The organism is Arthrobacter liuii (assembly GCF_014639275.1).
Classification (GTDB): Bacteria; Actinomycetota; Actinomycetes; order Actinomycetales; family Micrococcaceae; genus Arthrobacter; species Arthrobacter liuii.
The window spans coordinates 57,672-106,326 of sequence record NZ_BMFW01000013.1; the positions used below are offsets into that span (position 1 = coordinate 57,672).

Here is a 48,655-nt window from a genome sequence, read left to right on the forward strand (position 1 = left end):
GACGGCAAATCCGGCTACTGCGGCTACACGGCCTCCATCGTGGGAATGGCGCCGATGGATGATCCGCGGTTTATTGTGGAGGTGGTGCTCCAGCGGCCGAAGGGCAGCATTTACGGCATCACCAACGGGCCGGTGTTCCGGTCCGTCATGAGCCAGACGCTGCGGACCTACAACGTTCAGCCTTCAACCGGCGAGCCGGCCAGGATGCCGCAGTACGCCAAATAGCCGCTGAATGACGCCGGAAGTACCAGCAGCATCCAGCGCTTCACAGTGCCCGGGGCGAACCATGCCGGGCCCGCCCTAGCACCATCGGAGATCCCCTTGCCAGAGTTCACCACGCCCGCCAGCGACGCTGAACGGGACGAAAGTCCGCGCCGCTTCCGCCCTGCATCCGTAGCGGCCGTCCCGCTGGCCGCCGTCGGGCAGGCCCTCGGCGTAGCCGTGCCCGCTCCTGCCGATAACGTGGAGATCACGGGCATATCCCTCAACTCGCGCACCGTGGAGCCCGGTGACCTCTACGTGGCGCTGCCCGGGGCCAGCAGGCATGGCGCCGACTTTGTCACGGACGCCATCGGAGCCGGGGCGGCTGCGGTCCTGACTGACGACGCCGGCGCGCACCTGCTTGCCTTGTCTGCAGACACCCCCGTGCCCGTGCTCGTCGTTGACAAGCCGCGCAACGAGGTGGGGCCGCTCTCCGCCATGATCTACCGGAGCCAGCCTGCCGACCGCCGCCCGCTGCAGCTGTTCGGCGTCACCGGAACCAATGGGAAGACCACCACCACCTACTTCATCACCTCCCTGCTGCGGGCCCTGGGACGGCGGACCGGGCTGATCGGGACCATCGAAATCCTGGCCGGCGGGGAGCCGATCCCCAGTCTCCTCACCACACCGGAATCGCCCGAGGTCCACGGACTGCTCGCCCTCATGCACGAGCGCGGGCTCGACGCCGCAGCCATGGAAGTGTCCTCCCACGCCATCTCGTACAAGCGGGTGGACGGGCTGCTCTTCGACGTCGCCGGATTCACCAATCTCACCCAGGACCACCTGGACCTGCACAGCACCATGGAGGAGTACTTCGCCACCAAGGCAGAGCTCTTCACGCCGGGACGCGCCCGCACGGCGGTGGTAATGGTCGACGACGAGTGGGGCCAGCGCCTGGCCGGCAGCACCGAGGTGCCGGTCACCACCCTGAGCACCAGTGGGCGAAACCCGGCGGACTGGACCGTGAGCGCGGCCTCACCGCGCGGGCTCGGTACCGACTTCACGCTTACGGGCCACGGCGGAGCCACCCTGAACATCCACACCGGGCTGCCCGGCACTTTCAACGTTGCCAACGCAGCCCTGGCAGTGGTCATGGTTCTGGAATCCGGAGTGGACCGGGCTGAGCTTCAGGCGGCCCTGGACAGTGCCGACCCGTTCATGGTTGCGGTGCCGGGACGCATGGAACTCATTGCAGACCGGCCCGCCGCCGTGGTGGACTTCGCCCACAACACCGATGCCCTGGCGCGGGCCCTGGAAGCAGTCCGTTCGCCGGAACCAGGCTCCCGCCTGATCGTCGTTTTCGGTGCCACGGGACAGCGGGACCAGGGCAAACGCCCGCACATGGGTGCCATCGCCGCCCGGCTTGCCGACACGGTGATCATCACCGACGACGACCCGCACGACGAGGACGCGGCGGCGATACGCGCCGATGTGCTGGCCGGGGCACGCGAAGCCCTGGACAAGGAGTCCCTGGACACCGGCCTGCTGGAGGTTTTCCCCCGCGACGAGGCCATCCGGCACGCCGTGGCCCTGGCGCGCCCGCAGGACACCATCCTCGTGGCGGGCCGCGGGCACGAGGTCTGGCAGGAAGTGAAGGGCGTGAACCTCGCCCTGGACGACAGGGTGGAACTGCGCACCGCCTTGACAGCCAGGGGATTCAACGTTCTCCGTGACGACCGGATAGAGTCCTAGACCGAGATGATTGCATTTACTGCGGCGGAAATCGCCGAAATCACCAGCGGGCGCCTGGACGCCGATCCCGGAATTACCCCCCTCTCGGTGGTGACGGATTCACGCGAAGCCATCCAGGGTTCGCTTTACGTCGCAAAGCCGGGCGAGCACGCCGACGGCCATGACTTCATCGACGCGGCCTTTGCCGCGGGTGCTGTCCTGGCACTTGCTGAGCGCCCGGTCGCACGGCCGGACGGCACCGCCTACCCGTCCGTCGTTGTTGCAGACGCCGTCCTGGCGATGGGAGCCCTCGCCGCCGAGGCCGTCCGTCGCATCCGTGCGGCCCGGGCACAAACGGGAGACCGGCTGACAGTCGTCGGCATCACCGGTTCTGCCGGCAAGACCACCACCAAGGACCTCCTGGCCGGAATCCTGTCCACACAGGGAATCACCGTGGCCCCCCAAGGCTCCTACAACGGCGAAGTTGGCGTGCCGCTCACGGTCTTCCGGGCCGGCACCGACACCCGCTACCTGGTCATCGAAATGGGGGCCACGGGCGTCGGCCACATCCGCTACCTCGCTGGGATGGTCAAGCCTGATATCGGTGTGGTGCTGGCAGTGGGAACTGCACACGCCGGGGAATTCGGGGGAGTGGAGAACATCGCGCTGGCCAAGGGCGAGATGGTGGAGGGCCTTACCGCCGCCGGCACCGCCATCATCAATCTCGACGATGAACGCGTCGCCGCCATGCGCAGCCGTACCCCGGCCGCTGTCCTTGGCTTCTCCGCTGAGGGACGCCAGGACGCCCAGGTGCAGGCGCTGAATGCTGACACGAACGGCGGGGGCAGCCCCGAATTCGAGCTCCAACTGCCGGACGGCGCCGCCCCCCGGCACGTCAGCAGCCGGCTCATTGGAGCCCACCACACGGGAAACCTGCTGGCAGCCGCTGCAGCCGCCTGGGCCGCAGGAGTGCCGGGAGACCAGATCGCGGATTCACTGAGCAACCAGGCCGCCGCCAGCCGGTGGCGCATGGAACGCACCGAGCGGCCGGACGGCGTCACCATCATCAATGACGCCTACAACGCCAACCCGGAGTCAATGCGGGCTGCCCTTCGCACCCTCGCCGACCTTGGCCGGGGCCGCCGGACCTGGGCAGTCCTGGGGGCCATGCTGGAACTCGGCGGGGAGTCCATCCGGGAGCACACCGCCGTGGGAACCCAGGTGGTCCGCCTCAACATCTCCAGGCTCCTGGTGGTGGGCCGGGAAGCTCGGGCACTCTATGTCTCGGCCGTGCAGGAGGGATCCTGGGGGGACGAATGCCTCTTTGCCGAGACGGTGGATGAGGCCTACGAAGTGCTGGACGCGGAACTCCAGCCCGGCGACCTGGTGCTGTTCAAGTCCTCCAACAGTGTGGGACTTCGCCATTTGGGCGATCGGATAGCATTACCCCCAACCCCGACCCCTGCCGACGAAAGGAGCACTCTGCTGTGATTGCCCTATTGATCGGCGCAGGCTTGGCCCTGCTGTGCGCCCTGGTGGGCACCCCGCTTTTCATCCGCCTCCTGGTGCGCCGGGGCTACGGCCAGTTCATTCGTGATGACGGTCCCACGTCGCACCACACCAAGCGCGGAACGCCGACCATGGGTGGAACTGTGGTGGTGGCGGCCGTGCTGCTGAGTTACGGCCTCACCCACCTCATCATGCTGATAATGAACCCCGACTCTCCCGGGCCTTCGGCCTCTGCCCTCATCCTGCTTTTCCTCATGGTGGGCATGGGCCTGGTGGGCTTCCTGGACGATTTCATCAAAATTTCCCAGCAGCGGAGCCTTGGCCTTAATGCCAAGGCAAAGCTCATCCTCCAGGCAGCAGTGGGCATCATCTTCGCCGTCCTGGCGGTGAACTTCCCCAACGACGCCGGGCTGACGCCGGCGTCGACAAAAATTTCCCTGGTCCGCGACCTGCCGTGGCTCGACCTCGCTTTTGGCGGTACCGTCCTCGGCGCAATCCTGTTCGTCATCTGGTCCAACCTGATCGTCACCGCCGCCACCAATGGCGTGAACCTTACCGACGGCCTGGACGGCCTTGCCGCCGGAGCATCGATCATGGTCTTTGGCGCATATACGCTCATGGGCATATGGCAGAGCAACCAGGCCTGCGGTTCCCCCAGGGAAGCCGGCAGCGGCTGCTACTCCGTCCGGGACCCCCTGGACCTTGCGCTCCTGGCCGCCATCCTCAGCGCCGCACTGGTGGGCTTCCTCTGGTGGAACACCTCGCCGGCCAAGATCTTCATGGGCGACACCGGATCGCTGGCCATTGGCGGTGCCGTGGCCGGATTCGCCATCCTTTCCCGCACCGAGCTTCTGCTGGGTATCGTGGGCGGCCTCTTCGTGCTGATCACCCTGTCCGTCATCATCCAGGTGGGCTATTTCAAGGCAACCGGCGGAAAACGCGTATTCAAGATGGCACCGCTGCAGCACCACTTCGAACTGAAGGGATGGGCCGAAGTTACCGTTGTGGTCCGGTTCTGGATCCTTGGGGGCCTTTTCGTGGCCGTGGGGCTGGGCATCTTCTACGCTGAATGGGTTGTACTGCTGTGACCGTTTCGCCCCGCCTGGCAGACCTCGTCTCCTGGGACTCAGACTGGGCCGGCCTGCGCGTCGTCGTGACCGGTATCGGGGTATCCGGCTTCGCCGCCGCCGACACCCTGATCGAACTCGGTGCCCACGTGGTGGTAGTGGATGCTGCCACCAGCGACACGGCGCGGGCACACGCCGACACGCTCAAAATCGTCGGTGCCGTCGACGTGCTGCTGGGCCCGGACGCCGTCACGCGCATCCCCCGAATCGACGGCGAACTCCCGGAACTGATCGTGACCTCACCCGGATGGCGCCCGGACCAGGCCCTGCTGGCAGCAGCGGCGCGGGCACATATCCCGGTGTGGGGCGACGTCGAACTCGCCTGGCGGGTGCGGATCAGGGAAGGCCGCAAGACCGCCGACTGGCTGGCGATCACCGGCACGAACGGCAAGACCACCACGGTGGGGCTCACGGAATCGATGCTGCGGGCCGCCGGGCTCAAAGCGATCGCTGTGGGCAATGTGGGCACACCCATCCTGGATGCACTTCGCGACCCGGTGGAGTACGACGTCTTCGCCGTCGAACTCTCCAGTTTCCAGTTGCACTGGGCGGAATCCGTGTCGCCGGTGGCCAGCGTTTGCCTCAACGTGGCCGAAGACCACGTCGACTGGCACGGCTCCTACGATTCGTACCTGGCGGACAAGGCCAAGGTTTACGAGCGGACCCAAAAAGCCTGCATTTACAACGCGGAGCAGGTTGAAACCGAACGCATGGTGGAAAACGCGGATGTGGTGGAAGGCTGCCGTGCTGTTGGCTTCACCACTGTCACGCCGGCCATCAGCATGCTCGGAGTGGTGGAAGGGTTACTGGTGGACCGGGCGTTCATTGAGGAACGCCGGAACAGCGCAGCGGAGCTGGCCTCGATGGCCGACCTCGGCCCGCTTGCCCCGCGCCACATGGTGGCCAACGCCCTTGCCGCCGCCGGCCTGGTGCGCGCCTACGGCGTGGATGCCAAGGCTGTCCGCCAGGGCATCCTCGACTATGTGCCTGGCGACCACCGCATCCAGCCTGTGTCCCGCTTCAACGACGTCCTTTGGGTCAACGACTCCAAAGCCACCAACCCGCATGCCGCGTCTGCATCCCTGTCGGCCTTCAGCAAAGTGGTCTGGATTGCCGGCGGCCTGTCAAAGGGCGTGAGCTATGACGACCTGGTGCGGGGGCACGCGGCGCGGCTCAAGGCAGTTGTACTGATCGGAACCGACACCTCGCAGCTCCGGGAAGCCCTCCAGCGACACGCGCCGGATGTCCCCGTGATCGAACCGGAGGCAGGTGAGACTGAAGGAGTGCAGACTGCTTCGGCGCCCGGTGGCACTTCCGCCGGTTCGCCCGGCAACGGAGAACAGGTGATGTCCCGGGCCGTTGCGTCAGCAGCACGGCTTGCCGAACCGGGCGATACCGTGCTGATGGCTCCGGCAGCTGCTTCCATGGATCAGTTCTCTTCCTACGCTCACCGTGGTGGTACTTTCATCGACGCTGTCCGCGAGCTGGTGGAAGGGCAGGCCCAGACCGGCGAGGAGTAACAATGGTCAGCACGCCCACCCGGCCCAGGGGTGGCAAGCCGCACCCCGGCTCCACCGCCAGCCGGCAGCCTGCTGCTGTTCGCACCAAGCTGCGCACCATTTACCGCCGGTTCTGGTCGGCCCTGGAAGGCATCGGTAAGTCCCGGAACGGCTCCACTTACTACCTCATCCTTGGTGCCACCCTGGCCCTGACGGCCATTGGGATCATGATGGTCCTCTCCGCTTCCAGCGTTGAATCGATCGCTGCCGGGAAGTCCCCATACGGTAACGCCCTGAAGCAGGGTGTCTTCGCCGCGATCGGCATCTTCACCATAGTCGTGCTTTCGCGAATCAACGTCGTGTGGCTGAAGCGGCTCGCGTGGCCGGCCGTCGGGGCAGCCGTGCTGCTCCTTGGCCTGGTGCAGGTGGTGGGTGATGAGATCAACGGCAACCGGAACTGGATCGACCTTGGCGGCATCACTTTCCAGCCGTCCGAGGCAGCCAAGCTGGCCCTTGCCCTGTGGCTGGCCACGGTCTTGGCCAGGAAAGGCAAGCTGCTCCGCCAGTGGCAGCACGTACTGGTCCCCGCCCTGCCCATGGCGGCTATCATCATCGTCCTGATCCTGGTGGGCAACGACCTTGGCACGGCCATGATCATCATGATGATCGTGGCCGCAGCCCTGTTCTTCGCCGGTGTTCCCCTCTACCTCTTCGGCATTGCAGGCATCACCGCCGCGGCCGGCACCGCAGTCATGGCCGTCACCAGTTCCAACCGCATGTGCCGCATCACCTCCTGGTGGACCGGGCAGTCCTGCGCCGACGGCATCGACGCCAACTACCAGGCCACCAACGGCATGTACGGCCTGGCCTCCGGCGGGTGGCTGGGAGTTGGCCTGGGCCAGAGCCGACAGAAGTACAGCTGGATCCCCGAAGCGCACAACGACTTCATTTTCGCCATCATCGGCGAGGAACTCGGCCTGATGGGGACCGTCGTCGTCCTGGTCCTTTTCGCGGTCCTCGGAGCTGCGATCTACCGCGTGGTGGTGGCCCAGGAGGACATGTTCCACCGGGTCCTGGCCGGTACCATCATGGTCTGGCTGCTGGGCCAGGCGACCGTGAACATGTCAGTTGTCACCGGCCTGATGCCCGTCGTCGGCGTGCCGCTGCCTTTCATTTCCTATGGCGGCTCGGCGCTGCTGATGTCACTGTGCGCCGTCGGGGTGGTCCTTTCGCTGGCCCGGGAGCAGATGGCCCCGGCCGTGCGCCCCAAGCGGATGCTGAAGTTCAAGGCCCGGCCAGGGCGGGACAAGAACCAACCAATGAATTCCAGAAAGCGTGCCTAACTCCAGATGACTCCGAAACAACCTTCCATCGTCCTGGCCGGCGGCGGAACAGCGGGCCATATCAGCCCAATGCTCGCCATCGCCGCCGCCCTCCGCAGCGCAGCCCCGGACGCGTCAATCCTGGCCGTCGGAACGCCCTCGGGCATGGAAACCAGGCTGGTTCCCGCTGCCGGAGTCCAACTGGCCACGATCGACCGCGTGCCCTTTCCGCGCAAGCCCTCCGCGGACCTGCTCCGCCTCCCCGCCCGGCTGGCCGGGGCGGTCCGCCAGGCCGGCGCCATCCTGGACGGCGCCCACGCCGACGTGCTGGTGGGCGTGGGCGGATACGTCTGCACTCCCATGTACCTGGCGGCGCGGAAGCGCGGAATTCCAACGGTGATCCATGAGGCAAACGCCCGTCCGGGACTGGCCAACCGCGTGGGGGCCTTCCTGAAGGGACGGGTTGCCGTGGCGTTCGAGGGCACACCGCTCCGGAACGCCGTGCACGTGGGCATGCCCATGCGGAAGGAAATTTCGGGCCTGGACCGGAAGGCCGCCCGTACCGCCGCCCGGGAGGCACTTGGGCTCGATCCCCGCCGGCCCACCCTCATCGTCACCGGCGGGTCCTCGGGCGCGCAGAGCATCAACCGGACCATCGCTGCCGCGGTGGCGCAGCTCGCCGACGCCGGCATCCAGACCCTGCACGTCACCGGCCGCGGCAAAACCGTCCTGGACCAGGCCGGCCACCCCCTCGCCGCTGAGGGCTACCGGCAGGTTGAGTACATCGACGGCATGGAGCTTGCCTATGCTGCGGCCGACCTGCTCCTGGCGCGGTCGGGCGCGGCCACGGTGTGCGAGGTGGCCGCCGTCGGTGTCCCCGCGGTCCTGGTGCCCCTCCCCATCGGAAACGGGGAGCAGGCGCTGAACGCGGCGGGCCTGGTCGCCGCAGGGGGAGCGCTGCTCGTGGCCGACCGCGACTTCACCGCGGAATGGGTTGCGCGCGAACTGATTCCGCTCATCACCGATAAAGCACGGCTTGCCGCCATGGAAGCCAAGTCCTACCGGCTCGGTATCCGAAACGCCGACCAGCGCATGGCTGGTCTTGTCCTGGAAGCGGTATCTGCATGAGCCCCCACCACACACCCCGGCTGGAATCCCTTGGAAAGGTGCACTTCATCGGCATCGGGGGAGTAGGCATGTCCGCCGTGGCCCGCATTATGGTGGCCCGCGGTGTCCCGGTCAGCGGGTCCGACGCGAAGGACCTGCCCGTCATGGCGGACCTTGCCGCTGCCGGCGCACGCGTCGCCGTCGGTTATGCCGCCGGCAACCTGGCGGACGCCCAGACCGTGGTGGCCGGTTCGGCGATCCGGGAGGACAACCCCGAACTGCTCGCGGCGCGCCAGGCCGGACTTCCGGTACTGCACCGGTCACAGGCACTGGCGGCCACCATGGGCGATGACACCGTGGTGACGGTCGCGGGAACCCACGGCAAGTCAACCACGACGTCGATGATCACCGTGCTGCTTCGGGCGGCCGGCCTGGACCCCTCCTTTGCCGTCGGCGCCAACATCCCTGCGCTCGGCGTCAACGCCGCGCATGGCACGTCTGGCATCTTCGTTGCCGAGGCGGACGAGTCCGACGGTTCCTTCCTGAACTACCGGCCCCGCATCGCCGTCGTCACCAATGTAGAGCCTGACCACCTTGACTACTACGGCACCGCTGAAGCGGTGTACGAGTCCTTCGACCGGTTCACCGCGCTGCTCCCCGCGGACGGGCTCCTGGTGGCCTGCGCTGACGACGCCGGGTCGCTGGCTTTGGCCGGGCGGACCCGGGACAGGGGTAACACCCGGGTAGTCCTTTACGGCACCAGTGAGACGGCCGCCGTGCGGCTGCACGACGGCGGCCCGGGCGATGTTTCCGTGTCAGCGGACGGCGTTGAACATGTGTTATCACTGCAGGTTCCCGGACGCCACAACGCGCTGAACGCAGCAGCCGCCTTCACTGTGGCACTTGAGCTGGGCGTGGACCCGGCAGCCGCGGCCGCCGGCTTGGGCCGTTTCTCCGGCGCGTCCCGGCGCTTCGAACAAAAGGGCTCGGCGCGGGGGGTGCGGGTCTTCGACGACTACGCCCACCACCCCACGGAGGTCCGTGCGGCACTGACCGCGGCCCGTTCAGTGGCAGGCGGCCACAAGGTCCACGTCCTGTTCCAGCCGCACCTGTTTTCCCGCACCCGGGAATTCGCGGCACAGTTCGCTGATGCGCTGAACCTGGCCGATACCGCCCTGGTCCTGGACATCTACCCTGCCAGGGAGGATCCCATTCCGGGAGTCACCAGCCAACTCATCGCCGACCACCTCAAAGAAGGCGGACGGCTGGTCGCTGCCGCTGACGCCGTCGACACCCTGGCAGAAGCCGCCGCGGACGGGGATGTTGTCCTCACCGTGGGCGCCGGTGACGTCACTGCCTACGGCCCCCGGATCGTGGAGGCGCTGCGTGCCTAGCTCCCGCCGCCCCACCTACGCCCCGCCCAAGCGGAACAGCCGGCCCGACACACCCTCTGCGAACAGCGCGGAGGCAAGGGCAAAAGGTGCTGCAAAGCCGGGCGGGGCCGCCGGCGCAGACGTGATTACCGCATCCCGCAGCATCGTGGAGGAGGCGGGCCAAAAGCCGTCGAAGGAGCAGAAACCCGCCGGGGCAACGGTACTTGCGTTCCCCGAGCCCAAGGGCCGGCGCCGCAGGAAGAAAGTCCTGTTCGCAGTGGGGGCAGTGATTGTGCTGGTGGCCGGGCTGCTGGCCGCGGCCGTCTACTCACCCGTCCTCGCCCTGCAAACCATCTCGGTCACGGGCACGCGGCTCGTCACGCCCGCCCAGGTGCAGACCGCGCTGGAACCCCTGCGCGGCAAACCGCTGCCCCAGATCAGCGACGACGACGTCCGCGGGCTTCTGGGGTCCCTGGTCCAGGTGAAATCCGTCTCCGTCGAGGCCCGGCCGCCGTCGACCCTGGTCGTCGCCGTGCACGAACGGGTCCCGGTGGCCCTGGTCAAACAGGGGGAGCAGTACCAGCTCGTGGATGTCGACGGGATCCAGCTGGCAACGACCGGTGATCCCGCATCGGCGTCCCTGCCGGTGATCGACGGCGGGGCCGGCGCCATCGGCCAGGACCTGTTCCGCGCCACCGCCGCCGTGCTCGGTGCCCTGCCGGCGGACGTGCTGGCCAAGCTGTCCAACGCCTCCGCCCAGTCAGTGGACGCCGTCGAGCTCAAGCTTGTTGACGGCCAAACCATCGTCTGGGGCAACGCCTCGGAGAAGGAACTCAAGGCGAAAGTCCTGGCCGCCCTTCTCAAGGTTCCGGCGGATCCCAAGAACCCGGTCAGGGTCTACGACGTAAGTGTGCCCCGGCACCCCGTAACCCGCTGAGCGCTTTCTTTCCCGGTATTAATCCGACACGCGGACCCGGTTATTGAATGTGTGCAGCAGAGGAAATACCGTCACAGACAAGAGTTACTTGACATAACTATAACCTTCAACTCGAAGGTTAAGGTTGCAGGCTTCAAGCTCATCATCAGTTTTCGCAATAAGACACGAACAAGGGACACGTAACGTGGCAGCTCCGCAGAATTACTTGGCCGTCATCAAAGTCGTCGGCATCGGCGGCGGTGGCGTGAACGCAGTCAACCGCATGATCGAGGTCGGCCTCAGGGGCGTTGAATTCATCGCCATCAACACCGATGCCCAGGCCCTGCTCATGAGCGACGCCGACGTGAAGCTCGACGTCGGACGCGAGCTGACCCGAGGCCTTGGGGCCGGCGCCAACCCTGAGGTTGGCAAGCAGGCTGCCGAAGACCACGCGGACGAGATCGAGGAAGTCCTCCGGGGCGCTGACATGGTCTTCGTCACTGCCGGCGAAGGTGGCGGCACGGGCACCGGCGGCGCGCCCGTCGTCGCCCGGATCGCCCGGTCGCTTGGCGCACTGACCATCGGCGTGGTCACCCGCCCCTTCACCTTCGAGGGCCGCCGGCGCGCCGGTTCCGCCGAGGCGGGCATTGACGCCCTGCGTGACGAAGTGGACACCCTGATCGTGATCCCCAACGACCGCCTCCTGTCCATCAGCGACCGCAACGTGTCCGTCCTTGATGCGTTCCGCTCCGCGGACCAGGTCCTGCTGTCCGGCGTCCAGGGCATCACCGACCTCATCACCACGCCCGGCCTGATCAACCTTGACTTCGCGGACGTCAAGTCCGTCATGCAGGGTGCCGGCTCGGCCCTCATGGGCATCGGGTCCGCCCGGGGTGAAGACCGCGCCGTCAAGGCCGCCGAACTGGCCATTGCCTCGCCGCTGCTGGAAGCGTCCATCGATGGCGCCCACGGCGTCCTGCTGTCCATCCAGGGTGGCTCGGACCTGGGCCTGTTCGAAATCAATGAGGCGGCGCGCCTGGTCCAGGAAGTGGCCCACCCTGAGGCGAACATCATCTTCGGCGCTGTCATCGATGATGCCCTGGGCGATGAAGCACGCGTAACCGTGATTGCCGCCGGGTTCGACGACGTCAAGGCCACCTCACCTTCCATGGACCAGTCCCAGCCGCAGGCCGCCCCGCAGCGGCCCGCTGCCCCTGCCGCCGCTCCGGCCTCGGCGCACCCCCAAAACGGAAACCACCAGCAGAACGTGCAGCCGATCCATGCCGGCGTCGGTGCCGCGGGACTCAGCAACTGGGGCCAGCAGCGTCCCTCCGCTGTCCCCGCCGACTCGGGCTTCGACGTCGACCTGCCGTCCGTGGTGGAGCCGGACCTGACCGGCAACCACCCGGATGACCTGGATGTCCCCGACTTCCTGAAGTAGGCAGCGGCTTGTTCCATTGGCGCGCCGAGATCCTGCCCGGGGTGTCGGCGGCATTCACCGATGCCGGCGCAGGAAACCTTGCCCTGCACGTGGGGGATGATCCCGTTGCGGTCCACGAGCGCAGGGCCCGTGTGGAGCAGTCCATCGGCGTGGGGCCGCGTGCGCTGCGCTTCATGAACCAGGTCCACGGCAACACCGTGGCCCTGATGGACGCGGAGTCACCTGCGCCTGACGCCGATGCCATGGTTTCCCGTGGCCTGCCCCTGGCGGTCATGGTGGCGGACTGCATTCCGGTGCTGCTTGCGGGGGAGTCCGGGGACGGGCCGGTCCTGGCCGCCGTGCATGCCGGGCGCCCGGGCATCGCCAACAGTGTCCTGCCGGCTGCGGTGGAGGGCATGAAGTCCCTCGGCGCGTCCCGGATCCGCGCCTGGCTGGGTCCATCCATCTGCGGGTCCTGCTACGAAGTCCCCGCCGCCTTGCGCGATGAGGTGTGCGCCCTGGTGCCCGCAACGCGGAGCACCACCTCCTGGGGAACCCCGGCACTGGACCTTCCGGCCGGTGCCCGGAGCCAGCTCGAAGCTGCTGGGGTGGCGGTGGAGTATGCCGGTGCCTGCACCCTTGAGACGGAAACGCTCTATTCATACCGGCGGGACCGGAAGACGGGCCGTTTCGGCGGGCTGGTCTGGTGCCATGACTGAGCTGCCCGGTGCCGCGCAGGGCCCCGGCGACGATCCCCGCGGGGTGGAACTCGCTGAACGGCTCGCCGCGGTAAGGAAGCGTATTGCCACGGCAGCCGAAAGCGCCGGCCGCGGGGACACGTTGCCCACCCTGATCGTGGTCACCAAGTTCCACCCGGCAGGGGATATCCGGCGCCTGGCAGCCCTTGGGGTGACCGACATGGGCGAGAACCGGGACCAGGAGGCCGCTGCCAAGGCGCTCGAACTGGCCGACCTCGCCCTCACCTGGCATTTCGTCGGCCAGCTGCAGACCAAGAAGGCCAAGTCTGTGGCGCGCTACGCTTCTGCGGTCCACTCCGTGGACCGGCCGCAGCTCGTGGATGCCCTGGCAAAGGCAGTACGGAACGAGATGGACTCCGGCGGCCGCGCGCCACTGGACTGCTTCATCCAGGTCAGCCTTGACCACGACGGCGGCGGCATGCACCGCGGCGGAGCGCGGGCCGCCGACGTGCCCGTGCTGGCGGAACTCATCACCGGGGTGGAGGGCCTGAACCTGGCCGGCGTGATGGCGGTCGCACCGCTGGGGGCGCCACCGGAGCAGGCGTTCGAAAAGCTGGCCGGGATTTCCGCCCGGCTCGTTGCAGCGTACCCCGCTGCCTCGGGCATCTCGGCAGGCATGAGCCAGGACCTGGAGGCTGCCATCAAGTTCGGAGCGACACACCTGCGAGTCGGTTCCGATATTCTCGGTTCCCGTCCCGCCGTGGGGTAGCGTCGGACCTATTGGAAGTGATGGGCGGGGGACTCCAGTGCTATCGAATCATTGGGCGGCCCGCTTACGGGACAGGATTAGGAGTCGACCATGGCCGGCGCTCTGCGCAAGACAATGATCTATCTTGGGCTCGCCGACGGCGATGAGCATTACGAGTCCGAGCAACAGACCACACGTAAGGATGAGGACGAACCCATGGAAGTTGACCGCGAGGAACGCCGTGCCCCGGCACCGGTCCGCGAAGTCAGCCGCGAGGCGTCCCACGCCCCTGAAGAGGAATACCGCGCCCCTGTGACCCCCATAAAGCGTGCGGCTTCGAGCCGCGAGGAGAACTCCGGTTTGCGCCAGATCACTACCATCCACCCGCGCTCCTACAACGATGCCAAGCTCATTGGCGAGAGTTTCCGGGACGGCATTCCGGTGATCATGAACGTCACGGACATGGGTGAGGCCGACGCCAAACGCCTGGTGGACTTCTCGGCAGGGCTCGTCTTTGGCCTGCGGGGCAGCATTGAACGGGTGACCAACAAGGTGTTCCTGCTCTCACCGTCGTACGTCGAAGTTATCGGTGACGACAAAAAGGCCAGTGACACGCAGGCCAGTTTCTTCAACCAAAGCTGAGTACCAAGGCTGTACGGAGATGCCAGGCAGGGACACCTGTCTGGCATCTGTGCTGAAATAGACAAGACAACAGCGGTGCAACAGCGGCCGCCACAGTGGACGGCCCGCGTGAATATGGAGATATGGAATAAGTCATGGGAATTGTTTTCGGACTTCTCTATCTCGCCCTGCTGCTGTTCTTCGTCGCCCTGATCATCCGTCTTGTGTTCGACTGGGTGCAGATGTTTGCCAGGGAATGGCGGCCCCGGGGCGCGGCCCTGGTGGCGGCACACGCGGTGTACTCCATCACCGATCCGCCGCTCAAGGGACTGCGGCGGCTGATTCCGCCGCTCCGGCTAGGCGGCATCTCCCTGGACTTGGGCTTCCTGATCCTGTTCATCGGCGTCAGCATCGCGATGAACGTCACCAGGGGCCTGGCCTGATTTACCGACCAGACCCCGCAATGCAGTCGGATCCTCCTTGGAACAGTTACTGTAAAGCAAAGAAACCTCCCGTTTGACACTGCAGTGTTGAATTAGAGTAAGCAGACCAAATTTAGGTACCGTAGTTTTGACGGCCGGAAGGCCTACTGACTAACCAGACCAGTGAGGTGACCAGATGGCTTTGACGCCAGAAGACGTTGTCAACAAGCGCTTTCAGCCCACCAAGTTCCGTGAGGGCTACGACCAGGACGAGGTTGACGACTTCCTGGACGAGATCGTCGTCGAACTTCGCCGCCTGAACCAGGAGAACGACGAGCTCCGCAAGAAGCTCGCCGAAGCAGGTTCCAGCGTTCCGGCAAGCTCCGCCGCCGCGCCCGTGGTGGAGAAGGTTCCCGCGCCGGTCAAGGCTGACAAGGACGAAGCACGCGAGAAGGCCGAAGCCGAGGCGAAGGCTGCCGAGGCCGCCAAGAAGAAGGACATCCAGCCCGCTGCCCCGGCCGTCGCGGCACCGGCGTCGGCCGCTGCTGCGGCCACTCCTTCAGCAGAATCGGCTGCCGGCCTGCTGGCCATGGCGCAGCAGATGCACGACCGGCACGTCGCCGACGGCCAGGCCCAGAAGGACAAGATCATCGCCGAAGCGCAGATCGAAGCCAGCAGCCTCGTCAACGACGCCCAGGAGAAGTCCCGCAAGATCCTTGGTGCCCTGGAGCAGCAGCGCTCCGTCCTGGAACGCAAGGTGGAGCAGCTCCGCGGCTTCGAACGCGACTACCGCTCACGCCTGAAGGCCTACATAGAAGGCCAGCTCCGCGACCTGGACGCCCGTGGCTCCGTTGCCACCCCGGAAGTCAGCGAAGCCAACTAACTCTGGCAGCACGTATTCTGAAAGCCGGTGGCTGAGGATTCCTCGGCCACCGGCTTTTTGGCATTGACACCCAGTTCCACGAATTGAAAGCACCATGACTGACGAACTTGCCGCCGACGCGGCACGCCCTGTTCCACCCTCGCCGCGCCCCCGCCGGGCAGTGCTGCTGTCCCTGTTCGCCGGGTTCGCGGTTTTCGCCTATGTCCTGGACCAGCTGACGAAACTCTGGGTCACCTCCACCATGGTGGAGGGGGAGCGCATCCCTGTGCTGCCGCCCCTCCTGCACTGGTACTTCATCCGGAACTCCGGCGCCGCATTTTCCATCGGCGAAAACGTCACGTGGGTGTTTTCCATCATCATGGCCGGTGTCGCCGTCGCGATCCTTTTCCAGGTCCGCAGGCTGGGCTCCGCCTGGTGGTCCCTGGCCTTGGGGCTGCTGCTCGGCGGGGCACTGGGCAACCTGACCGACCGGCTCTTCCGTAAGCCGTCCTTCGGGATGGGCCACGTGGTGGACTTCATCCAGCTTCCAAACTTCGCCATCTTCAACATCGCCGACTCGGCTGTCGTCTCCGCCGTCGCCATCATCTGCATCCTGACCATCCGGGGAATCGCTTTGGACGGAACGCGGCTGGGGAGCGGACACAAGGACAAGCCCGGGCATGAGTGAGCGCATCGTCGTCGCCGAAGAGTACAGCGGGGCCCGGGCAGACGCCGGGCTGGCAGGCCTCCTGGGGGTATCCCGCTCCGCAGCGGCATCCCTGCTGGCCGAGGGCCACGTGCTGAGCAGGGGCAAGGCATTGGGCAAGTCGGCAAAACTCGTGGCCGGGGACATCCTCGACGTCACCGTTCCGGAACGGCGGGACCCGCTGGAAGTCGTGGAGGAAGTTGTGGAAGGCCTGAACATCGTGCTTGATGACGACGACTTCGTCGTCATCGACAAACCGGTCGGCGTTGCAGCCCATCCCTCGCCCGGCTGGGTGGGGCCCACTGTCGTGGGCGGCCTGGCCGCCGCCGGCTACCGCATCTCCACCTCCGGTGCCTCCGAGAGGGCAGGCATCGTCCACCGGCTCGACGTCGGCACTTCCGGCGTGATGGTGGTGGCCAAGTCAGAGCGGGCCTACACAGCCCTCAAGCGGGCCTTCAAGGAGCGCACCGTGGACAAGGTGTACCACGCCGTGGTGCAGGGCCTCCCGGACCCCCTGACGGGAACCATCGACGCCCCCATCGGCCGCCACCCCGGGCACGACTGGCGCTTTGCCGTCCTCGAGGACGGCCGCCCGTCCGTCACCCACTACGAGGTCCTGGAGGCATTCGGAAAAGCCAGCCTGGTGGAGGTCCACCTCGAAACCGGCCGTACCCACCAGATCCGGGTCCACTTTTCCGCGCTCCGCCACCCCTGCGCCGGCGACCTGACCTACGGCGCAGACCCGCGGCTGGCGGCGAACCTGGGACTCACGCGGCAGTGGCTGCACGCCCGGGAGCTGGCGTTCGACCATCCCGTCACGGGGGAGCGCGTCAGGGTCACCAGCGAGTATCCGCAGGACCTGGCCTACGCGTTGGAAGTGTTGGAATCGGGACAGGCCTGACGCGCCGCCTGACGCGGTCGGGCCGCAGGCAGCGCTTAGAATAGTGCGGTGACTTCCAGCAATGATTCGTTTGTCCACCTGCACACCCACACCGAATATTCCATGCTGGATGGAGCTGCCCGCCTGGGGGAGCTGTTCGATGAAACCGAGCGACTGGGCATGCCTGCCCTTGCCACGACGGACCACGGCTACCTTTTCGGCGCCTTCGACTTCTGGCGGAAGGCCACGGACAAGGGCATCAAGCCGATCATCGGCGTCGAAGCCTATGTGACTCCCGGTACCGCCCGGACGGACAAGGAGCGGGTGCGTTGGGGCGATGAATCCCAGCGCAAGGACGACGTCTCCGGCGGTGGGTCCTACACCCACATGACGCTCCTGAGCTACAACAACGTGGGCATGCGGAACCTTTTCCGGGCCTCGTCCATCGCCTCCCTTGATTCGGTGTTCGGCAAATGGCCCAGGCTGGACCGGGAACTGCTCAACACCTACTCGGAGGGGCTCATCGCCACCACGGGCTGCCCTTCCGGGGAAGTCCAGACCCGGCTCCGGCTTGGCCAGTACCGCGAGGCGCTCGAGGCCGCGGCCGAGTTCAGGGACATCTTCGGCGCCGAAAACTACTTCTGCGAACTCATGGACCACGGACTGGACATTGAGCGGCGTGTAACCGGCGACTTGCTGCGGCTCGCCAAGGACCTGAACCTGCCGCTGGTGGCCACCAACGACCTCCACTACACGCACGAGCATGACGCCAAGGCACACGAGGCCCTCCTGGCCATCCAGTCCGGTTCCACGCTGCTGGAACCCACCTACGACAACGGCGGCTCGCGGTTCGCGTTCTCGGGCAGCGGCTACTACCTGAAGTCCCCGCAGGAGATGCGGGAGCTTTTCCGCGACCACCCCGAGGCGTGCGACAACACCCTGCTGATTGCTGAACGCTGTGAGGTGTCCTTCAACACGGACGCCAACTTCATGCCCCGGTTCCCCTGCCCGCCCGGCGAGGACGAGACCTCATGGCTGGTCAAGGAAGTGGACACGGGCCTGAAGTACCGCTACCCGGGCGGCATCCCGGACGAGGTCCGCAAGCAGGCGGACTACGAGCTCGGCGTCATCACCTCCATGGGTTTCCCGGGCTACTTCCTGGTGGTTGCCGACTTCATCAACTGGGCGAAGAACAACGGCATCCGCGTGGGCCCCGGGCGTGGGTCCGGTGCAGGCTCCATGGTTGCCTACGCCATGCGCATCACCGACCTCGATCCCCTGCGCCATGGGCTGATCTTCGAACGGTTCCTCAACCCGGACCGCGTCTCCATGCCCGACTTCGACGTCGACTTCGATGACCGGCGCCGCTCGGAGGTCATCGATTACGTGACCCGCAAGTACGGCGACGAGCGCGTGGCCATGATCGTCACCTACGGCACCATCAAGACCAAGCAGGCCCTCAAGGACTCCTCCCGGGTCCTGGGCTACCCGTTCAGCATGGGCGAGCAGCTGACCAAGGCCCTGCCGCCCGCCGTGATGGCCAAGGACATTCCGCTGGCGGACATCCAGAACCCCGAGGCCAAGCGCTACAGCGAGGCCGGCGATTTCCGGCAGCTGATTGCCACCGATCCGGAAGCCGCCAAGGTCTTCGAAACGGCCCTGGGCATCGAAGGGCTGAAGCGCCAGTGGGGCGTGCACGCGGCCGGCGTCATCATGTCCTCGGACCCCATCATCGACGTCATCCCCATCATGCGCCGCTTCCAGGACGGCCAGGTGATCACCCAGTTCGACTACCCGACGTCCGAGGGCCTTGGCCTGATCAAGATGGACTTCCTGGGCCTGCGGAACCTGACGATCATTTCCGATGCCCTCGAGAACATCAAGATGAACCGGGGCATCGACCTGGACCTGGAAAACCTCGAACTCGACGACGCCCCGTCCTACGAGCTCCTGGCCCGCGGCGACACGCTTGGTGTGTTCCAGCTCGACGGCGGACCCATGCGGTCCCTGCTCAAGCTCATGAAGCCTGACAACTTCGAAGACATCTCCGCCGTTCTGGCGTTGTACCGGCCGGGGCCCATGGGCGCCAATGCCCACACCGACTACGCGCTGCGCAAGAACGGGATCCAGGAAGTCATTCCCATCCACCCGGAGCTGGAGGAACCGCTCAAGGAGATCCTCGGCGGCACGTACGGCCTGATCGTGTACCAGGAGCAGGTGATGGCCGTAGCGCAGAAGCTGGCCGGCTACTCGCTGGGCCAGGCAGATATCCTCCGGCGGGCCATGGGCAAGAAGAAGAAGTCGGAACTGGACAAGCAGTTCGCCGGCTTCTCCCAGGGCATGCAGGACAACGGTTACTCCATGGAGGCCGTCAAGACCCTGTGGGACATCCTCCTGCCCTTCTCCGACTACGCCTTCAACAAGGCCCACTCCGCCGCCTACGGGGTGATCTCCTATTGGACGGCCTACCTGAAGGCGCACTATGCGCCCGAATACATGGCTGCACTGCTGACCTCCGTGGGTGACGACAAGGACAAGTCGGCCATCTACCTGAACGAATGCCGCCGCATGGGCATCACGGTGCTTCCGCCGGATGTCAACGAGTCCGCCCTGAACTTCACCCCGGTGGGCAACGACATCCGCTTCGGCATGGGCGCCATCCGCAACGTGGGTGCGAACGCCGTTGAGGCCATGGTCACCGCACGCGAGAGCGAAGGTGCCTACACGTCCTTCAAGGACTACCTGATGAAGGTGCCGGCGGTGGTCTGCAACAAGCGGACCATCGAATCCCTGATCAAGTCGGGCGCCTTCGATTCGCTGAACCACCACCGCCGCGCCCTGGCCATGATCCATGAAGAGGCCATCGACTCCGTCATCACCCTCAAGCGCAACGAGGCAATTGGCCAGTTTGACCTCTTCGCCGGTTTTGACGAGGCCGAATCGGAGGCGTCGCTCAGCATCGAGATTCCGGACCTGCCCGAGTGGGAGAAGAAGGACAAGCTCTCCTTCGAACGGGACATGCTGGGCCTGTACGTTTCAGACCACCCCCTTCAGGGCCTCGAGGGCCTGCTCAGCCAGCACGCCGAGATGAGTATCACCTCCATCCTGGGCGAGGACGGGCCGCAGGACGGCGCCATCATCACCATCGCGGGCATGATCACGTCGCTGAGCCGCCGCATCGCGAAAGCGAGCGGCAATGCGTACGCCCGGGCCGAGGTGGAGGACCTGGGCGGTTCGATCGAGGTCATGTTCTTCGGCCAGGTCTACGGGCCCATCGCTTCCGTGCTTGCCGAGGACCTGATCGTGGTGGTCAAGGGCCGGCTGCAGAAGCGCGACGACGGTGCCATCACCCTGAACTGCATGGAGCTGTCCGTGCCGGACCTCAGCGAAGGGCTGCACGGTCCCCTGGTGATCACCATGCCCACCCACAAGGCCACTGAGGCAGTGGTCACGGAGCTTGGTGACGTGTTGCGAACCCACCGGGGCAACTCGGAAGTGCGGCTGCACCTGCAGGGCGACACCCGCACGGAGATCATGGGCCTGCCGGTCCATCTCCGGGTGAACCCCAGCCCGTCGCTGTTCGGCGACCTGAAGGTCCTGCTGGGCCCGGCCTGCCTGGACGCCTAGGAGCGTCCCGGCGCCCGGGACGGACCGGACGCCCTCCATAGACGCGGCCGACGGCGGGAAGCACCTCCCGGCGTCGTCCGCGTCCAGTGCCGCGCTGGTTGAGTCGGGGTCAGATCTCGTAGTCCAGCGGCACCGGCTGGCCGTAGGCGCCGCCGTGGTACAGCAGGGGTGACCCTTCGCCCCCCACCTGGCCGTCCACCACCTGGACCACCACCACCGCGTTGTTCTCGAAGGAGAGCCGCATCTGGACCTCGCCGACCAGCCACCCGGCCACGTCCTTCAGGATGGGCACCCCGTGCGGGCCAATCTCCCAGTGGTTGCCTTCAAAGCGGTTGCCCGGCCGGGCAAAGCGGGCCGCCAGTTCCTGGTTCTCCAGGCCCAGCATGTGCACACCCAGGTACTGCGTGTTGGCCACTGCCGGCCAGGACCTGGAACTGCGCGCCATGTTGAACGTGAAGCGCGGCGGCCTGGCGGACAGGGACGCCACTGACGTGGCGGTGAAGCCGTAGGGCTCGTCCTGGTAGTTGACGGTGATGATGGCGACGCCCGCAGCGTGCCGGCGGAACATCTCCCTGAACGTCTGCTCGAAGGGCTCGCTGTTGTTGGTCACCGGAACTCCTGGACTAAATGGTGGAACTCTTTCTCCAAGCGTATTGGCCCACGGACGCGGCGGGGAAAAAGGCAGCGGCAGCACCGGGGCCGACCAGCCTCGCAGGAACCTTTGTTAAGGTGTGTTGCATGACAAACTTCGCCCGCGCCGCCAGGTGGCTGCCATGGTCCCTGCTGCTGGTCCCGGCAGCAGCGGGAGTACCCGCCGGGATCCTTTGGTGGCTGCTGGCGCCGGGCGGATTGAACCTGCTCACCCGCGACCCGGCCCTGGCCTCCGGCACCGTTCCCATGGTCTGGCTGCCCCGCGACCTCACCTTGGCGGGGATCCTGGTGCTGGCCGGCTGCCTGCTGGCCGTGTTCCTGGCTGACGGCAAGCGTCCGGACCCGCAGGCTGCACTGCTGACCGGGCTGGCCGGAGCATTGGCGGGCAGCGTCGTGGCTTGGGGGACAGGCATCCTGGCGGCCCGGCTGTGGGGACCGGCCGTGGATACCTCAGTGAACGCCAGCGTCGCCTTCTCGCTGCGGTCCTGGCCGGTCCTGCTGCTCTGGCCCGCCGCCACGGCCGTGTCCGTCTTCGTCCTGGAGCTGGTAGGTGTGGCGAACGGAAAGTCCGACGCCGGCGGTGCCGGAACGGCGGGCGGGCTCAGCCCCGTAAAATAGACCGGTGACCACTTCCCCGGAGTTTCCCGCCCCCGTGACAGCCGCCGTCGAGTTCCGCACCATCGACCTTCGGGGCCGCGACCTGACCCTGTCTGCCCTGCGTGCCGCCGTGCCCCGCGCCAAGGGCCGCACCGTGGCGGACGCCGAGGAAAAGGTCCTGCAGATCATCGCCGCCGTCCGGCAGCGCGGTTTCGCGGCGCTGGCGGAGCTGGCGGAGCTGTTCGACGGCGTCGCGCAGGAACACCCGCTGGTCCCCAGGGAGGCGATCGCCACAGCCCTGGACCAGCTGGACCCGGCCGTGCGCGCCGCGCTGGAGGAATCCATCAGCCGGGCACGGAAATTCGCTGACGGCCAGCGCCCCCGCAACGTCGACGTCGAACTGGGCGACGGCGCGATTGTCAGCCAGAACTGGGTGCCCGTGGCCCGCGTGGGACTCTACGTCCCCGGCGGCCTTGCCGTGTACCCGTCGTCGGTGATCATGAACGTGGTGCCCGCACTCGCGGCAGGAGTGGAGTCCATTGCCCTGGCCTCGCCGCCCCAGAGGGAGTTCGGCGGGCTGCCGCACCCCACCATCCTGGCGGCAGCAGCGCTGCTGGGAATCACCGAGGTCTATGCCATCGGCGGGGCGCAGGCCATCGCCGCCTTCGCCTACGGCATCGAAGCCACCCCGGCGGGTCCGGCCCTGGAACCCGTTGACGTGGTGACCGGGCCCGGCAACATCTTCGTCGCCACGGCCAAGCGCCTGGTCAAGGGCGTCGTCGGCATTGACTCAGAGGCAGGAACCACGGAGATCGCCATCCTCGCCGACGACTCCGCCCAGCCTGCGCTGGTTGCTGCGGACCTGCTCAGCCAGGCCGAGCATGACCCCAAGGCGGCCTCAGTCCTCATTACCGATTCCGAGGACCTGGCCGCGGCCGTGCGTGCTGAACTGGCACTGCAGGCCGCCGCAACCAAGCACTCGGCCAGGGTGCAGGAGGCGCTGTCAGGGCCGCAGTCCGGCGTTGTGCTGGTGGACGGCCTGGAGCAGGGCATTGCCGCCTGCGACGCGTACGCCGCAGAGCACCTGGAAGTCATGACCCGGGACGCGGCCGCGGTGGCCGCACGCATACGGAACGCGGGCGCCATTTTCGTGGGGGACTACAGCCCGGTCAGCCTTGGCGACTACTGCGCCGGCTCCAACCACGTGCTGCCTACCAGCGGCACGGCGGCTTTCTCGTCGGGCCTGAACGTGACCACGTTCCTGCGCGCCATCCAGGTGGTCAACTACAGCCGGGAAGCCCTGGCCGAGGTCAGCGGACACATTGTGAGCCTGTCCCGGGCAGAAGACCTTCCTGCCCACGGGGACGCCGTCACCGCCCGTTTCCCCGGCGTACGGTGACACCACTACATGTAGTAATTACAGGATTGTTATTACCCCAGATGTGCCCGTAAACTGGAGGCGCCACGGCATCGCCCCCCGGCGGTGCTGATGGCTTCCAATCACTCTGCACACCACAAGCGGAAAGGGGGAACGCCATGTACTGTCCGTTCTGCCGGAACCCCGATTCCCGCGTGGTGGACAGCCGGATGGCGGATGACGGCTCAGCCATCCGCCGGCGCCGGCAGTGCCCCGAATGCGGCCGCCGGTTCACAACCGTGGAGACCACAAGCCTGTCCGTGATCAAGCGTTCCGGCGTGGGGGAGCCCTTCAGCCGCAGCAAGGTGATCAACGGCGTGCGCAAAGCCTGCCAGGGCCGTCCCGTGAGCGAGGACGACCTCGCCATGCTGGCCCAGGAAGTCGAAGAGCAGATCCGCGCGTCAGGAGCTGCCGAAATCGATGCCCACGAGGTTGGCCTGGTGATTCTTGGGCCCCTGCAGAAACTCGACAAAGTGGCGTACCTGCGCTTTGCCAGCGTGTACCAGGCGTTCGAGTCGCTGGAGGATTTCGAGACTGCTATCGCCCTGCTTCGGCACGAGGCCGAGGAAGACGCCAAGGGCGCATCCAGCGGCGCCAAGAGCTCCGAGAAGACCCCCCTCTAAACTCCGGTGGCGGCAGCTGAGGGGAAGCCGCGGCCGCCACCGGCACCACTCCTACTTGGCCAGTTTGTGCTGCAGGGCGATTTCGATCGCGGCGCCAACAATGCCTGCCTCGTTGCGGAGGACAGCAGGGACAATCGGCGTGCGGAGCTTGAGGTTCGGCAGGTACTCGTCGGCGCGCTTGGAGATCCCGCCGCCCACGATGAACAGTTCCGGCGAGAACAGGAACTCCACATGCGAGAAGTAGCGCTGCAACAGCACGCTGTACTCGTCCCAGGACAGCCCGTCCCGTTCGCGGGCAACGGCGGAGGCCTTCGATTCGGCGTCGAAGCCGTCAACCTCCAGGTGGCCCAGCTCTGCATTGGGGACCAGTTTTCCATCGAAGATGAACGCAGAACCGATGCCGGTGCCCAGGGTGATCACCAGGACGGTTCCGGAGACACCGGCACCGGCGCCGTAGCGTGCTTCCGCCAGGCCGGCGGCGTCGGCGTCGTTGATGACCTCCACCGGCCGGCCAAGCCGGGCGGTGAGGAGGGCATCGATGTCCGTGTCCAGCCAGCTCTTGTCCACGTTGGCAGCTGAGTGGACCACGCCGTGCTGGATGATCCCCGGGAAGGTCACGCCCACCGGTGAACCGGCTTCCGGGGCCTCGGGGCGTGCCGAGAGTTCGGCCACCACAAGGGCCACGGCCTCGGCGACGGCCGCAGGGGTGGCGGGCTGCGGCGTGGGTACGCGGAAGCGTTCACCAAGGAGCTTGCCCTTCTTCAGGTCGACAATGCCGCCCTTGATGCCCGTACCACCGATGTCGATGCCGATCAGCGGTGCGTTCTTGTGCGACTTCTCGTCCTTCTTGGCCAATGGGATTCCGTTCTTGACAGGGCGGGCAGGAAAAGGGGCGGCTTTGGGCGGCCCATGACAGGTGCCGGTCTGCACCGGCTCCCATGCCCTGCGGGCATGGGACAGCTACGGCAGGGTGAGGATCTCGGCGCCGGCCTCGGTGACCAGCAGGGTGTGCTCGAACTGGGCGGTGCGCCTGTGGTCCCGGGTGACCACGGTCCAGTCGTCGCTCCACATGTCCCACTCCACGGTGCCGAGGGTGAGCATCGGTTCGATGGTGAACACCATGCCGGCCTCGATTACCGTGTTGTAGGCGGGGGCAGCATCATAGTGCGGAATGATCAGCCCGGTGTGGAAGGCCTCGCCCACCCCGTGCCCGGTGAAGTCGCGCACCACGCCGTAGCCAAAACGCTTGGCATAGGACTGGATGGTCCGGCCGATGACGTTGATCTCGCGTCCCGGCGACACGGCCTTGATGGCCCGGTTCAGCGACTCCTGGGTGCGCTCCACAAGCAGCCGGGATTCCTCGTCAACGTCGCCCACCGGGAAGGTGAAATTGGTGTCTCCGTGGACTCCGTTGATGTAGGCGGTGATGTCGATGTTCAGGATGTCGCCGTCCTGGACCACTGTGCTGTCCGGGATGCCGTGGCAGATGACCTCGTTCAGCGAGGAGCACAGCGATTTGGGGAATCCGCGGTAGCCGAGCGTGGACGGATAGGCCTGGTGGTCAAGCAGGAATTCGTGACCCACTTTGTCCAGCTCATCGGTGGTGACCCCTGGCTGGATGTGCTTGCCCACTTCCACGATGGCCTGCGCCGCGATCTTTCCGGCGATCCGGATCTTCTCGATGGTTTCCGCAGATTTAACCTCGGAGCCGGTGAATTTGGTGGGGGCGGGCTTGCCGACATACTCCGGACGGGGGATGGACGCCGGGACGGGACGCTGCGGACTCAGGGTACCCGGGGTGAGGGTGCCAATGGGTGCAGTCGAGGCAAGGGAAGGCATAGATTGATCATATAAGGCACCACAGAACGCCTAACAACCGACAAGCGGTGGAGGACACGCGTAAGTGTTTGTGTTACGTGGATCACCCCCGCTTTCCCTGCCGCCGGAACGAGGAGCAACGATGACTGAGTACTGGTTCAACATCAAGACCCACGAGGTGGAAGAGGACCGGCTTTCGGACTGGAGCCAGCTCATTGGGCCGTACAAGACCCGCGCGGAAGCCGAGCATGCCCTGGAGAAGGTCAAGGCGCGCAACGAGGCCTGGGAAAAGGGCGACGACGACTGAACGGTTGGGTGCGCAGGCTCAAGGACGCCCGGGCGTGGGGGCGCCTGGGCGGCACTCCTCCGCGGACTGCCTCGGCCGCGGGCGGCCTCGCCTTGACGTCCGCTTCCGGAGTACCGCCCAGGCGCCGTCAAAGCTGCCCGCGCGGTTGCCGACGGTACGCCGATTCAGGGATCGTCAGGGTGGGACTAGAACGAATGTTCCGGGCCGGGGAACTGGCCGGAGCGGACGTCGTCGCCATAGGCGGTGGCCGCATCCAGCAGGGTGGTGCGCAGGTCCGCGTACTGCTTGACGAATTTGGCCATCCGGCCGCCCCGGAGCCCGGCCATGTCCTGCCAAACAAGGACCTGGCCCGTGGTTGCCTTGCCGGCGCCAATGCCCACCGTGGGGACCTCCACTGCTGCGTCAATCGCCGCGGCCGTCTCCGCCGGCACCATTTCCATCAGCACGCAGAACGCGCCCGCTTCGGCAAGGGCGCGGGCGTCGTCGATCAGCCGCTGGGCGTCATCGCCGCGGCCCTGGACGCGGTACCCGCCCAGGGCGTGTTCGCTCTGAGGGGTGAAGCCGATGTGGGCCATGACCGGAATGCCTGCCTGCACCATTGCCCGGACCGTCGGTGCGTAGTATTGGCCGCCCTCGATCTTCACCGCGTGCGCGAGCCCTTCCTTGAGGAAACGGACACCAGCTGAAACGGCCTGTTCCGCGCTGACCTCATAGCTTCCGAACGGCAGGTCAGCCACCACCAGGGCGCGCTTGGCGGACCGGGCCACAGCGCGGCACAGGGGGAGTAGCTCGTCCACGGTCACCGGAAGGCTGGTCTCATTGCCAAAGACGTTGTTCGAAGCCGAATCCCCAACCAGGAGTACCTCGATGCCGGCAGCGTCAAAAATTTCTGCCGTGTACTGCTCGTACGCGGTGAGCATGGCGAACCTTGTGCCGTCGCGCTTGGCCTGCTGCAAGTGGTGGATGCGGACCTTTGCCGGCTTCCGGTCGGCAGGGGCGGGCGTGCCGGGGCCGTTGCCGTAGGGGGCGGGTACTTCTGCGGACGCGCTGGAGTCGGAGCTGTTGCTTGAGGCCATGGGATGAGCGTAGTGCCGGGGCCGCGGTGGTAGCTACCGCGGGCACGCCGGGGACCGGGTTAAGGGCGCCAGGTTAATGCTGTGTTACGCACGGCGCAGGCTTCAGCACCGGCGCCGAATGATTAGCTTCAGCACCGGCGCCGAATGATTAGTAGAGTGTTGATGAACGGCTGCCGGCCCTTTGCGCGGACCCGGAGCATGGACGTTGACCGGAGAAGAGGCCATCATGGACCGCCAGCAAGAGTTTGTCCTGCGCACTATCGAAGAGCGCGACGTACGTTTCGTGCGCCTGTGGTTCACCGACGTCGTGGGTTCGCTGAAGTCCGTGGCGCTGGCACCGGCAGAGGTCGAGGGAGCGTTCGAGGAAGGCCTCGGTTTCGACGGCTCCTCCATCGAGGGCCTGGCCCGCGTCTTTGAATCGGATATGCTGGCCCAGCCCGATCCCGCCACCTTCCAGATCCTGCCGTGGCGCGGTGAGACGGAGCAGACCTCGCGGATGTTCTGCGACATCCTCACCCCGGACGGGGAGCCTTCCGCTGCCGACCCGCGCAACGTGCTCAAGCGGACCCTCGCCAAGGCCGCGGACATGGGCTTCACCTGCTACACCCACCCTGAGATCGAGTTCTACCTGCTCAAATCGCACGAACCCGGTCCCAACGGCGCACCGGTGCCCGTGGACGAGGGCGGCTACTTCGACCACGTTCCCGGTGGCGTGGCGCAGGACTTCCGCCGCACCGCGGTGACCATGCTGGAATCCGTGGGCATTTCCGTGGAATTCAGCCACCACGAGGCCGGCCCCGGCCAGAACGAGATCGACCTCCGCTACGCCGACGCCCTGCAGACGGCTGACAACATCATGACCTTCCGGACCGTGATCAAGGAAGTGGCCCTGCAGCAGGGCACGTACGCCACGTTCATGCCCAAGCCGTTTACCGACCACCCCGGGTCCGGCATGCACACGCACTTCTCCCTGTTCGAGGGCGACAGCAACGCGTTCTTCGAGGCCGGTGCAGAATTCCAGCTGTCCAAGACAGCGCGCCAGTTCATTGCCGGCATCCTCAAGCACGCCCCGGAGTTCACCGCCGTCACCAACCAATTTGTGAACTCCTACAAGCGCCTCTGGGGCGGCGGCGAGGCGCCGAGCTACCTGAGCTGGGGCCACAACAACCGCTCCGCGCTGGTCCGCGTGCCCCTGTACAAGCCGGGCAAGGGCCAGTCCGCCCGGATCGAGTACCGCGGCATCGACTCCGCCGCCAACCCCTACCTCGCCTACGCGGTCCTGCTGGGCGCGGGCCTGAAGGGCATCGAGGAGGGCTACGACCTTCCGGCCGCAGCCGAGGACGACGTCTGGTCGCTGAGTTCCGCCGAACGCCGGGCCATGGGCCACGATCCCCTCCCGGCCAGCCTGCACGATGCCATCCGTTCCATGGAGGACTCGGAGCTGATGCCGCAGATCCTGGGCGAACAGGTCTACGAGCACTTCCTGCGCAACAAGCGCGCCGAATGGCAGGACTACCGGCTGCAGGTGACGCCCTACGAGCTGCAACGCAACCTCGGCATCCTCTAGGTGCCCGTCGTGAGCCTGGCGCGGCGCCTGATCGCGGCCGGATTCAGCGACCTGGAGAAGGGCGAGCGGTTCCTTGCCGCGCGTGAACTCGACGGGCTGGACCAGGACAGGCTCTTTGCCGGGCTCCAGCTCGCGGCCAGCCCGGACACCGCCCTGCAGTCGCTGGTGCGGCTGATTGAGAAGCATCCGCAGTTGCTGGACCTGGCTGCCGCCCAGGCGGAGGCCAGCGAGCCGATGTACCGGGTTCTCGGTGCCTCGGAGGCTCTCGGGGAGTTCCTCATCCGGCACCCCGAGCACCTCGAGGCCTTCGAGGTCCGCGCCAGTCCTGAGCCGCTGCCCGCTGACCCGGCACGGCTGCGCGCCACGCTCCTGCAATCCGTCGGCGCCGACCCCCGGGCCGCCCGTCCGGTTGCCGCCAGCACTGGCGTGGATGCCTATGCTGCCCTGCGCACCGCCTACCGGCGCGGGTTGGTGGACCTGGCCGTGAAAGACCTCTGCGCCGCGGATCCGCTGGACTTCCTGCCGTCGGTGGGCGGTGAACTGGCGGACCTGGCCGCTGCCGCCATCGAGGCTGCCCTCGCCGTTTCCCGGGCGGAGGCTGCGGAGCAGCACAGCGCTGCCGACGTCGCCGACGTCGGCCTGGCAGTGATCGGGATGGGCAAATGCGGGGCCCGGGAACTGAACTACATCTCCGACGTCGACGTCATCTACGTGGTGGACTCCGGCAGCCTGGAGGATGCGCAGGCCAGCATCATCGGCACCGCCCTGGCCAGCGGCATCTCCCGGGCCATCTCATCGGTCGCCAGGGAACCCGGCCTGTGGGAGGTGGACGCCAACCTCAGGCCCGAGGGCAAATCGGGGCCGTTGGTCCGCACCCTCGCCTCCCATGAGACGTACTACGCCAGGTGGGCTGAAAGCTGGGAATTCCAGGCACTGCTCAAGGCCCGTGCCATCGCCGGCGACGCCGCACTGGGCCGGGCCTACGAGGAAGCCGTGGCACCACTGATCTGGAGCTCGGCCGGGCGGGAAGGCTTCGTGGAGTCCGTCCAGGCGATGCGCCGCAGGGTCACCGAGCACATTCCGCCCGCGGAGGAGCAGCGCCAGATCAAGCTGGGACGCGGCGGGCTGCGGGACGTCGAATTCACCGTCCAGCTGCTCCAGCTGGTGCACGGCAAGGCGGATGAGACATTACGACGGCGGGACACCACCTCTGCGATTGCCGCGCTGTCAGCCGGAGGCTACATCGGCCGTTCCGACGCGGCGGCCTTCGACAACGCCTACCGTTACCTGCGGCTCCTGGAACACCGGATCCAGCTGTTCCAGTTGCGCCGCACCCACCTCATGCCCGTGGCGGAACCGGCGCTGCGGTCCTTGGCCAAGGCCGTGCTGGGACCCTTCTCCAACGAGCGGCCCAGCCCGGATTCCCTGCTGTCCGCGTGGCAGCGGACCAAACGCTCGGTACGGGAACTGCACGAGCGCATCTTCTACCGGCCGCTGCTGAACACTGCTGCCAAGCTCAGCACTGAGGATGCCAAGCTGACCCCTGAGGCCGCGCAGGGACGGCTGGCAGCCCTCGGCTACCGGGACCCTAAGGGGGCGATGCGGCACATCGAGGCGCTGACAGCCGGGGTGAGCCGCCGTGCCGCCCTGCAGCGCCAGCTGCTGCCGATCCTGCTGGACTGGCTTGCCGAGGGCGTGGACCCGGATGCAGGCCTCCTGGCATTCCGCCGCGTCAGCGAAGCGCTGGGCACCACGCACTGGTACCTGGGCCTGCTCCGTGACTCCAACGCCGCCGCCGAACGCCTGTGCCACATGCTTTCCAATTCCCGGCTGATCGCGGACCTGCTGGAAGTCTCCCCGGAGTCCGTCGCCTGGCTGGGACAGGACAAAGACCTGGTACCCGTGGGCTTCGAAGCCCAGTGGCAGGAAATCACCGCCAAGATGTCCCGGCACGCGGACCCGGAGAGCGCCATGCGCCTGATCCGGTTGATCCGGCGGCGGGAAATCCTGCGCATCGCCATCGCCGATTCCACCGGGCTGCTGGAGCAGGAGCAGGTGGGCCACGCTTTGGCAGACACGGACCGTGCCGCGGTCTTGGGGGCCCTGCGGGTGGCGGAAGGAATCGTCTCCGCCGACGGACCGCTCAAGACCACCGTCCTGGTGGTGGCCATGGGGCGCCAGGGCGGCCGCGAAATCGGCTACGGCTCGGATGCCGACGTCATGTATGTCCACCGGGCACTGCCGGGCTTCGCCGAAGCGGAGGCGCAGGAACAGGCTGCCCGCATCGTGGCGAAGGTGTCCAGCCTCCTTACCCAGCCACTGAAACCGGCCATCATGGCCGAGCGCGTCCTCCAGATGGACGCCGACCTCCGGCCCGAGGGTAAAAACGGGGCCATGGTGCGTTCCCTTGACTCCTTCGCCGAGTACTACCGGCGCTGGTCCTTGGTCTGGGAAGCACAGGCCCTGCTGCGGGCACGCCCCATGGCCGGCGACGATTCCTTAGCGGCTGATTTCCTCAAGCTGATCGACCCCATCCGGTATCCGGAATCGGTATCGGAACAGGACGTGCGCGAAATCAGGCGCATCAAGGCGCGCGTGGAATCCGAGCGGCTGCCACGCGGCGCCGACCCTGCACGCCACCTCAAACTGGGCCGCGGCGGCCTCAGCGATGTCGAGTGGCTGGTGCAGTTGCTGCAACTCCAGAACGCCGGGAAGCATCCGCAGCTGAGGACCACGTCCACGCTGGAGGCACTGGCAGCCGCCACGGAACTTGGCCTGCTGGATGGCGCCGACGCCCGGCTCCTGGCCGAAGCCTGGCGGCTTGCCAGCCGCATCCGGTCCGCCAACGTCATCTGGAACGGCAAGGCCTCCGACCTCCTGCCCTCCTCCCGCCGCGACCTCGAGGCCGTGGCGCGCTGGTGCGGCTACGATCCGGGACACGCTGCCGCACTGGAGGAGGACTACCTGAGGGTGAGCCGCCGCGCCCGGGCAGTCTTTGAGCGTGTCTTCTATGGGCACTAGGACCGCGGGATGGGTCTGGCTCATCCCGTTGCAGGACCTGGACGATGGCGCCCGGGCCATCCAGCTCGGTGCCGTCGCGAACATGGCGGTGCTGCCCGGCCAGGAGCGTTTCGTGGGCGACCCCCTGCGGATGGCCCTGGCAGGACTGGCCGAAGAATCACGACGGCCCTATGTGGTCGAGGCCGAAGGCGACGCCGTGGGCCTGCTGACCCTGCAGGCGGGGGCGGCACGGCTCGCCGGCTGGCCCGACGACCAGTCCGCCTGGCTGCTGCGCGGGTTCCTGATCGACCGGCGGCACCAGGGCAGGGGGCTGGGGACGCTCGCGGCCGCGGCCGCGGTGGAGGCCGCGGCCAGGCTCACCGCGAGGCACCAAAGTGGCGAGTCCGGCGTCGTACTCTCCGTCAACGAAGAAAACCCTGCGGGCCTGTCCGCGTACCGCCGCGCCGGCTTTGCCGATGCAGGGCCTTATCCTGGCGGCTCCGCCGGGCCGCAGCGGACCATGTTCCACAGCTTTGCCACCAACACGCCGGCGTAACGCGCCGGAGCGGCATTGCGCTTAGCAAGCGTTTGCCCGATTATGTGGATTGGCGGTGTTCTCCAACCTTGTTGGGGGGAAGGCTGGACAGTCTTCGTCTCGGGGGGCATTCGTCAGGGGGTCCGGCTCCCGGTCTCAGCACGTCTGGAGGCGGGCCCCCACCTTACGGTTTTCGTGTCCCTTACAGTGCACACGGGGAACGCAAAAGGCGGCCACCGGATCACCGGTGGCCGCCTTCTTTGCTGTTTCAGCAGTCCTGCGGGGCAGGCTGCTGACTACACGCCGTAGTAGAGCTCGAACTAAACAATACTGATTGCCCCTTGTTGGGGACCGTTGAAATCCGCTAGATTCCGCGGTTTTTCGGTTGCCGGGGATTGCCCGGTGATGACGTGTTGTGAACTTCTTGCGGACTATTTGCGGACTGGCGGTTCGAAAATACAAGGGAAGGGTTGGCACGGAAGTGGCAACTACAGCAGCACCGGCATACGCAATGATCGATCCAGGCAAGGCCTTCGACCTCGACATTGAACGAGCCAGCATGTTCATTGGTATGGCCAGGGAGTGGACACCAGGCAGCGCCGGCCGGGAGGTCGAGCGGAACGGCATGGGCTGGAGGATCCTCCGGGCGTACCACGGCCTCCGGCACCCATGAACTGGACATGATGACCGGCGAGGAACGGTACGAACTGTTGACGGATCCGAATGCCCCGTTGCGGCTAGTGTTCGGCACTCCCCGGCTGGCGTGGGGGTCCCACACTGACCACCGTGACGTGCTGAATCCCGAGGGCAGCCCGGATTCCATGTCTTGCCAGCACTCGCGGGACATCCTGAATACCGACCGGCGTGTATATTGCTATCCAGCAATTCGACAGCCTGGACGTCAACGGCCAGGTGGTCAGCACCAGCCCTGAAGTCCTCGTGCAGGTAGACGTTCAGAACATGTGGCAGGGTGACCTCCTGCGGCTTGGGCAGCGGGTGTATCGCAGCCGCGGAACAGATCGCCAGGATCTCACGGAACAGCATTATCAGACCATGGGAAGCATACGGCTGGGCAAGATAGGCCAAGTCAGTATCTCCGAGTCCCAGTCTCAGAAAGGCTCGGTCCCCTGAGGTGTGAGCAGCCCCGGCCGGTTCTCGCTGCGGGTCCTACCGGCCCTGTCGTTGCCGGTTTAGCAGACGACGCCGATGAGTCCCGTGATGTTCCGGCTATATTGCAGTCATGACTCAATACCCATGCCCGTACTGTAATCACAACCTGGTTGCCAATAAATACCTCCATACTTCACTGGCCAACGGTGAAGTATGAGTGAAGTACCCGCTTGGATACAGGCCATTACTTCGATCTTTACTCTCTTCGCTGCCATAGCTGCTGGCATCTATGCGGCAAAGGCGGCCGGTCATACGCAAAGGCAAGCGAATGCAGCGGACGACCAGGTGAAGGTAGCAAAGGAAGCCTTGGATATTACGCGATCACAGGCAGCGGTCGTGGAGGAGCATGGCGAACATCAAATGAGAATATCCCTTGAGAGCCTGGACGTGGCGCGTCAGGAGGCGGATCGACAAGTTCAAGAAGCACAGGCCGCATATCGGCGATACGAAGAGTCAAGACTTGACGCAGTTATCCCTGTGGTCCTGGCGACAGTTCGGCGCCCCGGCTGGTTCATTGGAATGAAGGAAATGTATGCGCCCGGCCGGTGGACGGATAACTGGGAGCCGATATCCCAGGTCCAACATATTGAAGATAGCCAGGGCGATGTAATCAAATTTCAGATCCGACTAGATGTCGTTATTGAAAACCTATCGTCGTCCCAAACGGCCCGTGTCGACATAATCAAAGACGGAAACGGTGACGTGATTGATCTCCCTCGCGGAGAACCACTAGTCTTGCGGCCGCTTGAAGTACGCGCTCTCGCTTGGACACGCAATCTCACGCCTGCCACGCTGGCGACCGAGGACGGCATTAATGACCCAAAGAACTCGTGCTTCGATCTAACTATGTGGGTACGCGATCTCGGGATGAACGTGCGTGATACTTACCAATTCAGCTCCGACCTTCGTCTTTTCAGCCGAGACGGGTCACGGCTAGTTGTGACACCCGTGCCTGCACACGATTGGACCGAAAACGTTGCCCAACCGCTACCGGAGCGGTTTTACGAAAGACTTGACCGCCGGAAAATAACATCAGACCTGAGCGGGTCGGGCACCGTAACTTCTGAAATACAAAAGGACCGGGCCTGATTCACCTTCCAGTCTGGCCGCTGCATCTGAGCTGACGATCCAACTAGCTTGGATCCCTGCGCTCCAAAAAATCGGAGCTTAGTCAGTTAGACTCCGGTGCATGAACCCCCCAATGTGGACCTTGGCGCTACAAGGGTTCCGGAAAGCGCATGCAAGGCATGACAGAGACCGGCTGACGACGGATCCCACACGAGTCTTCATTTCCGCTGCTGAATGCGTGTATTGGGCGGCGACGATAGACGAGCGACTACGAGAGTGGCCAGGCTACAAGGGCTTTACCGACACCCACCCAGTCGGCTCGCTGCTGCCTGGCGTTCGTTACGTACGCAACCTCAAAACCCATATCCTTCCAATGACGCTGCAGCGAGTAGAGGGGAAAATGTATCCCGTTATATATCCGGTGGTTTACGCCGAAGTTGTATGGCTTCCCCTGGAACAACTGCCAAAGCCAAGTAGAACCTCGAAATACATCGAATTGCAGGAGAGGTCCTATAGCGAGCAAATGGCTGGCTCACCGACTCGGAATACTCTTTATCGGCTCATGGAAGGATTTGCTGACTTAGAGGCTCTGCCCAATTCCCCCTTTGAGGAATCTTCCTGGTTTGTATCCACGACGAACGACGGGTGAGTATTCACGGTCTTGGGGCACCGGGGGATCGGCTTCCGGTCGCTGGCTGAGCCCTGGCTGGACACGACTAGCGCGCACGGGAAACTGATCTTTGACATGTTCGCGTCTTTGGCCGAGTACGAACGGTCCCGGTTGTCCGAACGCACCAGGGCAGGGCTGGCGGCCGCGAAAGCCCGCGGCCGGCTGGGCGGCCGTCCGCCGGCTATGACTCCGGCGAAACTCGAGGCGGCAAAGGACCTGCGTCGCCAGGGAAGGAAACTCCACGAGATCGCCGAAACCCTGAGTGTGAGCATGTCTACCCTCACTAGGGCGCTCGGCCCGCGAACGGCAAGCAAGCACCGGAATCGGCCACCGTTCGGAAGGCTGCTTAAGTCAGTTCCGTGAGGAGATGAGTGGCGGACCAATGTTTCGTTTTGTCGTACGAATGTCATATTGCCTAGATGGGCATGACCGGCGCCGTAGTTCCAGAGGCAACCCGGAACGCTCCTGGGAAGAGGACGATTAGTCCTATCGGGCCTGCCTGTTGCAGTGAGTCCCGACTCATAAAGAAGTGAGACACCCTGCCGACAAGCGGAAAGGACCGATCATGACAAGCAACCAGGATGCCCCGCTGGGATGGTTCCATGCGGTCAAAACACGGGATGCGGTCGCTCAGACCCGGGACGGATGGCCCTATTTTGAGGCTAACGCGCGGGGTTCCGATCCAACTGGAGCAACTGTATTCGAGATCCGTTTCGGTGACGGCGAGTGGATGCTGGCGGTCGAAGGTGACCTGTTGAAGCGCGATCAGTAGCTTCGCACCGGGTGCGCTAGCTACTTTCCGCAACACACCTCGGACCGAGACAGGGATCACCAGCCGACCCGCTCCAGGGTTTAGGCGGATATTCCGGCTTACTCGCTGTAGCCAGCTAGAATCCTAGGCATGGCCAAACCTCTACGACTCATTGATCTCTTTGCTGGCGCAGGCGGAATGACCGAAGGGTTTGAGGCCACCGGCAAGTTTAAGACGATTGTCGCAGTTGAACACGACCAGCACGCCGCTGCCACCTATGCGCTCAATCATCAGGCTGAGCGCGTTTACGCGGGAAAAATCGAGGATTGGCTTGAGGAAGGGCGGGTTCCTGAAGCCGATGTGATCATCGGCGGACCTCCTTGCCAGGGATTTTCGGCTTTGGGTAAGCAAGACGTCTTGGATGAGCGAAATTTTCTTTGGCAGAAATATGCGGAAACGATAATAGCGGCCAAGCCGAAGTACTTCGTCGTCGAGAATGTGCGCCAATTTTTGAAGTCTGATCAATATGAAGAGTTTGAACGCTGGACTCGACCGGGGAACCCGCTGGAGAAGTACGTTCTTCAGCCGTACCTTTTAAACGCCGCTGACTTTGGTGCTTATCAGTCGCGCGTGCGCAGTATCGTGATCGGCCGCTTGAGGGAACTCCCTGAAGTGCCCGAACCCGAAGGCGCATACAGCGGTCGCCATCGGACGGTCGGAGAAGCTTTTGCCTCAATTGACACGCACGTAGTCGAAACGACCTTCCCGAAGGTGTCCTTCGAGTACAACGGGCAGCGAATCCCCGGGCCGTACAGTACGCAGGATCTGCATGTCACCAGGAACTATACGCAACTCTCACTCGACAGGTTCAGGGAAATTCCGGTCGGAGGAAACAGGTTCGACATTCCTCCGGAATTGCTGGCTAACTGTTGGAAGAATCATACGACCGGTTCAGGCGACGTGATGGGAAGGCTGCGCAATGACCGCCCTTCGGTGACCATTCGAACAGAATTCTTCAAGCCCGAAAAGGGCAGGTATCTTCACCCCAATCCGAACGTGCACCGGGCAATCACGCACTATGAGGCAGCACGGCTCCAGGGGTTCCCGGATGACTACAAGTGGGCAGGATCGAAGACTTCCATAGCTCGTCAAATCGGTAACGCGGTCCCGGTGCAGCTAGCAAGCCACCTGGCGAACCTTATTGCCGCCCAATTTCTTGCCGAGGCCGTCTTCTCCGGCAAGGAGTCTTTAGACTCGACAGTCATAGCTCCGCTAGCACCGGCTTTGGTAGGGCATCCAGCCTGATAGAACTGTCTTACAACAGCGTTTTTCTGACATACACCGATCCTGTGGGGGAGCAACTTGCCAGCCGATTTCTGGGCGGACACAAATAGCGGTCTGAGTCGCTTCGTCGCAAGCGAGACACTTCAAGCGCTGAACGCTTATAAAGCCCGCCCGGACTTGATTCGCGAACACAGCAACATTGAACAGGCCATCACTCAGAGCGGTTACGGCCGCAAACAGCTGAATGAGCTTATTCAAAATGCGGCAGATGCTGTAGACCTTCCAAACGGCCGAATACGCATCGTGCTGACCGACGGAACGTTGTACTGCGCCAACGAAGGATCACCGTTTACTGAGGCGGGTTACCGCACCCTGATGCTCTCGCATTCCTCTGAGAAGAGAGACGACCAGATCGGGCGGTTCGGGCTTGGCTTCAAGTCCGTCATTCAGATTTCGGACTCCCCGCAGATCTTCAGCAAGAGCGGTTCCGTCAGTTGGGACCGCCGGCACAGCACCGAACTCCTTGAACCGTTGCGGCCGGGACTGGGTTCGTATCCCGTCTTGCGAATCGGCACCCCGGTCAATCCTGCCGCTGCTGCCAGCTCAGATCCGGTTCTTGACGAACTCATGGCCTGGGCTACTACGGTGGTAAAGCTCCCCTTGGTTCAGCAGGCTGCATGGCTAAGCGAGGAAATGCGCAAGTTTCCCCACGAGTTTTTGCTTTTCTCACAAAACATAGGCCTCCTTGAGTTCGACAACAGAATAGAAGGCACTCTTACTGCCTGGTCTGCACGCCGCGACGGCTCCGACGTCCTCCTCGAAAACGATGATGTCCAGGAGGAATGGCGGATTTTCCGATACAAGCATCACGTCACTCCCCAGGCGGCCGTCGAGGCAGGATCAATCGCAGCCCGTGAAACGGTGGACGTCACTTGGGCAGTACCCATCAAGGGCAACGCACGTCGTCAACGCGGTTCTTTCTGGAACTACTTCCCAACAAGCCACACCACCTCACTAAGAGGAATTGTGAACGCGGCCTTCAAGATGAATGAAGACCGCCACAGCATGCTTCACACGCTCTACAACAAGGAAATTCTGCAGAAAGCCGTCCCGATGATGATTGCCGGGGCGTTGGCATCCTTCCGGGACGACGCCGACCCTGCCAGTTTCCTAGACTTACTGCCCGCACGTGGGCGGGAAGCCCCCTCGTGGGCTGACTCTGTCATCAATGAACCCATCTTCGTCGCACTAGCCGCGGTCCCATGCCTGCCCGACAGGGCCGGCGAGCTGCAGCTCATTTCGAATCTCTTGTTCCCGCCAGATATGGATGAAGCCACTCGCCTTGAGGAGATGTGGGATAGCTGGGTCGGGCTTGATCGGCCTTGGCTCCATAGTTCGGCTTCCACGACGAAGGAGCGGCGGCTTATGGTACGACGTCTCTTGGGTCTTGCGAACAAGGGGAGGGCCCCGGTTGAACTATGGCTTGAAGAGATTACCTACGGCCGCCGGCTGGACGATTTCGAAAACGCCCTTCGGATGGCGGTCGAGATCGACAAGCATCACCCGGATCACCGGACAGCGATGCGCCGGAGCCGCATTGTGCTTATGCAGGATGGCAGTGCCCGTCCGCCGATTACTTCTAAAGTTTTCCTCCCGATAGACGAAGAGGATGAGGGAGATAACCTCGTCTCTTATGAGTTGCTCCACCACGGCGACGTAAGCACTCTTCTCAAGGCGCTGGACTTCCAAGCCCTTGATAACAGAGGCAAGGTTGACCGCATCGCCCGCCAAGTCGCAAAGGACTACGAGGACGAGAGTGCAGCCGAATCTCTATGGCGGCTTTCTCGCGCCCTGCCGGTTCCGGAGATGCTTGCCATTATCGGCGACCGCCTTGATATCGGTAAGCTCCGCGTCAGGTCAAAGGACGGCCGGTGGCGTCCGACCGCCGACATCTGGCTGCCTAACGGTCTCATCCCCGCTAACAGCATCGGTGACGAACACCTTCTCGTTGATGACCTCTTTCATCGACAAGACCTCAACCTGCTGAAAAACCTAGAAGTGAAGAGCAACTTAGCGGAGCCCGTCACGGTGAAAAGTGGGCCATCCTACGACCTATGGAAGTCTGCTGAGGCTGCAAGAATTTCTGCTGACTCAAGAAATTCACCCGTGCCAGTGTCAGAAGCATCCCTTCGTTTCAGCCCGGTATTGGCCACATCCGGCCTTCACCTCTTGTGCAAAGCATCCATCCGCACTCGGGAAAAGGTAACTCAGAGGATCCTCTCTAACACTCAATACAAGACAAAAGTCGAATTCAGCAGTACCTACAAGAACGCACAAATCATTGATGGGCCGGATATGTGGTGGGTGCGGAACTATGGTGTCCTGCAAACCCGACTCGACTTGGTGGACGTGAAATATTGCGCTGGAGCCGTTGAGGGGATTCCTGTGGGATTCCTTCCCTACCCAGGGCCATCCCATGCCGAAAAGCTGGAGCTTCCAGACTCCGTCGACAAGGTCAATTGGGGCTACGCGCTGCCGTTGGCCGAGCAGAAACTCCCATGCGGGCGCGTTCATGAACTGTATGGACTACTGGCAAAGCACGGCGTCCGTCGACCGGCGGAACTACTAGTCCAACAGCCTGACGGCACCACTACGCGATACCCTGCCGAGTTCATCGTGGTTGCCGAAGACAACGACACCTACCAGTTCCTTCTAAAGTCCGCCAAGGTCCCGGCACTTTATACAGGGAACCCAGAACTGACCGAACCCCTCTCGGAGCGATGGAAACTCCAGGCAGTCAAAGTGGAGTTTTTTAGCGCCTTCGAACACGTGAAAGATGAAGAATCGGAAACTGAGACCATCAGTGCCCTGTATCCCCTCCTTCACCAGATTGAATCGAAGATTAGGCGAAGCACCAAGTGCATCCCGTGTCTGTCCCTACGAACTGTACGTTCAAACAGCTACAACGAAGACCAAGACGTGGAACACCACGAGTCGTTTCGCGACGGCTCCAACTTTTACTATGCGTCCACTCTGTCCAGCAGAAGGCTACTCACCGCCCTGCTTGAGGATGCTGGCAGCTCCCGCCGCGCCGCAGATGTCGAAGCAGAGATGAGGCGGCTTGCCAAGGTAGAGCGCACGCTCCGGGGACCCGATCCCGAGCCGGACCCAGAGCCTGAACACCTCAAGACACACGCCAGCGGATTCATCCCGCTTGACGCATCCAGGAACCTCAGCGAACAGATGACGCTGATCGAACGAGCAGTTCTTCGTTACCTCGACACCCCTGACGCAAATGTTTTTGATCTGAGGCTTAACTTCGAGGTCGATATCTCCCAAGGCATCACAAATGAGGCGAGCAGTAAGGTCACAGAAAATGTGTCGAAGCTCGGTGGTCAAGCAAGGTTCGAGGACTAAAAATGCCGGCCGGATATGAAATCGACGAGCGGCAATGGTCTATCGAGACCGTTCTGCCGGACCCCTCAACCATTGCGGCTATCGGAATGCACCACAACCTTACGAGTGCGCTGGCAGACCTCGTTGATAACTCCATTGATGCTACGGCCAGCCACATCAGGATTCGCTTCGTGCAGCGCGGTACTACCATCCTCGGGCTCCAGATCATTGATAACGGGCGAGGCCTGACTGCTGACGGAATCAAACGGGCGATGACCTTCGGAGCGCGACGCGAGTACGGGGCTGAAGATCTTGGGCATTTTGGCCTCGGCCTCAAGGCGGCCTCTCTATCTCAGGCGACCTCCTTTGAGATTTATTCTCGCCAAAAATGGGGACCTGCCGTCGGGCGCCGGATGGATCAAACGGTAAGCCAGGACTTCAGTGTTGGAGTAATGGAGCCTGGAGCCGCAAATGAGCGGCTTGACGGCGTGGCAGGTATGGAACTCCCGAGTGGCACTTTGGTGGAGTGGCGGGGCCTGAAGGACGTAATACACACGTCCGACCAGGGGGAAGCCACCGAATGGAGATCAGCGAAGCTTCGCTCTATTCGCGAGCACTTGGGTCTCACCTTTCATCGTCAACTGCACCTCGGCGCTGTGGAAATAGACATAGACACGTTCGATATTGACCGAAACAAAGCTCTTCTCCCCATCCAAGTCGATCCCATCGACCCCTTCGAGGGCTCCTTGCAGCAGGACGGCTACCCGCGCAACTTTATCGTCGACCTTCCAGACGGGGCATCGTGCACGATCGAGGCGCACCTATTCCCTCCCCGGCTAAACTCCACAGCTTTCGACTTATACGGGGAACCGGGAGAAGCCAGGCAGGGAATCTACTTATATCGTCGAGGCCGGCTCCTATCAGGTGGGCAAAACTGGGCAGGTCTCCGTCTCCCCAAGAAAGAGTTGGGACTCGGCCGAATCAAAATCGACCTTGATGCAGCTAACGAGCACTACATAGCACTCAACCCCGAGAAGGTCACACCCGTATACTCAGCGGACTTCACCAAGGCAATGGCTCAGGCCCATACACCGGGTCCTTCACCGTCTCACTTGGATTCATACTTTAGTGATCTTCAGAGAGCACACAAGGAATCCAAAAAGACCAAGCCCCAAGAGATCCGGCTCGTTGAACCAGCCCTCGGGTTGAACCCCACAGTCCTGTCCCGCCTCACTGACCTTCAGGATTTCGCTGACTTCGATCCCATCGATTTGCGCTTCGTTACCCTCCCATCCACAGAACTATTTCGGGCAGATCGGACAGCGCGACGAATCGACGTCAATGTAGAGCTCGTCCGAAGGATCTATGGATCGGAAGGCCGCTTGAGCAACCGAGACGGCCAATTGCTCAAAACCTTCCTCTACTTCCTCCTCGAAAGCGACTTCAAGGTCGAACAACGATGGAACGTCGTGCGGGAGGACAGACATCGCATCCTCAATGACGTGCTGTTGGCCGCCTTTGCCGAAGATTTCATCCAGCCGAACCTGCAAAGAGACCAGGCACACGAGAAGAACGGCGGTGAGTAGCAGATGGTCCCAGATTCACCCGATGACGTGCGTAGACTTGAGCCCGAAACCATCGAGCGGTATTTCAAGTCACCAAATACTGTTGTGCATCTACTTTCACAAGTTCCTCGCTGCGAGCTTCGCATAGAACCCGCTACCGAATGCTTGGAGCTCCGTGTTCCTAGGGACGGTTCGAATCCCGATCTAAGCCCATTCGAGAACATTGAAATTGACTATGCCACCGACCCGAATCAGGACTGCTTCATCCTGAGGCTCGCGGCCGGAGGGATGCACTACGCGGCGTACTCTTTCATAGCCAAGATCGTCGAGGAACTGCAGCAGGGCCACTTCTTTTCCAGCGCAATTTTCCACAGCCTCAAAGAATATGAGTTGCTCATCCAGAGCCGCAGACTACTGAGCTCCGAGAAGCAGACCGGGCTCTTAGGAGAGCTGCTGCTGTTGACGTATCTCTGCAGCATTGACCCAGTCTCGGCCTTAACATCGTGGTTGGGGCCGGAATCAGAACAACACGATTTCTCGTTCGACACCTTCGACCTGGAGGTCAAGACAACGAAATCGGAACGACGAACTCACCGTATCGGATCAGCCACCCAGCTTGAACCCTCCGAGAACCGTTCTCTTTTGTTTCTCTCCATTCAGATCACTGCGGCCGGCGGTGCAGATAACGCATTCAGCCTGGTGGAGCTGGTCGAAAAGATTCGAACCCTCCTTGGCCCCCATACACTGCCGTTCAACGAATACCTGGCCAGGCTCGGATGGAGGTGGTCTGACGTCGAGTCGTATCGCACCAAGTATGTACTGCGTTCCCGCCCAGCTTTCTACCCCGTAGACGAACACTTTCCCGCCCTACAAGATTCTGTTCTACGTCGGACGATTCCCAACTACGAGCACCTCTCAGAGATCTCGTACAGGACTGACGTTTCACACCTACATACGGCCTCGGTCCCAGCCGCCCTAAAGGGGTTTGCGGCCTATGCGAATTCGTTACTACGGAGGTCCTGATGCCCATTACAGAAACCAGAAAAGACGCAATTACGAGTGCCATCGCAATGATTGCCGAGAAGGGCCCAAAGCTCCTCCTCAACCGTGTCAATTTCTCCCTGGAGGAAGACGGCGTCGAGGCGATCACACCAACGGAACTGACCGATCTCCTGACCTTGGAAGGGGATCCGAACGACCCCGCTCAGGTTGAATTCCGTCTGGCGTTGTCCAGATGGGATCAGACCACAGATGCACTGTGGCTCAGCGAGGCGCCGAAACCCGCTACCCATCCGAAGGGCCGGGAACGACGCGCATACGTGCTCGAGAAACTCGGCTTTTCCGAGCACGAATTTGACGTTATCAACTCTTTCTACCCGGTCATCAACGCTGGCACGATCGTCGCGAACCCCACCGACGACGGACGGTGGCCATGGTACTCATCCGACCGGCGAACGCGCAGTCACTACTGGGACGTCTACCAAGGGATACTCAAGCGCCGTGGCTTCGGTCCCGATGCAATCGTGGCGTTAGACGAATCCACCACAGAAATAGTTAGCCGATTTGCAGACCCGACCTGGGACGAAACCTACCAAACCAAAGGCCTTGTCGTAGGACATGTCCAAAGCGGGAAAACTGCCAACTTTACCGGCACGGTAGCCAAAGCCATCGATGCCGGTTACCGGCTCATCATCGTACTAACCGGAACCCTTGAGCTTCTTCGCAGCCAGACTCAACGACGCCTGGACAAGGAACTCGTTGGCTTCGAAAACATCGTCGGCGGAATCGACCTTTCGGACGAAGTGCTCGCGCGAGAAAACATCGACTACATAGCGAACCAAGACGCAGACTGGTTAGCAGGCGACAAGTTTGTAAAGTTCGGCTACGACCCGGAGAGTGTTCCGGGAGTCCCCCACACTATTCGCCTTACGAAAAGCACCGATGACTACAAGTCCCTTAGAGCCGGCCTCAGTACTCTCGACTACAAATCACATATCCGTAACCCGGAACAGAAGATCTACCACCCGGACAACCTGTGGGACACGCCAGTCCGTCTTGTTGTGATCAAGAAGAACGCAACAGTCCTACGCAAGCTAATCAAAGACCTCAAACAGATCCGGGGCAACACCCAGGACTATCCCGCGCTGATCATCGATGATGAGGCCGACCAGGCAGGGATCAACACCAAAAAGCCCCCTGTGAAGCTCACCAAAGAAGAACAGGACGAAGAAAATAAGCAGGCCCGAGAGCGGACCGCCATCAACAAACTCCTATCCGAACTCTTGGGAATCTTGCCACGCGCCCAGTATGTGGGATACACGGCGACCCCCTTCGCAAACGTCTTCATTGACGCTTCCGACGTTGATGACATCTATCCCAAGGACTTCATTTTCAGCCTGACTCCGCCCGACGCGTACATGGGAGGCCGCTCCTTCCACGATCGGCATCTAGTCCTTGCTCCCGACGAGACCAAGACTCCTGCGACGAGTAACCAAGCAGCGTATGTGAGAAACATATCCTCAACGCCAGACACCGTTGAGCTAAGGCGTCTCGAAATGCAAAGAGCCATGGATTCCTTTGTTCTCTCCGGAGCAATCAAGCTGTGGCGCGAAGCCAGAGGCAGTAAGGGCGATTTCAAGCACCACACAATGCTGTTCCACGAATCCGTCAAGCAAGTCGAGCACAACGCTCTCGCGGATGAAATCCACCTGCTCTGGAAACGATCAGATTACCTCGGGTTCCACGGATATGACCGCATGGCAGAACTATGGGCAGACGACTTCGCCGTGGTCATGCAGGAACTGACGCAGAGGACGGACTCTGAGTTTCCCGATCCACGGACACACCGGATCCCTTCTTCATTTGACGACGTCGCCGTATACCTCCCTGAAGTCGTGAAGCGTGTGGAGGAAGGCCTGCGCCCAATTGCGGTCGTAAACGGCGACAAAGACAGCGAATACACCCAGGCCGGCGCCGACTTTCAGAAGGGGCCCGTGTGGAAGATGCTGGTGGGCGGGGCAAAGCTTTCCCGTGGCTACACAATTGAAGGCCTCACCGTGACCTGGTACTCACGAAGGGCACTAGCAGCCGACACTTTGATGCAGATGGGCCGCTGGTTCGGTTACCGACCCGGCTATCGGGACCTGGTGCGGCTTTACATCGCACGAAATGTGCCAGCGTCGGCCAGGAACCCTAAGCCATATGACCTTTACGAGGCTTTCGAATCGATGATCGGTGACGAGGAAGAGTTTCGGGATCAGCTCGAACAGTTCGCTGAACTGGATGAAAATGGACAGCCCCAGGTTCGCCCCATCGACATTCCGCCGCTAGTATCACAAAGCTTGCCTTGGCTCAGGCCGACCGCACGCAGCCGCATGTACAACGCCCAGATCGTGCAATACGCCAAAGGCGACCGATTCAAGGACTTCTTCTATTTGCCGCCCCGGGATCCGAAGCAATGCAAGAACAGCGAGAATCTGAGGGCAATGGCACCGATACTCAACCGTCTCACGGACACGGAATCGTTCGAATACACAACGGCCACCGAAAGACGCTCCTCCTACAAGGCGAAGACAGGTCTCGTGCCGGCACAGGTCGTTGTCGACGCACTATCTCTATTTGAGTGGAGTAAACCAGGCCTTGCTGATGCGGACATTCAATTCGTCAAAGAAGCCATCAGCAAGGGAAGCATCACGGACTTCAAAGTTGTCATGGCAATTCCTTCAATCGATCCAGTCATCAGGATGATTGATCTTGATGAGACGGGAGCTACCCAGTTCCCCATCATCCAACGGAACAGACGCGAACGCGGAGACTTTTCGGGATCGTCGCGATGGACCCGCCAGCCCCTTGAAGACCAATTCACCAAGGAGAAGGAGCCGAACGATCCGTCATCCCGCACGACGGGGGCCGTCATACTTACCCTCGCCGCCGATCAGTGGAACGGCCAAACCCAAGCCGCATTCTCTGAACCCGCAACTCTGCCTGCCGACGTAGTTAATCCGTCGGACATAGCGATGCTCTTCTCGTGGGCTCTTCCCCATGCCGCTGCACCAAAGGGCAAGGCGGGCTTTAGCGTGCTGGCGCCAGACCGTCCACACGCGCCAACCGTCGAGGCGTTATAGGCAACAAAGTAGACAACGCAAGGAGCTGACACTGGGCGCTTTCCTGAACTGGCTTCAGCCGCCGGCCCGACCGTCCCGCCTCCAGCCGCGGGTTGTCGTAGAGGAGTCCGGCCTGCGCTACGCACGCCCTGGGTTCAGTTGTCAGTGATGGCCTCCAGCAGCCATTTCTCGGCGAGGGGTTCGCGGCGCAGTTCAAAGGTCCGTAGCTGTGAGTCCGACCCCCCGAGCCGGACCTGAACACGCCAGTGTTCGATATCGACGACGTTCCCGATTCCGACGGGGACGCTTTGGCGGGTTTCCCACCATGAGTCCCTGGTGAACCAGTGCAGCGGCTCGGCTGCCACCGCCCAAATCTTGCCGTGGTAGCGGACGGCCAGGGGAGTGCCGGCCTTGGTGAAGCGGACGTCCACGGGGGTGTTGAGGGTGGGGGCTTCTGGGTGATGGTCATGTGTCTGTTGTCTTCCTGGGCGGTGCACAGTCCGGCCCGCCCCGGATGCCGCCGTATCCCAGGCCGATGGACCCGCGGCCGTACCTTCGGGTGACGTCTTCGAGGAGGGTTCCGATATGGCGTTCCTCGTGCGAGTTCTCGAACAGGGACAGGGGTGCCTGGTTGCCGGTGGGGCGCAGGTCCGTGACCATGGTCCCGGCCCTGGCGTACCGGATCCCCTCGTTGATGTGGGTGACGATGGGCCCCGAAAAGACCGGGTTATTCCCAACGGGGACAGCTTTGAGCTGTTCAGAGGGTTCCATCTGCCCGCCAGTGGGCATAGCCCGGGCTTAATCGTCCTTGCTAGGAGTTGGAGTAGTCCCTTCTTCACGCAAGTGGCGGAGTGTGGCGGCCAGGCTGCGCACGGCCGCCGGGTTATCCTGCCAGGGCCTGCCGTTGCGGGAGCACGCATGAACGTCACCCACTCCGGAGTCCTTCGCCGCTTTGGCCAGTGCTACCCATGCTGTCTGCAGCTCGGCCAGTTGGGCAGGCGTCAACGGCTCCGGCCCCGCTGAATCTTCCGCAGCAGCGGCTGCAAATGTTGTGTCGTCGGATCCTGTCCGCCGGTTCCTAAAGAAGCTTCGTAGCCCCACTCCGCCCCCTCTAATAGATGTCCTGCCGGTTGCCGCGCCGCCGCCCTCCGCTGCAACCGACGGGGCAGTCCCACGCTAACGCGCAACTCGTCCGGCGGGAAGAACGGAGAGTTGGCATTCCATTGGAATACGGACCCTCAGCTGTGCAAACATGCTGCTGCTTACGCCTCAACCGTGTTTACACAAGGAGGCCCTTGCAGGCAGTACAGGTTTTACGCAAGGACTGGATTCCATTGCGCTCCAACCAGTTAGAGGGCATCCGCTGGCGCGGCAGGCTGTTGCGTCCACGGGGACGCCAACCAGCCACCCAGTCCGCCCTAGCTTCTACCTGGTCGGTCTCGACCAGTGACGTCCCACGTAAGCTCTCCTGCCCTTCTTTGATACGCACGTGTCAACGCGCTCTGCGCCCCTCTGAGGGGTTCAGAGGTCCCGCGTGGCGGGTTGCGTTAATCCGACTTTTCGGAGGCCTCTGAGGTGGCTTGCTGGGCCGCCGATGCCGGCATCATGGTTAGACTCGCAACGAACTGCTCAACCTCAGACGGGACGGGATCAACCACACGCGCGGGAGGATCCCGAACCTCACGCAACTCCGCCAGAGCCTCACGAATGACCCGGTGCTGCGGCCCGCTCAGATGTAGCCGGCCATCCTTCATCACAATGTCGATGATGCGGGCCGCCGTCAACGCCTGAGCAGCCAGCCGCTCACAGGTGGAAGTCCACGGCTGGCCAGCAGCGAGATCCTCAATTTCCCTTGCAACTTTCCCCTCCAGCAGCCCCAGCACTCCAGCAGGTCCAGAACCTTGACAGTCCACAGTCGGCCCTTGAACATGCGCAGGATTCCTAACCCGGTCAAGGTCACGGAAAGCAGCCATTCGCAAACGATGTCGCTCCCGGCACACACCACAGCGGCATCCGCGCCGGTACCCCGAGGCCCCATGCTTCACGCCGCCCACAGCACATGCCCCTGCGCTACAGAGCTTCGCGCGCTACGAAGAGGGAGAGCGCGGAAGACTGTGCGGTGTATCTGCACCCTCCCACCAAAAAGAACGCCTGCCCCGAGGGGGGACTGTAAGAAAAACGGTGTGTGATGGTCCGGCCTGATCCGAAAGGAGACGGCCGTGTCAGAGTCCACGACCGCAGTAACAGGGGTGATGATCGATCCTGTGACGGGAGAGATCATCGATCAG

Annotated in this window: 41 protein-coding genes and 1 pseudogene (1 of these 42 running past the window's edge); 35 read left to right on the top strand and 7 right to left on the bottom strand. The window is 63.6% G+C overall.

The genetic code is table 11. The features are described 5' to 3' along the window. The 18 genes from IEW19_RS13795 to dnaE all read left to right on the top strand — a co-directional run. Positions 1-225, top strand: partial view of a peptidoglycan D,D-transpeptidase FtsI family protein gene (locus IEW19_RS13795; RefSeq protein ID WP_188572192.1) — the 3' portion only. The gene continues 1,578 nt to the left of window position 1, outside the view; only the last 225 of its 1,803 coding nucleotides appear in the window; its start codon lies beyond the left edge, outside the window; the stop codon is at positions 223-225. A 96-nt stretch (positions 226-321) separates the two neighbouring features. Further along, positions 322-1,953, top strand: a complete 1,632-nt coding sequence (locus IEW19_RS13800; protein ID WP_188572193.1) for a UDP-N-acetylmuramoyl-L-alanyl-D-glutamate--2,6-diaminopimelate ligase — start codon at positions 322-324, stop codon at positions 1,951-1,953. 6 nt (positions 1,954-1,959) lie between these two features. After that, positions 1,960-3,423 (top strand): UDP-N-acetylmuramoyl-tripeptide--D-alanyl-D-alanine ligase, encoded by a 1,464-nt coding sequence (locus tag IEW19_RS13805; protein ID WP_188572194.1) that lies wholly within the window; start codon positions 1,960-1,962, stop codon positions 3,421-3,423. Next, a complete protein-coding gene (mraY, locus tag IEW19_RS13810; protein WP_188572195.1) occupies positions 3,420-4,529 on the top strand; it encodes a phospho-N-acetylmuramoyl-pentapeptide-transferase in 1,110 nt (369 codons plus the stop codon). Before IEW19_RS13805 ends, mraY begins: the two co-directional genes overlap by 4 nt. Further along, positions 4,511-6,088 (top strand): UDP-N-acetylmuramoyl-L-alanine--D-glutamate ligase, encoded by a 1,578-nt coding sequence (gene murD / locus IEW19_RS13815; protein WP_188572196.1) that lies wholly within the window; start codon positions 4,511-4,513, stop codon positions 6,086-6,088. The genes mraY and murD overlap by 19 nt, the downstream gene beginning before the upstream one ends. A gap of 2 nt (positions 6,089-6,090) precedes the next feature. Further along, positions 6,091-7,410 carry a putative lipid II flippase FtsW gene (ftsW, locus tag IEW19_RS13820; RefSeq protein WP_188572197.1) on the top strand — a complete coding sequence of 440 codons (1,320 nt, stop codon included), beginning with the start codon at positions 6,091-6,093 and terminating at the stop codon, positions 7,408-7,410. Between the two features lie 6 nt (positions 7,411-7,416). Further along, positions 7,417-8,517, top strand: coding sequence for an undecaprenyldiphospho-muramoylpentapeptide beta-N-acetylglucosaminyltransferase (murG, locus tag IEW19_RS13825; protein ID WP_188572198.1), 1,101 nt, complete (start codon positions 7,417-7,419; stop codon positions 8,515-8,517). Next, a complete protein-coding gene (gene murC / locus IEW19_RS13830) occupies positions 8,514-9,890 on the top strand; it encodes a UDP-N-acetylmuramate--L-alanine ligase (protein WP_188572199.1) in 1,377 nt (458 codons plus the stop codon). Before murG ends, murC begins: the two co-directional genes overlap by 4 nt. Next, a complete protein-coding gene (locus tag IEW19_RS13835; RefSeq protein ID WP_188572200.1) occupies positions 9,883-10,806 on the top strand; it encodes a cell division protein FtsQ/DivIB in 924 nt (307 codons plus the stop codon). Before murC ends, IEW19_RS13835 begins: the two co-directional genes overlap by 8 nt. Positions 10,807-10,990: 184 nt before the next feature. Continuing rightward, the gene (gene ftsZ, locus IEW19_RS13840; RefSeq protein WP_188572201.1) at positions 10,991-12,226 is read left to right on the top strand and encodes a cell division protein FtsZ; all 1,236 of its coding nucleotides are present in this window, start codon (positions 10,991-10,993) and stop codon (positions 12,224-12,226) included. Between the two features lie 8 nt (positions 12,227-12,234). Next, positions 12,235-12,924 (top strand): purine nucleoside phosphorylase YfiH/LACC1 family protein, encoded by a 690-nt coding sequence (locus tag IEW19_RS13845; RefSeq protein ID WP_188572202.1) that lies wholly within the window; start codon positions 12,235-12,237, stop codon positions 12,922-12,924. Next, positions 12,917-13,672, top strand: coding sequence for a YggS family pyridoxal phosphate-dependent enzyme (locus tag IEW19_RS13850; protein ID WP_188572203.1), 756 nt, complete (start codon positions 12,917-12,919; stop codon positions 13,670-13,672). The genes IEW19_RS13845 and IEW19_RS13850 overlap by 8 nt, the downstream gene beginning before the upstream one ends. A 90-nt stretch (positions 13,673-13,762) precedes the next feature. Further along, on the top strand, positions 13,763-14,293 hold the full coding sequence (locus IEW19_RS13855; RefSeq protein WP_188572204.1) for a cell division protein SepF: 531 nt from the start codon (positions 13,763-13,765) through the stop codon (positions 14,291-14,293). A 134-nt stretch (positions 14,294-14,427) separates the two neighbouring features. Beyond that, positions 14,428-14,715, top strand: coding sequence for a YggT family protein (locus IEW19_RS13860; protein ID WP_188572205.1), 288 nt, complete (start codon positions 14,428-14,430; stop codon positions 14,713-14,715). Positions 14,716-14,890: 175 nt separating this feature from the next. Then, entirely contained in the window at positions 14,891-15,577 is a 687-nt protein-coding gene (locus tag IEW19_RS13865; protein WP_188572206.1) for a DivIVA domain-containing protein, read from the top strand. A gap of 94 nt (positions 15,578-15,671) precedes the next feature. Continuing rightward, on the top strand, positions 15,672-16,244 hold the full coding sequence (lspA, locus tag IEW19_RS13870; RefSeq protein ID WP_188572207.1) for a signal peptidase II: 573 nt from the start codon (positions 15,672-15,674) through the stop codon (positions 16,242-16,244). Beyond that, complete coding sequence (locus tag IEW19_RS13875; RefSeq protein ID WP_188572208.1) at positions 16,237-17,163, top strand: RluA family pseudouridine synthase; 927 nt, start codon at positions 16,237-16,239, stop codon at positions 17,161-17,163. The genes lspA and IEW19_RS13875 overlap by 8 nt, the downstream gene beginning before the upstream one ends. Positions 17,164-17,211: 48 nt before the next feature. Continuing rightward, positions 17,212-20,769, top strand: a complete 3,558-nt coding sequence (gene dnaE, locus IEW19_RS13880; RefSeq protein WP_188572209.1) for a DNA polymerase III subunit alpha — start codon at positions 17,212-17,214, stop codon at positions 20,767-20,769. Between the two features lie 109 nt (positions 20,770-20,878). Here dnaE and IEW19_RS13885 read toward each other — a convergent pair whose 3' ends face one another. Next, a complete protein-coding gene (locus tag IEW19_RS13885; protein WP_188572210.1) occupies positions 20,879-21,379 on the bottom strand; it encodes a flavin reductase family protein in 501 nt (166 codons plus the stop codon). A 128-nt stretch (positions 21,380-21,507) separates the two neighbouring features. Between IEW19_RS13885 and IEW19_RS13890 the strand changes: the two genes are divergently transcribed. From IEW19_RS13890 to nrdR, 3 genes are all read left to right on the top strand, one after another. After that, on the top strand, positions 21,508-22,038 hold the full coding sequence (locus tag IEW19_RS13890; RefSeq protein ID WP_188572211.1) for a hypothetical protein: 531 nt from the start codon (positions 21,508-21,510) through the stop codon (positions 22,036-22,038). 4 nt (positions 22,039-22,042) lie between these two features. Continuing rightward, positions 22,043-23,416 carry a histidinol dehydrogenase gene (gene hisD, locus IEW19_RS13895; RefSeq protein ID WP_188572212.1) on the top strand — a complete coding sequence of 458 codons (1,374 nt, stop codon included), beginning with the start codon at positions 22,043-22,045 and terminating at the stop codon, positions 23,414-23,416. A gap of 137 nt (positions 23,417-23,553) precedes the next feature. Beyond that, positions 23,554-24,057: a transcriptional regulator NrdR gene (nrdR, locus tag IEW19_RS13900; RefSeq protein ID WP_188572213.1), complete on the top strand. Its 504-nt coding sequence runs from the start codon at positions 23,554-23,556 to the stop codon at positions 24,055-24,057. Positions 24,058-24,108: 51 nt separating this feature from the next. Here the strand turns inward: nrdR and ppgK are convergent, their stop codons facing one another. Next, a complete protein-coding gene (ppgK, locus tag IEW19_RS13905; RefSeq protein ID WP_188572214.1) occupies positions 24,109-24,912 on the bottom strand; it encodes a polyphosphate--glucose phosphotransferase in 804 nt (267 codons plus the stop codon). Between the two features lie 105 nt (positions 24,913-25,017). Beyond that, positions 25,018-25,896 carry a type I methionyl aminopeptidase gene (map, locus tag IEW19_RS13910; RefSeq protein ID WP_188572215.1) on the bottom strand — a complete coding sequence of 293 codons (879 nt, stop codon included), beginning with the start codon at positions 25,894-25,896 and terminating at the stop codon, positions 25,018-25,020. A 121-nt stretch (positions 25,897-26,017) separates the two neighbouring features. Between map and IEW19_RS13915 the strand changes: the two genes are divergently transcribed. Then, on the top strand, positions 26,018-26,182 hold the full coding sequence (locus IEW19_RS13915; protein WP_110544584.1) for an SPOR domain-containing protein: 165 nt from the start codon (positions 26,018-26,020) through the stop codon (positions 26,180-26,182). A gap of 185 nt (positions 26,183-26,367) precedes the next feature. Here IEW19_RS13915 and panB read toward each other — a convergent pair whose 3' ends face one another. Then, complete coding sequence (gene panB, locus IEW19_RS13920) at positions 26,368-27,258, bottom strand: 3-methyl-2-oxobutanoate hydroxymethyltransferase (RefSeq protein ID WP_188572216.1); 891 nt, start codon at positions 27,256-27,258, stop codon at positions 26,368-26,370. Positions 27,259-27,484: 226 nt separating this feature from the next. Here panB and glnA point away from each other — a divergent pair, with 226 nt between their 5' ends. The 13 genes from glnA to IEW19_RS13985 all read left to right on the top strand — a co-directional run bounded on the left by glnA (position 27,485) and on the right by IEW19_RS13985 (position 46,388). Further along, positions 27,485-28,825 (top strand): type I glutamate--ammonia ligase, encoded by a 1,341-nt coding sequence (gene glnA / locus IEW19_RS13925; RefSeq protein ID WP_141160830.1) that lies wholly within the window; start codon positions 27,485-27,487, stop codon positions 28,823-28,825. A 9-nt stretch (positions 28,826-28,834) separates the two neighbouring features. Next, positions 28,835-31,846: a bifunctional [glutamine synthetase] adenylyltransferase/[glutamine synthetase]-adenylyl-L-tyrosine phosphorylase gene (locus IEW19_RS13930; protein ID WP_188572217.1), complete on the top strand. Its 3,012-nt coding sequence runs from the start codon at positions 28,835-28,837 to the stop codon at positions 31,844-31,846. After that, on the top strand, positions 31,836-32,381 hold the full coding sequence (locus IEW19_RS13935; protein WP_188572218.1) for a GNAT family N-acetyltransferase: 546 nt from the start codon (positions 31,836-31,838) through the stop codon (positions 32,379-32,381). The genes IEW19_RS13930 and IEW19_RS13935 overlap by 11 nt, the downstream gene beginning before the upstream one ends. 460 nt (positions 32,382-32,841) lie before the next feature. After that, positions 32,842-33,033 (top strand): hypothetical protein, encoded by a 192-nt coding sequence (locus IEW19_RS13940; RefSeq protein ID WP_188572219.1) that lies wholly within the window; start codon positions 32,842-32,844, stop codon positions 33,031-33,033. Between the two features lie 191 nt (positions 33,034-33,224). Continuing rightward, entirely contained in the window at positions 33,225-33,491 is a 267-nt protein-coding gene (locus IEW19_RS13945) for a hypothetical protein (protein ID WP_188572220.1), read from the top strand. 192 nt (positions 33,492-33,683) lie between these two features. Further along, a complete protein-coding gene (locus IEW19_RS13950) occupies positions 33,684-34,619 on the top strand; it encodes a hypothetical protein (RefSeq protein ID WP_188572221.1) in 936 nt (311 codons plus the stop codon). A gap of 640 nt (positions 34,620-35,259) precedes the next feature. Next, entirely contained in the window at positions 35,260-35,631 is a 372-nt protein-coding gene (locus IEW19_RS13955) for a recombinase family protein (protein ID WP_188572222.1), read from the top strand. Positions 35,632-35,833: 202 nt separating this feature from the next. Continuing rightward, positions 35,834-36,040: a hypothetical protein gene (locus IEW19_RS13960; RefSeq protein ID WP_188572223.1), complete on the top strand. Its 207-nt coding sequence runs from the start codon at positions 35,834-35,836 to the stop codon at positions 36,038-36,040. A gap of 129 nt (positions 36,041-36,169) precedes the next feature. After that, complete coding sequence (locus IEW19_RS13965; protein ID WP_188572224.1) at positions 36,170-37,324, top strand: DNA cytosine methyltransferase; 1,155 nt, start codon at positions 36,170-36,172, stop codon at positions 37,322-37,324. Between the two features lie 57 nt (positions 37,325-37,381). Beyond that, positions 37,382-40,720, top strand: a complete 3,339-nt coding sequence (locus tag IEW19_RS13970; protein ID WP_188572225.1) for a sacsin N-terminal ATP-binding-like domain-containing protein — start codon at positions 37,382-37,384, stop codon at positions 40,718-40,720. A gap of 2 nt (positions 40,721-40,722) precedes the next feature. Next, entirely contained in the window at positions 40,723-42,285 is a 1,563-nt protein-coding gene (locus tag IEW19_RS13975) for an ATP-binding protein (RefSeq protein ID WP_188572226.1), read from the top strand. 144 nt (positions 42,286-42,429) lie between these two features. Further along, positions 42,430-43,287, top strand: coding sequence for a PD-(D/E)XK motif protein (locus IEW19_RS13980; protein ID WP_188572227.1), 858 nt, complete (start codon positions 42,430-42,432; stop codon positions 43,285-43,287). Further along, positions 43,287-46,388, top strand: coding sequence for a Z1 domain-containing protein (locus IEW19_RS13985; RefSeq protein ID WP_188572228.1), 3,102 nt, complete (start codon positions 43,287-43,289; stop codon positions 46,386-46,388). The genes IEW19_RS13980 and IEW19_RS13985 overlap by 1 nt, the downstream gene beginning before the upstream one ends. A gap of 134 nt (positions 46,389-46,522) precedes the next feature. Here IEW19_RS13985 and IEW19_RS13990 read toward each other — a convergent pair whose 3' ends face one another. The 3 genes and pseudogenes from IEW19_RS13990 to IEW19_RS14000 all read right to left on the bottom strand — a co-directional run bounded on the left by IEW19_RS13990 (position 46,523) and on the right by IEW19_RS14000 (position 48,250). Continuing rightward, positions 46,523-46,798 carry a hypothetical protein gene (locus IEW19_RS13990; protein WP_188572229.1) on the bottom strand — a complete coding sequence of 92 codons (276 nt, stop codon included), beginning with the start codon at positions 46,796-46,798 and terminating at the stop codon, positions 46,523-46,525. A 34-nt stretch (positions 46,799-46,832) separates the two neighbouring features. Then, positions 46,833-47,063: pseudogene (locus tag IEW19_RS13995) on the bottom strand (Y-family DNA polymerase); the annotation flags it as partial. Positions 47,064-47,914: 851 nt separating this feature from the next. Next, positions 47,915-48,250 carry a hypothetical protein gene (locus IEW19_RS14000; RefSeq protein ID WP_188572230.1) on the bottom strand — a complete coding sequence of 112 codons (336 nt, stop codon included), beginning with the start codon at positions 48,248-48,250 and terminating at the stop codon, positions 47,915-47,917. Positions 48,251-48,655 lie beyond the last annotated feature (405 nt).

Coding starts and splice junctions, on each gene's coding strand:
- IEW19_RS13805 (WP_188572194.1), top strand. CDS start 1,960: ATGATTGCATTTACTGCGGCGGAAATCGCCGAAATCACCAGCGGGCGC.
- murD (WP_188572196.1), top strand. CDS start 4,511: ATGGGTTGTACTGCTGTGACCGTTTCGCCCCGCCTGGCAGACCTCGTC.
- ftsW (WP_188572197.1), top strand. CDS start 6,091: ATGGTCAGCACGCCCACCCGGCCCAGGGGTGGCAAGCCGCACCCCGGC.
- murG (WP_188572198.1), top strand. CDS start 7,417: ATGACTCCGAAACAACCTTCCATCGTCCTGGCCGGCGGCGGAACAGCG.
- murC (WP_188572199.1), top strand. CDS start 8,514: ATGAGCCCCCACCACACACCCCGGCTGGAATCCCTTGGAAAGGTGCAC.
- IEW19_RS13850 (WP_188572203.1), top strand. CDS start 12,917: ATGACTGAGCTGCCCGGTGCCGCGCAGGGCCCCGGCGACGATCCCCGC.
- IEW19_RS13855 (WP_188572204.1), top strand. CDS start 13,763: ATGGCCGGCGCTCTGCGCAAGACAATGATCTATCTTGGGCTCGCCGAC.
- IEW19_RS13860 (WP_188572205.1), top strand. CDS start 14,428: ATGGGAATTGTTTTCGGACTTCTCTATCTCGCCCTGCTGCTGTTCTTC.
- IEW19_RS13865 (WP_188572206.1), top strand. CDS start 14,891: ATGGCTTTGACGCCAGAAGACGTTGTCAACAAGCGCTTTCAGCCCACC.
- lspA (WP_188572207.1), top strand. CDS start 15,672: ATGACTGACGAACTTGCCGCCGACGCGGCACGCCCTGTTCCACCCTCG.
- IEW19_RS13875 (WP_188572208.1), top strand. CDS start 16,237: ATGAGTGAGCGCATCGTCGTCGCCGAAGAGTACAGCGGGGCCCGGGCA.
- IEW19_RS13890 (WP_188572211.1), top strand. CDS start 21,508: ATGACAAACTTCGCCCGCGCCGCCAGGTGGCTGCCATGGTCCCTGCTG.
- nrdR (WP_188572213.1), top strand. CDS start 23,554: ATGTACTGTCCGTTCTGCCGGAACCCCGATTCCCGCGTGGTGGACAGC.
- map (WP_188572215.1), bottom strand. CDS start 25,896: ATGCCTTCCCTTGCCTCGACTGCACCCATTGGCACCCTCACCCCGGGT.
- IEW19_RS13915 (WP_110544584.1), top strand. CDS start 26,018: ATGACTGAGTACTGGTTCAACATCAAGACCCACGAGGTGGAAGAGGAC.
- panB (WP_188572216.1), bottom strand. CDS start 27,258: ATGGCCTCAAGCAACAGCTCCGACTCCAGCGCGTCCGCAGAAGTACCC.
- glnA (WP_141160830.1), top strand. CDS start 27,485: ATGGACCGCCAGCAAGAGTTTGTCCTGCGCACTATCGAAGAGCGCGAC.
- IEW19_RS13935 (WP_188572218.1), top strand. CDS start 31,836: ATGGGCACTAGGACCGCGGGATGGGTCTGGCTCATCCCGTTGCAGGAC.
- IEW19_RS13950 (WP_188572221.1), top strand. CDS start 33,684: ATGAGTGAAGTACCCGCTTGGATACAGGCCATTACTTCGATCTTTACT.
- IEW19_RS13960 (WP_188572223.1), top strand. CDS start 35,834: ATGACAAGCAACCAGGATGCCCCGCTGGGATGGTTCCATGCGGTCAAA.
- IEW19_RS13965 (WP_188572224.1), top strand. CDS start 36,170: ATGGCCAAACCTCTACGACTCATTGATCTCTTTGCTGGCGCAGGCGGA.
- IEW19_RS13975 (WP_188572226.1), top strand. CDS start 40,723: ATGCCGGCCGGATATGAAATCGACGAGCGGCAATGGTCTATCGAGACC.
- IEW19_RS13985 (WP_188572228.1), top strand. CDS start 43,287: ATGCCCATTACAGAAACCAGAAAAGACGCAATTACGAGTGCCATCGCA.